This window comes from Neglectibacter timonensis, assembly GCF_900048895.1.
Classification (GTDB): Bacteria; Bacillota; Clostridia; order Oscillospirales; family Acutalibacteraceae; genus Acutalibacter; species Acutalibacter timonensis.
Map to the genome: position 1 here is coordinate 1,556,441 of NZ_LT160640.1, position 57,671 is coordinate 1,614,111.

The 57,671-nt window shown below is 53.6% G+C and carries 50 protein-coding genes, 4 tRNA genes and 2 pseudogenes (1 of these 56 cut by a window edge); 16 read left to right on the forward strand and 40 right to left on the reverse strand.

The window, feature by feature from the left end; genetic code table 11:
- The 4 genes in view from BN3911_RS16190 to BN3911_RS16205 are tightly spaced (at most 5 nt apart) and all read right to left on the reverse strand, a layout consistent with a single transcriptional unit that may run on beyond the window.
- Window positions 1–1,163 carry the 5' portion of an NAD(P)/FAD-dependent oxidoreductase gene (locus BN3911_RS16190; RefSeq protein ID WP_066867426.1) on the reverse strand. It extends 85 nt beyond the left edge of the window, so only the first 1,163 of its 1,248 coding nucleotides appear in the window; the start codon lies at window positions 1,161–1,163; the stop codon falls past the left edge of the window.
- A 5-nt stretch (window positions 1,164–1,168) separates the two neighbouring features.
- A complete protein-coding gene (locus BN3911_RS16195; RefSeq protein ID WP_066867428.1) occupies window positions 1,169–1,597 on the reverse strand; it encodes a 4Fe-4S dicluster domain-containing protein in 429 nt (142 codons plus the stop codon).
- A 2-nt stretch (window positions 1,598–1,599) separates the two neighbouring features.
- Complete coding sequence (locus tag BN3911_RS16200) at window positions 1,600–3,102, reverse strand: glutamate synthase-related protein (protein ID WP_066867430.1); 1,503 nt, start codon at window positions 3,100–3,102, stop codon at window positions 1,600–1,602.
- On the reverse strand, window positions 3,102–4,199 hold the full coding sequence (locus tag BN3911_RS16205; RefSeq protein WP_066867432.1) for a class II glutamine amidotransferase: 1,098 nt from the start codon (window positions 4,197–4,199) through the stop codon (window positions 3,102–3,104). Before BN3911_RS16205 ends, BN3911_RS16200 begins: the two co-directional genes overlap by 1 nt.
- A 416-nt stretch (window positions 4,200–4,615) precedes the next feature.
- On the opposite strand from BN3911_RS16205, the gene BN3911_RS16210 reads away from it, so the two are divergent.
- The 5 genes and pseudogenes from BN3911_RS16210 (at window position 4,616) to purF (ending at window position 12,649) form a co-directional block, all read left to right on the forward strand.
- Window positions 4,616–6,712: a glutamine synthetase III family protein gene (locus tag BN3911_RS16210; protein ID WP_066867434.1), complete on the forward strand. Its 2,097-nt coding sequence runs from the start codon at window positions 4,616–4,618 to the stop codon at window positions 6,710–6,712.
- Between the two features lie 31 nt (window positions 6,713–6,743).
- Window positions 6,744–8,495, forward strand: a complete 1,752-nt coding sequence (locus BN3911_RS16215) for an ammonium transporter (RefSeq protein WP_066867435.1) — start codon at window positions 6,744–6,746, stop codon at window positions 8,493–8,495.
- 611 nt (window positions 8,496–9,106) lie between these two features.
- Window positions 9,107–9,515 (forward strand): annotated as a pseudogene (locus BN3911_RS17300) (asparagine synthase-related protein); the annotation flags it as partial.
- Window positions 9,516–9,587: 72 nt separating this feature from the next.
- Window positions 9,588–11,201 (forward strand): CTP synthase, encoded by a 1,614-nt coding sequence (locus BN3911_RS16220; protein WP_066867438.1) that lies wholly within the window; start codon window positions 9,588–9,590, stop codon window positions 11,199–11,201.
- On the forward strand, window positions 11,198–12,649 hold the full coding sequence (purF, locus tag BN3911_RS16225; RefSeq protein ID WP_066867440.1) for an amidophosphoribosyltransferase: 1,452 nt from the start codon (window positions 11,198–11,200) through the stop codon (window positions 12,647–12,649). Before BN3911_RS16220 ends, purF begins: the two co-directional genes overlap by 4 nt.
- A 598-nt stretch (window positions 12,650–13,247) precedes the next feature.
- On the opposite strand, the gene BN3911_RS16230 is transcribed toward purF, so the two are convergent.
- The 21 genes from BN3911_RS16230 to ruvC all read right to left on the reverse strand — a co-directional run bounded on the left by BN3911_RS16230 (window position 13,248) and on the right by ruvC (window position 31,787).
- Window positions 13,248–13,322, reverse strand: a tRNA-Gln gene (locus BN3911_RS16230).
- 50 nt (window positions 13,323–13,372) lie between these two features.
- Window positions 13,373–13,449, reverse strand: a tRNA-His gene (locus BN3911_RS16235).
- Between the two features lie 5 nt (window positions 13,450–13,454).
- Window positions 13,455–13,531 (reverse strand) — tRNA-Arg (locus tag BN3911_RS16240).
- Window positions 13,532–13,831: 300 nt separating this feature from the next.
- Window positions 13,832–13,905: transfer RNA gene (locus BN3911_RS16245), tRNA-Gly, on the reverse strand.
- Window positions 13,906–14,075: 170 nt separating this feature from the next.
- Window positions 14,076–15,560 carry an S-layer homology domain-containing protein gene (locus tag BN3911_RS16250; protein WP_066867442.1) on the reverse strand — a complete coding sequence of 495 codons (1,485 nt, stop codon included), beginning with the start codon at window positions 15,558–15,560 and terminating at the stop codon, window positions 14,076–14,078.
- A 338-nt stretch (window positions 15,561–15,898) separates the two neighbouring features.
- The gene (locus BN3911_RS16255) at window positions 15,899–16,123 is read right to left on the reverse strand and encodes a PF20097 family protein (RefSeq protein ID WP_066867444.1); all 225 of its coding nucleotides are present in this window, start codon (window positions 16,121–16,123) and stop codon (window positions 15,899–15,901) included.
- Between the two features lie 58 nt (window positions 16,124–16,181).
- Window positions 16,182–16,811 (reverse strand): alpha/beta fold hydrolase, encoded by a 630-nt coding sequence (locus BN3911_RS16260; RefSeq protein WP_066867446.1) that lies wholly within the window; start codon window positions 16,809–16,811, stop codon window positions 16,182–16,184.
- Window positions 16,812–17,232: 421 nt separating this feature from the next.
- The gene (locus BN3911_RS16265) at window positions 17,233–19,491 is read right to left on the reverse strand and encodes an ATP-dependent Clp protease ATP-binding subunit (RefSeq protein ID WP_066868112.1); all 2,259 of its coding nucleotides are present in this window, start codon (window positions 19,489–19,491) and stop codon (window positions 17,233–17,235) included.
- A gap of 27 nt (window positions 19,492–19,518) precedes the next feature.
- Window positions 19,519–20,208: a CDP-alcohol phosphatidyltransferase family protein gene (locus BN3911_RS16270; RefSeq protein WP_242871151.1), complete on the reverse strand. Its 690-nt coding sequence runs from the start codon at window positions 20,206–20,208 to the stop codon at window positions 19,519–19,521.
- Window positions 20,209–20,215: 7 nt separating this feature from the next.
- A complete protein-coding gene (locus BN3911_RS16275) occupies window positions 20,216–20,905 on the reverse strand; it encodes a CvpA family protein (RefSeq protein WP_066867448.1) in 690 nt (229 codons plus the stop codon).
- Window positions 20,906–21,148: 243 nt separating this feature from the next.
- Entirely contained in the window at window positions 21,149–22,411 is a 1,263-nt protein-coding gene (locus BN3911_RS16280; protein WP_066867450.1) for a DUF5711 family protein, read from the reverse strand.
- A 31-nt stretch (window positions 22,412–22,442) separates the two neighbouring features.
- A complete protein-coding gene (truA, locus tag BN3911_RS16285) occupies window positions 22,443–23,183 on the reverse strand; it encodes a tRNA pseudouridine(38-40) synthase TruA (protein ID WP_066867452.1) in 741 nt (246 codons plus the stop codon).
- A 46-nt stretch (window positions 23,184–23,229) separates the two neighbouring features.
- Window positions 23,230–23,685, reverse strand: a complete 456-nt coding sequence (locus tag BN3911_RS16290; RefSeq protein ID WP_066867454.1) for an NUDIX hydrolase — start codon at window positions 23,683–23,685, stop codon at window positions 23,230–23,232.
- A 31-nt stretch (window positions 23,686–23,716) separates the two neighbouring features.
- The gene (locus tag BN3911_RS16295) at window positions 23,717–24,529 is read right to left on the reverse strand and encodes an energy-coupling factor transporter transmembrane component T family protein (protein WP_066867457.1); all 813 of its coding nucleotides are present in this window, start codon (window positions 24,527–24,529) and stop codon (window positions 23,717–23,719) included.
- Window positions 24,526–25,392: an energy-coupling factor transporter ATPase gene (locus BN3911_RS16300; protein ID WP_187127781.1), complete on the reverse strand. Its 867-nt coding sequence runs from the start codon at window positions 25,390–25,392 to the stop codon at window positions 24,526–24,528. The genes BN3911_RS16295 and BN3911_RS16300 overlap by 4 nt, the downstream gene beginning before the upstream one ends.
- A 42-nt stretch (window positions 25,393–25,434) precedes the next feature.
- Window positions 25,435–26,301: an energy-coupling factor transporter ATPase gene (locus tag BN3911_RS16305; protein ID WP_066867461.1), complete on the reverse strand. Its 867-nt coding sequence runs from the start codon at window positions 26,299–26,301 to the stop codon at window positions 25,435–25,437.
- Between the two features lie 186 nt (window positions 26,302–26,487).
- A complete protein-coding gene (locus BN3911_RS16310) occupies window positions 26,488–27,357 on the reverse strand; it encodes a class I SAM-dependent methyltransferase (protein WP_066868116.1) in 870 nt (289 codons plus the stop codon).
- Between the two features lie 525 nt (window positions 27,358–27,882).
- A complete protein-coding gene (gene glmM, locus BN3911_RS16320; RefSeq protein ID WP_066867466.1) occupies window positions 27,883–29,235 on the reverse strand; it encodes a phosphoglucosamine mutase in 1,353 nt (450 codons plus the stop codon).
- Between the two features lie 87 nt (window positions 29,236–29,322).
- Window positions 29,323–30,369, reverse strand: coding sequence for a Holliday junction branch migration DNA helicase RuvB (gene ruvB, locus BN3911_RS16325; protein WP_066868117.1), 1,047 nt, complete (start codon window positions 30,367–30,369; stop codon window positions 29,323–29,325).
- A gap of 142 nt (window positions 30,370–30,511) precedes the next feature.
- Window positions 30,512–31,108: a Holliday junction branch migration protein RuvA gene (gene ruvA / locus BN3911_RS16330; protein ID WP_308211530.1), complete on the reverse strand. Its 597-nt coding sequence runs from the start codon at window positions 31,106–31,108 to the stop codon at window positions 30,512–30,514.
- Between the two features lie 154 nt (window positions 31,109–31,262).
- Window positions 31,263–31,787 carry a crossover junction endodeoxyribonuclease RuvC gene (gene ruvC / locus BN3911_RS16335; protein ID WP_066867472.1) on the reverse strand — a complete coding sequence of 175 codons (525 nt, stop codon included), beginning with the start codon at window positions 31,785–31,787 and terminating at the stop codon, window positions 31,263–31,265.
- A 219-nt stretch (window positions 31,788–32,006) separates the two neighbouring features.
- Here ruvC and BN3911_RS16340 point away from each other — a divergent pair, with 219 nt between their 5' ends.
- Both BN3911_RS16340 and BN3911_RS16345 read left to right on the forward strand, forming a co-directional pair.
- Entirely contained in the window at window positions 32,007–33,353 is a 1,347-nt protein-coding gene (locus tag BN3911_RS16340) for a PepSY1/2 domain-containing protein (RefSeq protein ID WP_066867475.1), read from the forward strand.
- 329 nt (window positions 33,354–33,682) lie between these two features.
- Complete coding sequence (locus BN3911_RS16345; protein WP_066867478.1) at window positions 33,683–34,459, forward strand: alpha/beta fold hydrolase; 777 nt, start codon at window positions 33,683–33,685, stop codon at window positions 34,457–34,459.
- 174 nt (window positions 34,460–34,633) lie between these two features.
- Here BN3911_RS16345 and BN3911_RS16350 read toward each other — a convergent pair whose 3' ends face one another.
- From BN3911_RS16350 to glgB, 5 genes are all read right to left on the reverse strand, one after another.
- A complete protein-coding gene (locus tag BN3911_RS16350) occupies window positions 34,634–35,737 on the reverse strand; it encodes a serine hydrolase domain-containing protein (RefSeq protein ID WP_066867481.1) in 1,104 nt (367 codons plus the stop codon).
- 202 nt (window positions 35,738–35,939) lie between these two features.
- Entirely contained in the window at window positions 35,940–36,878 is a 939-nt protein-coding gene (locus BN3911_RS16355) for a polysaccharide deacetylase family protein (protein WP_066867486.1), read from the reverse strand.
- 181 nt (window positions 36,879–37,059) lie between these two features.
- On the reverse strand, window positions 37,060–38,043 hold the full coding sequence (locus BN3911_RS16360) for a diaminopimelate dehydrogenase (RefSeq protein ID WP_066867489.1): 984 nt from the start codon (window positions 38,041–38,043) through the stop codon (window positions 37,060–37,062).
- 144 nt (window positions 38,044–38,187) lie between these two features.
- Window positions 38,188–38,742, reverse strand: a complete 555-nt coding sequence (locus BN3911_RS16365; RefSeq protein ID WP_308211531.1) for a hypothetical protein — start codon at window positions 38,740–38,742, stop codon at window positions 38,188–38,190.
- Window positions 38,739–40,544, reverse strand: a complete 1,806-nt coding sequence (glgB, locus tag BN3911_RS16370; protein WP_066867492.1) for a 1,4-alpha-glucan branching protein GlgB — start codon at window positions 40,542–40,544, stop codon at window positions 38,739–38,741. Before glgB ends, BN3911_RS16365 begins: the two co-directional genes overlap by 4 nt.
- 187 nt (window positions 40,545–40,731) lie before the next feature.
- Between glgB and BN3911_RS16375 the strand changes: the two genes are divergently transcribed.
- Window positions 40,732–41,271, forward strand: coding sequence for a TetR/AcrR family transcriptional regulator (locus BN3911_RS16375; RefSeq protein ID WP_066867495.1), 540 nt, complete (start codon window positions 40,732–40,734; stop codon window positions 41,269–41,271).
- Between the two features lie 73 nt (window positions 41,272–41,344).
- Here the strand turns inward: BN3911_RS16375 and BN3911_RS16380 are convergent, their stop codons facing one another.
- Both BN3911_RS16380 and BN3911_RS16385 read right to left on the reverse strand, forming a co-directional pair.
- The gene (locus BN3911_RS16380; protein ID WP_066868119.1) at window positions 41,345–42,259 is read right to left on the reverse strand and encodes a patatin-like phospholipase family protein; all 915 of its coding nucleotides are present in this window, start codon (window positions 42,257–42,259) and stop codon (window positions 41,345–41,347) included.
- A 72-nt stretch (window positions 42,260–42,331) separates the two neighbouring features.
- A pseudogene (locus BN3911_RS16385) lies at window positions 42,332–42,869 on the reverse strand (methylated-DNA--[protein]-cysteine S-methyltransferase).
- A 181-nt stretch (window positions 42,870–43,050) separates the two neighbouring features.
- Between BN3911_RS16385 and BN3911_RS16390 the strand changes: the two are divergent.
- On the forward strand, window positions 43,051–43,515 hold the full coding sequence (locus BN3911_RS16390) for a low molecular weight protein-tyrosine-phosphatase (RefSeq protein ID WP_066867497.1): 465 nt from the start codon (window positions 43,051–43,053) through the stop codon (window positions 43,513–43,515).
- A 25-nt stretch (window positions 43,516–43,540) separates the two neighbouring features.
- Window positions 43,541–43,888 (forward strand): arsenate reductase family protein, encoded by a 348-nt coding sequence (locus BN3911_RS16395; RefSeq protein WP_066867500.1) that lies wholly within the window; start codon window positions 43,541–43,543, stop codon window positions 43,886–43,888.
- Here BN3911_RS16395 and BN3911_RS16400 read toward each other — a convergent pair.
- Window positions 43,881–44,315 (reverse strand): YaiI/YqxD family protein, encoded by a 435-nt coding sequence (locus BN3911_RS16400; RefSeq protein WP_066868120.1) that lies wholly within the window; start codon window positions 44,313–44,315, stop codon window positions 43,881–43,883. The two genes, BN3911_RS16395 and BN3911_RS16400, sit on opposite strands and share 8 nt — an antisense overlap.
- A 258-nt stretch (window positions 44,316–44,573) precedes the next feature.
- Between BN3911_RS16400 and BN3911_RS16405 the strand changes: the two genes are divergently transcribed.
- Genes BN3911_RS16405 through BN3911_RS16415 form a run of 3 tightly spaced genes read left to right on the forward strand, consistent with a single transcriptional unit; the run spans window position 44,574 to window position 47,320 of the window.
- Complete coding sequence (locus tag BN3911_RS16405) at window positions 44,574–45,200, forward strand: helix-turn-helix domain-containing protein (protein ID WP_242871152.1); 627 nt, start codon at window positions 44,574–44,576, stop codon at window positions 45,198–45,200.
- Window positions 45,201–45,224: 24 nt separating this feature from the next.
- On the forward strand, window positions 45,225–46,097 hold the full coding sequence (locus BN3911_RS16410; RefSeq protein WP_066867503.1) for an SPL family radical SAM protein: 873 nt from the start codon (window positions 45,225–45,227) through the stop codon (window positions 46,095–46,097).
- A gap of 38 nt (window positions 46,098–46,135) precedes the next feature.
- On the forward strand, window positions 46,136–47,320 hold the full coding sequence (locus BN3911_RS16415) for a phosphopentomutase (protein WP_066867505.1): 1,185 nt from the start codon (window positions 46,136–46,138) through the stop codon (window positions 47,318–47,320).
- A gap of 103 nt (window positions 47,321–47,423) precedes the next feature.
- Here BN3911_RS16415 and BN3911_RS16420 read toward each other — a convergent pair whose 3' ends face one another.
- Both BN3911_RS16420 and BN3911_RS16425 read right to left on the reverse strand, forming a co-directional pair.
- Entirely contained in the window at window positions 47,424–48,449 is a 1,026-nt protein-coding gene (locus tag BN3911_RS16420; protein WP_066867508.1) for an aldo/keto reductase, read from the reverse strand.
- 163 nt (window positions 48,450–48,612) lie between these two features.
- Window positions 48,613–49,125 (reverse strand): ferritin, encoded by a 513-nt coding sequence (locus BN3911_RS16425; RefSeq protein ID WP_066867511.1) that lies wholly within the window; start codon window positions 49,123–49,125, stop codon window positions 48,613–48,615.
- A 163-nt stretch (window positions 49,126–49,288) separates the two neighbouring features.
- Here BN3911_RS16425 and BN3911_RS16430 point away from each other — a divergent pair, with 163 nt between their 5' ends.
- Entirely contained in the window at window positions 49,289–49,657 is a 369-nt protein-coding gene (locus BN3911_RS16430; protein WP_066867514.1) for a desulfoferrodoxin family protein, read from the forward strand.
- A gap of 74 nt (window positions 49,658–49,731) precedes the next feature.
- Here the strand turns inward: BN3911_RS16430 and BN3911_RS16435 are convergent, their stop codons facing one another.
- The 5 genes from BN3911_RS16435 to BN3911_RS16460 form a co-directional block, all read right to left on the reverse strand.
- On the reverse strand, window positions 49,732–50,901 hold the full coding sequence (locus tag BN3911_RS16435; RefSeq protein WP_066867517.1) for an aldo/keto reductase: 1,170 nt from the start codon (window positions 50,899–50,901) through the stop codon (window positions 49,732–49,734).
- 179 nt (window positions 50,902–51,080) lie between these two features.
- Window positions 51,081–52,484: a nickel pincer cofactor biosynthesis protein LarC gene (gene larC, locus BN3911_RS16440; RefSeq protein WP_066867519.1), complete on the reverse strand. Its 1,404-nt coding sequence runs from the start codon at window positions 52,482–52,484 to the stop codon at window positions 51,081–51,083.
- Between the two features lie 52 nt (window positions 52,485–52,536).
- A complete protein-coding gene (gene larB, locus BN3911_RS16445) occupies window positions 52,537–53,301 on the reverse strand; it encodes a nickel pincer cofactor biosynthesis protein LarB (RefSeq protein ID WP_066867523.1) in 765 nt (254 codons plus the stop codon).
- Window positions 53,302–53,355: 54 nt separating this feature from the next.
- Window positions 53,356–54,099, reverse strand: a complete 744-nt coding sequence (gene larE / locus BN3911_RS16450; protein ID WP_066867526.1) for an ATP-dependent sacrificial sulfur transferase LarE — start codon at window positions 54,097–54,099, stop codon at window positions 53,356–53,358.
- 429 nt (window positions 54,100–54,528) lie between these two features.
- Window positions 54,529–55,863: a cation:proton antiporter gene (locus BN3911_RS16460; RefSeq protein ID WP_066867532.1), complete on the reverse strand. Its 1,335-nt coding sequence runs from the start codon at window positions 55,861–55,863 to the stop codon at window positions 54,529–54,531.
- Window positions 55,864–56,004: 141 nt separating this feature from the next.
- Here BN3911_RS16460 and BN3911_RS16465 point away from each other — a divergent pair, with 141 nt between their 5' ends.
- Window positions 56,005–56,892: a LysR family transcriptional regulator gene (locus BN3911_RS16465; RefSeq protein ID WP_242871153.1), complete on the forward strand. Its 888-nt coding sequence runs from the start codon at window positions 56,005–56,007 to the stop codon at window positions 56,890–56,892.
- A gap of 93 nt (window positions 56,893–56,985) precedes the next feature.
- Entirely contained in the window at window positions 56,986–57,468 is a 483-nt protein-coding gene (locus BN3911_RS16470; RefSeq protein ID WP_066867535.1) for an amidase domain-containing protein, read from the forward strand.
- Window positions 57,469–57,671: the final 203 nt, after the last annotated feature.

Genomic DNA, 57,671 nt, shown 5'->3' on the forward strand with positions numbered 1-57,671 from the left:
AGTGTATCGAGAGGCGTCTTTTCACGGATAAGAGATGTATAGATCCCCCCTCCCAGGATATCGCCGATCAAGATATATCCTTTCAACTTGCCTTCCTTTACAAAAAATTTTTTAGCGCTGTCGGAAAGCATTTTGCTGTAAACCGTGCCGCCATCCTTTTCAGCTGCATAGCTGCCGGCTGTCATAATATGCAGCCCCATAAATCCGATGGAGTTCATAGGAATAGCGTTGTCAAAATCTCTGCTTCCATCCGCCATATTAACGCCTGCCGTAAATCCTCCTATGTACGCATTGGGGAGCAAGGCAAGCACACGGTTTTTACCGATGGACAGATCGTAGCCTTCTGAACAATCGCCTGCGGCAAACACATCGGGGATACTTGTTTCCATTTTTGTATTTACCACAACGCCCCGATTTACCTCACCGCCAATATCGGCAATGAGGGAAATATTGGGGCGAACGCCGACCGCCGTAACCAAAATGTCAAACTCAACTTGCCTGCTGCTCTGCATGACTGCAGTATTTTCGTGAAAGGAGTTCACACTGTCGCCCATAAGAAACTCCACACCGTTCTGTTCAAGGTGTGCCTGGACTATAGGGGCAGTGTCATCGTCAAGAATACTGGAAAGCACATTGTCAGCCAGATCACAGACGGTAATCTGGCCGACTTTATCTTTTAAGCCCTCCGCACATTTAAGCCCGATAAGTCCGGCGCCTACGATCAGCACCTTCGATGTTTCGCATATTGCTTTTTCCAAGGCCAAGGTATCGTCAAGTGTCAGAAAAGAAAAACGCTGCGTCACGGTTTCTATTCCGTCAAAATGGGGAAGAAACGGAGAGGCGCCGGTCGCTATGAGAAGTTTGTCATAGGGCAGTGTTTCACCGTTTGATAACAAAACAGTGTGTTCCGCCGGATCGATTCTGTCTGCTGTTTCGCCGTAAACGACCTCGCAGCCATTGTTGCGATAAAAGGTATCCTCCCGGTACTGCATCTTTTCAAGGCTGGTTCTCCCCTGCAGATAGTAAGAAATAAGCGGCCTACAATAAACAGGATAATTTTCACCGGATATTACTGTAATGGGAGTATTCTTATCAGTCTTACGGATACCCTCAATGCACCCGGCAGCTGCAATTCCGTTACCGACAATTACATATCGTTTCATCACCGTCACCTCTCCTCGTAAACAATAGCTCTGTTGGGACAGCCTTTTACACAGGCAGGCTCCCCGCAGGAGTTCTCTAGACACAGCTCGCATTTGCTGGCCGTTCCGTTTTCACCCACAGAAAGTGAGCCGTAGGGACAAACCATAATGCAGCTAAAGCATCCTACGCATTTGGTTTTGTCAATACAAACACGCCCGTCTTTCCTGTGCAAAGCGCCTGAAATGCAAGCTTTAACACACAGCGGATCTTCGCAATGACGGCAAGAAACAGCAAAATTGATTTTGTCGTCTCCTTCAACCCGGATGTTAGGATACATCGGTTTTCCTTTTAACGCTTTTGCCATATCCTTTTTGCCGGAGTTTGCGAATGCGCAGTTGTATTCGCAAAGGCGGCAGCCGAGGCACCATTCTTCATTCACAAAGACTCTTTTCATTTTTATTCCCCCGCATGAGAAATACCGAGTATTTTAAGTTCCCTGTCAGTTAATCCTATGCCGCGAAGCATAAGGCGGTTTCCGCGCAAGGATTCGATGGCGTTGATTCCCATACCGCCCATAAGCTCCTTGATTTCATGCCGCCAGGCATTCATCAGATTGACAAGATGTTCCCGGCCGATTCCAGGGTTAAGACGTTTCACCAGCTCAGGCCGTTGTGTGGCGATACCCCAATTGCAGTTACCTGTTTGACAGGTACGGCAGAGATGACAGCCCAGCGCGAGCAGCGCGGCTGTTGCGATATAGCAGGCATCCGCCCCCAAAGCTACCGCTTTAACAACATCCGCAGCCGAGCGAATACTGCCGCCGACAATCAAGGAAACATTGTTGCGGATGCCTTCGTCACGCAGCCTTTGATCAACGGCCGCCAATGCCAGCTCTATGGGAATACCGACATTATCACGAATTCTCGTGGGAGCGGCGCCGGTGCCGCCGCGGAATCCGTCAATCGCGATAATATCGGCGCCGCTTCGGGCAATACCGCTGGCGATAGCAGCAATATTGTGAACTGCCGCAACCTTGACAATAACAGGCTTTCTATATTCAGTTGATTCTTTTAAGGAGTAAACAAGCTGCCTTAAATCCTCAATGGAATAAATATCATGGTGGGGTGCAGGAGAAATGGCATCGCTGCCCTCGGGAATCATTCGGGTGCGGGAAACATCGCCTACTATTTTCGTTCCTGGCAGATGTCCGCCGATACCGGGCTTTGCACCTTGGCCCATTTTAATCTCTATCGCGGCGCCGGCTTCCAGGTAATCTTTGTATACGCCGAAACGGCCGGAGGCAACCTGAACAATGGTGTTTTCACCGTAACCATAGAAATCCTCGTGAAGTCCTCCCTCGCCGGTATTATAATAAACACCGAGTTTTTCTGCAGCTGTTGCAAGGGACTTATGAGCATTATAGCTGATAGAACCGTAGCTCATAGCCGAGAACATCACCGGCATTGAAAGTTCAAGTTGAGGCGGAAGGTCAAATTTGAGTTTACCATCCTGCTCCCGTTCGATCTTGCCCGGCTTTTTTCCGAGGAACACTTTCGTTTCCATGGGTTCGCGCAGAGGATCGATAGAAGGGTTGGTAACCTGCGAAGCGTTAATTAGAATCTTATCCCAATAAACAGGGAAAGGAGCCGGGTTGCCCATGGATGACAAAAGCACACCGCCGGAATAGGCTTGCTTATATATTTCTTTAATGGTATCGTCATGCCAATTCGCATTTTCTCTAAAAGTACAGTCGCTCTTGACGATTTTAAGCGCTCTTGTAGGGCAGAGCGAAACGCAGCGCTGACAGTTTACGCAACTGCTTTCATTGGAAACCATAAGTCCCGATTCGCTGTCGAAGGCATGCACTTCATTTGCACACTGTCTTTCACACACACGGCAGGCAATACACCTGTATTCATTTCTGACTACTTCAAATTCGGGGTAAAACAGCATAGCCATTAAAATGCACCTTTCTTTACTTTGATCATAACAGGCTCGCCGCCTGCCGGAGCATACATATTTTCAGCATTCGGCTCCATGACGCGAATTGCCGCTTCTTCGCTGGCAACAAATACTTTATCGTCCTTTTCACCGACCACCATGGAACGAAGCTTTAAGCGATCGTTCAGTGCCATGAGACCGCCGTTAAATCCAAAGACAATAGAAAAGGGGCCGGTGATGAGCAGGCTTGGGAAAACAGTACGCAAAAACTCGTGTTTCTTTTTATCATAAAGATCGGTTTTATTTTCTATTAAACTCCAAAACGGTGCGGCAATCACGCTTGCCGCTTCACCGAGAGACAGCTTCTGCACGCGAAGGAGGTAATCCATGATATAAGTAATAACCTCGGTATCGGTTTGCAGAGTGCATTGATAACCGAACATTTCGATAAATCGGCGGTTTGCATCATAAGAAGATATTTCACCGTTATGAACGATAGAATAATCCAACAAAGTAAAAGGATGCGCGCCGCCCCACCAGCCGGGTGTGTTGGTGGGATACCTGCCGTGTGCAGTCCAAGAATAACCCTCGTATTCGTCCAACTGATAGAAGACTCCCACGTCTTCGGGAAATCCCACCGCCTTAAACGCCCCCATATTCTTGCCGCTTGAAAAAACATAGGCGCCGGGCATTTCGCAGTTGATTTTCATCACGGTACGAGCAACATATTCCTTTTCGTCAAGCTGAAGATTGTTCAGCTGAGACAAAAGAGGAGCCACAAAATAACGCCAGATTACCGGCTCGTCGGTAATTGCCGGAATTTTTCTTGTGGGGATAATTTCGCTTCTAATAATCTCAAATCGTTCCTTTAAGAACACTTCGCAGCTCTTTCGTACGGCTCTGTCATTAAAAAACATATGTAGGGCATAAAAATCCCTATACTCAGGATAAATGCCGTAGGCCGCAAACCCACCGCCAAGACCGTTGGAACGGTCGTGCATCGGTTTCATAGAGTTTACGATCTTTTCACCGGTCAATCGGTTTCCGTCTTTCGATATCACAGCAGCAATGGCGCAGCCGGAAGGAATTCTTATTTGACCCTCAATACTGTTCATAAAGATCTGTGTCCTTTCCTCCTGTAATAAAAAAAGAAAGGCGTTCATTTCAGCACAGAATCAGTCCTGTGCTGAAATGAACGCCTTTGCTCATCGGAAGGTATTGTACTGCAAAAGGGCATAACTGTCAATCCTAAATTCCAAATAGAGAAATTTTCTCCAAAAGAGGTTGACAAACATCTTCTGTGGGTGTAGAATGCAACCCGTAAAAGGCAAAGGCGTCTTTAAGCGGTGAGTAAGTTCACCCTTAAAGACGCCTTTTGTTCTTTTAGGAGGCAAAAAGGAGTTGCATTTTGAGGACGTACCAGAGCGTTTCAAGCATTATATAAGCTGGATATTGTAAAAGGCAAGGGCGTCTTTCATGTAACACAAATGAAAGGCGCTCTGTACATTTTTGAAAGGAATGGTGCAGCATTATGAGTACAGTAACAAAGATTTTCGGAAGCAAGGTTTTTGATGACCGGGTTATGAAGGCAAAGCTGCCGGCGAAAATCTACAATTCCCTGAGAAGAACGATTGACGAAGGCGTCGACTTGGATATCGGCGTTGCAAATGCTGTTGCATCTGCAATGAAGGATTGGGCAGTGGAAAATGGAGCCACCCACTATACTCATTGGTTTCAGCCGCTTACCGGAATTACTGCCGAAAAGCATGACAGTTTTATTTCTCCCTCGCCCGATGGTGGGATAATTATGGAGTTCTCCGGCAAAGAACTTATTAAGGGCGAGCCGGACGCCTCCTCGTTCCCGTCCGGCGGTATCCGGGCAACCTTTGAAGCCCGCGGCTATACTGCTTGGGATCCAACATCCTATGCGTTTATCAAGGGAAAAACCCTTTGTATTCCTACCGCTTTCTGCTCTTACGGAGGGGAGGCGCTGGACAAGAAAACGCCTCTGCTCCGCTCTATGGAAGCGCTCAACACCCAGGCGCTTCGCATCCTTCGTTTGTTCGGCAACGACGCTGTAAAATGCGTGAAAACTTCAGTAGGCCCCGAACAGGAATATTTCCTCATCACAAAGGAAATGTACGATGCCCGCCCTGACATTCGCTTTACCGGCAGAACACTTTTTGGTGCAAAGCCTCCGAAGGGTCAGGAAATGGATGACCATTATTTCGGTGTGATTAAACCGAGGGTTGCCGAGTTTATGGAAGACCTGAACGAAGAACTCTGGAAGCTCGGTATTCTTGCAAAAACCGAACACAATGAGGTTGCCCCGGCGCAGCACGAACTTGCTCCTATTTATACCACCACTAATATTGCAACCGACCATAACCAGCTCACTATGGAAATCATGCAAAAGGTTGCCATCCGCCATGAACTTGTTTGTCTGCTTCACGAAAAGCCTTTTGCCGGTGTAAACGGAAGCGGCAAGCACAACAACTGGTCTATTTCAACCGATACCGGTGCGAACCTTTTGTCTCCCGGTGCAACCCCTTGTGAAAATGCTCAGTTTCTCTTGTTTCTGTGCGCCGTAATCAAGGCGGTTGACGATTATCAGGATCTGCTTCGTATCTCAGTGGCAACTGCCGGCAACGATCACAGACTCGGTGCGAACGAGGCGCCTCCTGCTGTTGTTTCCATGTTCCTCGGCGACGAGCTGAATGCAATCCTCGAGGCTATTGAGACTGATACTCCTTATGTTGCCGCAGATAAGACAAAAATGAAGCTCGGCGTTAATGTGCTTCCGAAATTCACAAGAGATACTACCGACCGTAACCGCACCTCCCCCTTTGCTTTCACCGGCAATAAATTTGAGTTCCGTATGCTCGGTTCTTCTAACAGCATTGCCTGTGCGAACATCATGCTGAACGCTGCTGTTGCTGAATCTCTCAAGATATATGCCGACCGCCTTGAAGGCACGGAGGACTTTGAAACCGCTCTCCATGAAATGATCAAGAAAACGATCAAGGATCACAAGAGAATCATCTTTAACGGAAACGGTTATGACGATAGTTGGATTAAGGAAGCAACTGAACAGCGTGGTCTTCTGAACTACCGTACTACAGCGGATTGTATGCCGCATTTGCTGGATAAAAAGAATGTTGAAATGCTCACCGCACACAAGGTATTTTCCAACAGAGAGCTTCAGTCCCGTGAGGAAATTATGCTGGAAAACTACTGCAAGACAGTCATTATTGAAGCAAATACGATGACGGATATGGCGAAATGTTCCTACGCTCCGGCAATCGAAAGATACGCCTCCAGTATTGCTCAAAATGCAATGTTTAAAAAGAACCTGGATGCAACTATCCCCTGTGCATATGAAGCTGGTATCGTAAAGCGCTTGTCCGTTCTTTGCGACAGAATTGCAAATACCGCCGACGAACTTGAAAGCGCAGTAATTAAACTTAGCGATGCTGAAAGTATTGACGAAGAGGCGTATATGATCCGTGATACCGTACTTGTAAAGATGGCGGAACTCAGAGCCGCCGTTGACGAGGCGGAAACCATTACCTCGAAGGATTTTTGGCCCTTCCCATCCTATGCCGATATGTTGTTCAGCGTAAGGTAAAAATCATTTCACAAAAAGGAGATTGAGTAGTATGAACGACTTAGTTTCGACAGTACAGGAAGCCATTACATCAGAAGTTTTCGGAGTGTGGTTTTTGATAGGCGCCGCCCTGGTGTTCTTTATGCAGGCCGGCTTTGCAATGGTAGAAACCGGCTTTACAAGGGCAAAAAACGCCGGAAATATCATAATGAAAAACTTAATGGATTTCTGTATCGGTACAGTAATGTTCGTTTTTTTAGGATTTGCCCTGATGATGGCAGAAGACTATCTTTTTGGAATGATTGGTATTCCTAACCTTGATATTTTTACTGACTTTGGCGGTTTCATTAAAGAAAATGCTTCAAGTTTCGTATTCAACTTGGTTTTCTGCGCAACGGCCGCGACAATTGTATCTGGCGCAATGGCAGAAAGGACAAAATTTGTTTCTTACTGTATTTATTCCGGCATCATTTCCCTTGTAGTTTATCCTATTGAAGCCGGTTGGGTTTGGAACTCTCAGGGTTGGCTGGCACAAGTCGGCTTCCACGACTTCGCCGGTTCTGCGGTAATTCACTCTGTCGGCGGACTGACGGCGCTGATAGGAGCGATTATGGTCGGGCCACGCCTTGGAAAGTATGTCAAGGATAAGGCTGGCAAGGTTACAAAGGTGAATGCGATTCCCGGCCACTCCATTACGCTCGGCGCGCTTGGCTGCTTCATACTTTGGTTTGGCTGGTACGGCTTTAACGGCGCCGCCGCATGGGACGGAAGTTCTCTGGCATCTATTTTCTTGACCACGACGATCGCTCCTGCTGTCGCAACGTGCGTGACTATGTTGTTTACTTGGATGAAAAACGGCAAGCCCGACGTTTCGATGTGTTTGAATGCGTCGTTAGCGGGATTGGTAGGGATTACGGCCGGTTGTGACGCGCTGGATGCGCTTGGTTCCATAATCGTTGGCGTCGTTTCAGGTATTCTTGTGGTAGTTGTGGTTGAATTTCTTGATCTAAAGCTTCACATTGACGATCCCGTCGGTGCGGTTGGCGTGCATCTTGCAAACGGTGTTTGGGGCACGGTTGCGGTTGGCCTCTTAGCCAACCCGAATGCTCCTGCCGGACTGGAAGGATTGTTCTATACAGGCAGTTTCAATCTTTTAGGGATTCAGGCGCTTGGCGTTGTATGCATCCTTGCCTGGACCGCACTCACAATGTCTATCACCTTCTTTATCATCAAGAAAACGGTCGGCCTTCGTGTGGAGCGTGAGGAAGAAATTAAGGGCCTTGACAGTACGGAACACGGTCTCCCCTCTGCATATGCAGATTTTGTGCCGGCTGTAGAGAGCCTTGATTACGGTACATATGAAGGGGCTGTTGCCGTTACCGGAGAAGTTCCTGCTGCCGAAGCGGTAGAGGTTAAGAAAATGCCGACATTCCACGATGAGAATGCGCCTAAGTTTACAAAGGTCGAAATTGTTTGCAAGGAAGCCAGGCTGGAATCTCTTAAAAATGCTATGATGGATCTTGGTATTACCGGTATGACGGTATCTCATGTCCTCGGCTGCGGCATTCAGAAAGGCAAGCCAGAATATTACCGCGGCGTTCCGGTTGTGGCAACGCTTTTGCCAAAAGTACAGGTTGAGATCGTAATCAGCCAGGTGCCTGTAAGAAGCGTCATTGAGGCGGCGAAGAAAATCCTTTACACCGGACATATCGGCGACGGCAAGATCTTCGTTTACGATGTGGAAAACGTCGTCAAGGTTCGTACCGGTGAGGAAGGCTACGATGCCCTTCAAGATGTAGAATAAACAATGATTTGAAAGGTGCTTTCAACGGGCTACCGATAAACCCTATCTAAAAAAAGTTGCGTCTATAAAAGTTTTGCTCAAGCTTTTTCATGAGAAGTCAGGGTATGGGGCAGCGTTCCATATAATAAGAGCGTTTGAGATAGGAGAAGTAACACAGAGAGCCGCTCACAGCGAGTGCGGGATGGTGAGAGCCGTACAGTAGGCTCTGTGCGAATAACACTTATCGGGCTTCTACGGCAGGCACGCCGTAAGCCTTGCGTTAATAGGCGGAGTTTTGATGGAAACGCTAGAGTGATAAAGATAGGTGTCACAGCAAGAACAGCACTCGCCCTATGGAATGCTGAATATTGTTCGTATTCATGGAGGCGAAACCATGTGTTCTATCATGGGTTACTGCGGGAGTTCTAACTCTGCAGTAGAGAGAGTTTTTAAGTTGGGATTTGAAAGGACAATCTCTAGGGGTCCGACGATACAAGAATCATTGATACAGGCAGAGGCCTGCTCGGCTTTCACCGGCTGGCAATTATGGGGCTACATCCGGAAGGAATGCAGCCTTTTCGTCTTGAAAAAAGCTTTTGTGTTTGTAACGGGTTTGTAACGGCGAAATATAATTTGTAAAATATGTAATGTCGGTAAATCTCAAACTGAAAATCAACGCCTACGGCAAAAGAAAATATCTGCTCCGGCATGCCTTTGAAGGGAAAAACCTATTGCCCGATGATATTTTGTGACGTGAAAAAGCTGTCTTTTCCAACGCTGTGGGTCACTCAATGGTGGATAACCTGAAGGAATATGCAGAAAACTATTATTCCGACAGTGAATTTTAATTGCTGCGTAAAAAATACGGTCACGCAACATCCTTCACGAAAGAATCTCTGTTTTACCGAGAGTTGTTTGAAAAGTATTATGGCAGTCAAGAGCAAATGATCGCCGATTTCTGGATGTCCAACAACGCTTGGGGAGGCTGCAATGTAAATTACCGCCCGCGTTCTTTCTAACTATGGTAACAGCGGCAAGTAAAAAAGGAATATAGAAGATGAAGAGTACTGTAAACCATAACAAAATCTGTCACAGCAGAACGAGGTGTTATTTATGACGAAATATATATTTGTGACCGGCGGTGTTGTGTCGGGACTTGGCAAAGGCATCACGGCGGCATCCCTTGGACGTCTCTTAAAGAATCGGGGAGTAAAGGTTGCGGCGCAAAAGCTTGACCCGTATATCAATGTAGATCCCGGTACAATGAGTCCCTACCAGCATGGCGAGGTGTTCGTCACCGCTGATGGCGCTGAAACCGATCTTGATCTCGGACACTACGAACGCTTTATTGACGAAAACCTGAATAAGTTTTCCAATCTTACCACAGGCAAGGTCTATTGGAACGTTTTGAACAAAGAACGCCGCGGCGAATATCTCGGACACACTGTTCAGGTAATTCCGCACATCACTGACGAAATCAAGGCTTTCATTTACAGAGTTGGCAAGCAAACTGACGCCGATGTAGTGATTACCGAAATCGGCGGCACGATCGGGGATATTGAATCTCAGCCATTCCTTGAAGCGATCAGGCAGGTATCTCTCGAGGTGGGCAAGGGAAACAGCCTGTTTATCCATGTGACTTTAGTGCCGTTTTTAAGCGGCTCTGACGAACACAAATCCAAACCTACTCAACATTCGGTAAAAGAATTGCAGGGGATGGGCATCAGCCCCGATATAATTGTGCTTCGCTGTGATAGACCTTTGGAAGAGTCCATTTTTAGGAAAATATCGCTTTTTTGTAATGTAAAGCCGGATTGTGTTATTGAAAATATCACGCTGCCTATTCTGTATGAAGCGCCGCTTATGCTTGAAAAATCGCATTTTTCAGAGGTCGTATGCAGAGAACTGAATCTCAAAACAAAGCCTATTGATTTGACAGAATGGCGTAAGATGGTCGAAAACATCAAAAACCGCCCCTACTGCATCAATATTGGTCTTGTAGGCAAATATACCCAGCTTCACGATGCTTATCTCTCGGTTGCGGAAGCGCTCCGTCACGCTGGTTATGTCTATAACGCCCACATTAAAATCCACTGGATTGATTCAGAAACTCTGAATGAGGAGAGTGCCGATGATGTGTTAGGCAAGCTCGACGGCATTATTGTTCCCGGCGGTTTCGGCGACAGGGGCGTTGAAGGAATGATTTGCGCAGCTAAATACGCCCGTGAAAATGATTTGCCGTACTTCGGCATTTGCCTTGGTATGCAGGTTGCGGTTATCGAATATGCGAGAAATGTGCTCGGTCTTCGTGATGCCAACTCCGGAGAGTTTGACGAAGCTTGTCCCCATAAGGTGATAGATTTCATGCCAGGCCAAAGTGATGAGGTCGACAAGGGCGGAACGCTTAGGCTCGGCGCCTATCCTTGTATTATTAAACCCGATACGGTTTTGGAAAAGCTGTATGGATCCACCGAGATCAGCGAACGCCACCGTCACCGTTATGAGTTTAACAACGATTACCGCAAGCAGTATGAGGATGCCGGTCTTACCCTTGCAGGGACTTCACCGGACGGGAGACTGATTGAAACGATTGAACTCAGCGACAGGCCGTTTTTTGTGGGCGTTCAGTATCACCCTGAATTTGGCAGCCGCCCTAACCGTGCCCATCCTCTGTTCAAGGGATTTATCCGTGCAGCATTTGATCATTCGAAGGAAGGAATACTATGAGTATCCATGAAGAATGCGGTGTGTTCGGAGCAATCGCAAAAACGAACCTTGACATAGGGAATCTTGTCTATTACGGGCTTTATGCTCTCCAGCACAGAGGGCAGGAGAGCTGCGGCATTGTGATTAATGATGACGGTGTATTCACCTCTCATAAGGATTTAGGACTTGTAGGGGAAGTGTTCGGAGGCGGGGCGTTATCCGCACTGCCTCAAGGTAAAATTGCTGTCGGTCATGTGAGATACGGAACGACAGGTGGAAACAACCGGAATAACTGCCAGCCTATTGAAGTGAATCACCAAAAGGGGCGGATGGCCATCGCTCACAACGGCAACCTCAGCAACGCCGCGGAGCTTCGTGACAGTTTGGAGCTGTCCGGCGCTATCTTTCATACTACAAGCGATACCGAAACGATCGCTTATCTTGTTACAAAAAAAAGGCTTCATTCCGGTTCCATTGAGGAAGCGGTCAGCCGAGCGCTTCCTTCTTTAGAGGGAGCCTATTCGCTTGTTTTAATGTCGCCGCAAAAGCTGATACTGGTCCGTGACCCGCACGGCTTCCGCCCTCTTTGCTTTGGTAAAACGGCTGACGGAATTTATGTTGCCGCTTCTGAAAGTGCCGCGCTCTCGGCGGTGGGAGCGGAATTTATACGGGATGTCGCCCCCGGTGAGATCGTTGTATTTGACGGCGAGAATGTTGTTTCGCGCACGGAGCACTGCAACAAAAAACCTAAAAAGCTATGTGCTTTTGAATACATCTATTTTTCCCGTCCCGATTCGGTCATAGACGGAATATCGGTCCATAAAGCAAGATTCAGAGCCGGAGAAATTTTAGCGGAACGCCGCCCTGCTGATGCCGACATTGTTTTCGGCGTTCCCGATTCGGGACTTGATGCGGCGCTCGGCTTCAGCCATCTATCGGGAATCCCTTATACAATCGGCCTAATTAAGAATAAATATATTGGCAGAACCTTTATTTCACCCGGTCAGTCCACAAGAATAGACCAAGTTAACATAAAGCTTTCCGCTATCGTGGACAATGTAAAAGGGAAACGAGTGGTTTTGGTTGACGATTCCATTGTGCGGGGAACAACCTCCGGCAGAATTGTCAAGCTGCTTCGGGATGCGGGCGCCAAAGAAATACATATGCGAATTTCTTCACCGCCGTTTTTGCACCCCTGCTATTACGGAACGGATATTGACAGTGAGGGGAACCTCATTGCCTGCAAATACACGGTAGATGAAATAGCGGAAAGGATCGGAGCAGATTCTTTGGGATATTTATCGGTAGAAAATCTATCTGAAATGATCGGAAACAGGTCTTATTGCAGCGCCTGTTTTGACGGCGATTATCCAACCGCCATACCGAGCGACACACGAAAAGATCGCTTTGAGCAAAAGCTATCCGTGAAGAGCGGCGCTGATAACCTGCGAGAAGGGCTACTCCCATAAACCAACCTTGAAGGCAAATCGTCGTTATTTATCACGATTGCCTCTGATAACACCGTTACAAAGTGGTCCGGTAAGTACCGTTTATAAAGGAGAACAAGTTGTATACATTACTCCACTATTAACCGCTTCCATACTCTTTCAACTTGACTGGCGCTTGCGCGGCGGTCTTTTTGTCGTGCTCTTTTTTGCCTACTTTTTATTTGTAACCTTTTAAAATTTAGAAAAAAGTTAAATTCAATCAATAGACATCTCTCCTTTCACAAGGCGAAAGGAAATTTATCGGAAAACAGCCCGCAGGGCTGGGCTTGAGTCTCCATCCTGCGAGTTGTTGCCGGCCTATTTTCAGGTTTCGTCAATCCATCTATTTCTCTGCCGGAAACTTCTGCACATTCGACAATGGGGAAAAAGGTGTTAAAACGTAAAAAGCGGGGCCTCCGTCCTGAAAAATCAGGCGGAGACCCCGCGTATGCCGGATTTGCTGCGGGTTACCACTTGGACATCCACGGTAAAACCGTTTTCTGAATTTTGCCCTGAAAAGCCCGCAAACCCGCATGAAACCTAAGAAAAATGGTGTGACATCTTTTTTGTCACACCATCATGGCTGGGCCGGCGGGATTCGAACCCACGGGTGACGGAGTCAAAGTCCGTTGCCTTACCGCTTGGCGACGGCCCAATATATGGAACACGGAGCCTAATTGCTAGAATTAAACTCCGTGTCCTGTGTGGGGTGGAAGATGGGATTCGAACCCACGGTCTCCAGTGCCACAAACTGGCGCTTTAACCAGCTAAGCTACATCCACCATATTGGCGCGCCAAAAGGGACTCGAACCCCTGGCCTACTGCTTAGAAGGCAGTTGCTCTATCCTGCTGAGCTATTGGCGCATATTTGGGGCTAAAACTTTCGGCCCGCAAGATTCCCTTTCAGGAAAGGAGAGAACAGACACCGGGCTGCATACCAGCATGCGGCCCGACTGTACGGCTCTCACGCGGCCATTCACCGCTGAAATTTTTGGAGCGGGTGATGGGAATCGATCATGTACTCCGCACATGATGCCTCGCCCACCAAAAGCTTTGCTTTTGGTACCGGGCTCGCCGCTCCGGCCTAAAAACATCCCACCGGGATGTTTTCTTTACGGCCAGACCCTCTCGGGTTCGATTCCTCTTTCAGCTGTGAGGAATTTTTGGAGCGGGTGATGGGAATCGAACCCACACGACCAGCTTGGAAGGCTGGGGTTCTACCACTGAACTACACCCGCACGTTTCGCGACGGTAGTTATTATAGCATGACCGCATAATTTCGTCAAGAGTTTTCTGATTTTTACTCTTCCCTTTTTCCGTAAAAAAACTCCTGGCAAAAACCCGCATAACAATGGCGGCAGAAGCGCGTTCCGCCGCCATAATTTCTATCCTGTAAAAACGCCCTTACTCAGGCCGCTTCTAAAAAGCGTACTGTGTTCATCAGCAGTGTAACGCCTTCCGCCCGTGTGATGGTGTTCTGGGGGCGGACCGTGCCGTCTTCATAGCCGGATAACAGTCCCATTTTCTGTGCCTTTGCCAGTGTTTCTCTAGCGTAGTCGCTGATCCGCGCCGCATCCGCAAAGTCGGCCTCTTCCGCCGCAACGGAAATCCCCCGGCTTTCGACATATCGCACCATCATAGTAGCGGCCTGCTCGCGGGTAACATTGGCCAGAGGGGCAAATTTCGTCTCTGAAACACCGTAAGCCACACCGCTTTCATACGCCCAGTTCACTGCATCGGTGTACCAGGTTCCCGGCTTAACATCCTCAAGGGGTGCCGGCTCTGCCGTCGCTTCCCCGCCTTCAGCTCTATACAGCGCCGTGGCGAACATGGCGCGGTTCATCTTTCCCTCCGGTTCAAAATGCGCCAGAGAAGTTCCCCCTGCCAAGCCGCGCTCTGCAGCCTCCATCACGTCGTCCAGATACCATGCATCAGCGCCGATATCGAGGAAAAGGTCGCCTTCAAACAGCGCATACACCGTCATATTTTCTTTCGGCACAATGGTGTATTCCGGCTCTGTACTGAGTAAGGCGCCGTCTGCAGAATACCAGCCGACCACAGGCAGTTCACTTGCCGACGTAAGTGTGGTTTCCTCCCCCCAGAGGCAAACTCCGCCGCCTTCCACCTGACCCGAACGGGAAGAGTGCACGGTTACATTTGCAGTGCGGACACGCTCTGCCGTTACAGGCAAAAGACTCGCATCGCGCAGGGTGTTTGCCGCCGTTTCCTGCGAAAACCGCCATGAGGAAGACATGGGAATCCCGAAATGATCGTATATGATAGATCCATAATTCTGCTTCGAGCGCCAATCCTGCTGGCCGTCAAAAATATAGTTTTTTCCGCCCAGCTTTAATTCCGTCCAGCCGTGATGACCCGTCCAGTCGCCGATTCGCAAAATACCCGTGTGCACATAGCTTTCTATCCCCACATACCGGGCCATAACCGCAAACAAAATCCCCCAGTCATAACACACGCCCGTACGGGCTGTAAGCATATGATAAGCCCGGTAAATCATGTCCTTGGGATATGCCTCCGGCAGGCCGGTTTCGTATGTAAGCGGATACGTCAGCGTAAAGCAGTCGTAGGCCGGGGCATAATCCTGCGAATAGCCGTCCCAGCTGTAGTCTATGTTGTTCACCGCCCAATCATACATGGCCTTGATTCTGGTGTAGGTATCCTTTCCCGCATAGGGTGCTGCAAGGGCTTCCAGCATCTCATCCAGTTCCACATACCCGGTTTTTTGCGGATAGAGCTTTTCCGCGTTGAGCAGCTTCTTCACCGAATCCATGCTCATAGCGTCGCCCACGGCGCCCGCGCTGCCTACCGGCATCAACGCAAGACACATAACAATCGCCAGCAAAAACGCTATTGCCCTGTTGCTCTTTTTCTTCATACAGTACTCCTCCCTTAAAACAGCAGCTATACTTTGCGTACAATACAATGATAGTACTATTTATCCCAGATTGTCAATCTTCTCCTCCTCCATTAAGCGTCAAAAGAGGGAGGCGTCCACCATTTTCTGCCACCGGCTTTTTGAACACATCCAATTCTATCATATTTGTGTCATCTCCAACTTTCAATTCATCGCTCTCTTATTTCTTTCTTCTTCTGGCAGCTTCCTCAAGTTTAGCCGAAGCCTTTTATAAGATTGGAATGGGCGGAAATCCATTTCAGGGCTTACACGCCTTGACTGGTTCGGCTGGCGTTGCTATCTTTTCGATGACTGAAAAATCAAAAGCGTGAAATCCCATTTTTATAATTAAATACAACTAAGCCACACTCTTTACAAATATAGCCTTGAAAATCTGTTCCTGTAAATGCTTTTCTTGCAATCATAACATCTGCTTCATTTTTAGGATTTAACGATATTTTGTGTCTTGTTTGATTGAATGCAACAATATTGGTTGTCTGGAGAAATCCATTTTGCATCTCTTTTCCACACTTAAAACATTTCATTGAACATCTACCTCTCTCTAAACACTATTTGTTTGAAACCATAATTCCATCTGAACTGCTAGTCATTTGATGAATAGTATTCTTGCAGTATCCTTGCTAAAATTTGAGGACTTTCTTCATTTACAACATGACCAGCATTTTCAATCACTTTCATTTCTGCATTTTTTATGTTTTGCGATAAGTAATATGCCGATCTTAAATTTGCGGTATCTTTCTTTCCACAAAGGATTAAAGTTGGGGATTTTATAGTATTCACCTTACCACTAAAATCTAAATTCTTCATAGTGTCTCCCAAAGCGAAAGTATTCTTTTTGTCAAATGCCATCGTTTCAAAAATAGATTTTGGTAAAAATCTGAAAATTAAATTTTGAAAACCAAACATTGCTTTCGGAATTTTATGGGGCGTTCCTATTAAAACTAATGTTTTTATTTTTTGCGGGAAATCCAAAGCATAATTTAACGCCAAAATACCTCCCAACGAAATGCCGCACAAATGAATTTCTCCATCAATTTGGTTACAGTACTTCACAAATGAAGAGTAGAGATTTTCATAACTTGCTTCTTTCCCTTCTAGAATAGAAGATAAACCAGGACACATAATGTCCCCTTTGCTTGGCATGTATGAAATCACTTCATTCCAACTAGTTTCTTTCTGTCCCGAACCATGAACGAAAACTTTTGTTGCCATAAGTATCTCCTATGAATGCTATATTTTATTTTCCCGCCTGCTCAAGCAACTTTTTTGCCAACTGCTGAAACAGGCCGTTGTCTCCTGGCCCATCGGGGCAAGCTGTTCGCTTTATCCGGCAGCCACGCTGTTATATCCTTTATGGTAAGCGGCTTTTGCTTCTACCCGGTGTTCCGAGTAAAGCCATAACACGCACTTTCTCCGCATATTTCCATTATAAATCAAAATTGCAAAAATGCAATTTTTAAAGTGTAACTCTCAAAGAAAAATCTGACGGACAGCACACTGCCCGTCAGATACCCGTCTTACGTAGTTCCTTGTAAACTGTACTTTGCCAAGGACAAAAAAATGCAGCGGCAGGATCATATTCCTGTCGCTGCTTGACTGTCTCGCAAAACTATTGCATATAAGAACTTTCCAATCAGAGCGTTTCTATTTTCACTGCGCCGTCGGCGGCGGTTACGGAAACAGCGGTAAAGCTGTCTTCTCCGTTTTCCACCAGCAGCATGGCAATTCTATCCTCCACCATCCGGCGGATATTGTTCCGCAGGTCACGGGCTCCGCTGCGTCCATGGATGGATTTTTCCGCCAGCAGGGCGCAGGCGGCATCGTCGAACTTCATCAGGATGCCTTTTTCCCGCAGGGAATCCACATACTCGTTCAACATCAGCGCGGCAATTTTCTTATAATCCTCCAGATCCAACGGGCGGAATACCACTACCTCGTCAATACGGCTCAGAAATTCGGGACGCAGGAATTCACTCAGCGCCTTCAGCGCCTTTTCCCTGCTCAGGTCGGCGGAGGTTTTGGCAAAGCCCAACGCGCCTTCCTTTTTATCGCTGCCCGCATTGGAAGTCATGACAATCACAGTGTTTTCAAAATTTACCGTCCTGCCGTGGGCGTCGGTAATACGGCCCTCGTCCAGGATTTGAAGCAGGATGTTCATCACGTCGGGATGGGCCTTCTCGATCTCATCAAACAACAGCACCGAGTAAGGCCGGCGGCGCACCTTTTCCGTGAGCTGGCCCGCCTCGTCATACCCCACATAGCCGGGAGGGGAACCGATGATTTTCGACACGGAATGCTTTTCCATAAACTCCGACATATCCAGACGGATCAGCGTTTCGGGCGTATCGAACAGTTCTTTGGAAAGCACCCTGACCAGCTCTGTCTTGCCGGTGCCGGTGGGTCCCACAAAAATGAAAGAAGCGGGATGACGGCGGGGGCTGATCTGCACGCGGCTGCGGCGAATGGCGGCAGAAATGGCCTTTACCGCTTCCTCCTGGCCGATGATGTGCTTTGAAAGCACAGTTTCCAGATCCGCCAGCTTTTTCAGTTCATTTTCCTCGATTCGTGCGGCTGGAATCCCTGTCCACAGCTCGATGACGTAAGCCACGTCCTTTTCTTCCACCGCGGCAAACACGCCCTCATTTTTCAGTTTGTCGAGGCTCTCCTCCAGCGCAGCGATCCGGTAATGGGTTTTGGCCAATTCCTCATAATCTACAGAGGCTCCGCCAGTGGGATTGGAAAGGTCCTGCTCCCTGACCCGCTCCTTGTTCAGCGCCAACTCCTGGCTGTCATATTCCGCCAGCTTTTTATTGCGCAGCGCAGCGCAGGCACAGGATTCATCCAGCAGGTCGATGGCCTTGTCGGGCAGGTAACGGTCATTGATGTACCGTTCAGCCAGCACTACCATGCGGCGGGCAATCTTTTCCGAAACCGTAACCCTGTGATAGGCCTCATAATAGCTCTTGATTCCCAGGAGTATCTGCACCGCATCCTCAATGGAGGGTTCTCCCACGGTCACAGGCTGGAAACGCCGTTCCAATGCGGCGTCTTTTTCAATATATTTTCTATATTCTGAAAACGTGGTGGCGCCGATCACCTGAATCTCACCCCGGGAAAGCGCGGGCTTCAGAATATTGGCGGCGTTCATGCTGCCCTCCGCGTCGCCGGTCCCTACCAGGTTGTGTACCTCGTCGATGAAGAGAATGACGTTTCCGTCGGCCTTTACTTCATCCACCAGTCCCTTGATCCGGCTTTCAAACTGGCCCCGGAACTGGGTGCCCGCCACCAGCGCGGTCAAATCCAGAAGCTGGATTTCTTTCTCCCGCAGCTTAGCTGGCACATTGCCCTCCGCAATCCGCAGGGCAAGCCCTTCCGCCACGGCGGTTTTGCCCACACCGGGCTCGCCGATCAGGCAGGGATTGTTTTTCGTACGGCGGGAGAGGATCTGCACGACGCGCTCAATCTCCTTCTCCCTGCCCACGATACGGTCCAGCTCGCCGCGGCGCGCTTTTCCGGTCAGATCGGTACAGTAACTGGAGATGTGTTTTCTCTTTTTCTTGTGGAAACTTTCCTTTTTATCTTTCACGCCGGCAGAGCTGCCCGGCGCACCGCCCAACATCATATCGGAAGGAAGCGTGGCGGCGCCGCCCGGCATAAAGCCGTCGTCCTCATCGTCTTCGTCTTCAGGCAGATTGATATTCATCAGCTCGGTCATCTGCTCCGTGGCAGCTTCCAGATCCTCGTCAGTAATCCCCATTTTCTGCATGATATCATTGACAGGCTTGATGCCCAGTTCTTTTGCGCATACCAGGCACAGGCCCTGGGGATTTCCGTCAAGGGAGTTGGATACAAATACGACAGCCGGCCTTTTTTTACAGCGGGTGCACATCAACATGGCATAGGGTTCCTTTCATCAGGCTTACTTATTTCTACGGGTTTTCTCCCGGACCGTTTTGGCGCGGATCTCATCCGGCAGGTCCAATTCATATTTTTCATCGTCCGAGTGCAGAATTTCCCGAAAAATCTGGAAATATTTAAATGCGGAATACAGCATCATCACCGCTGTCAGCAGCAGCAAGATATTGGATACAACATCGAACACCAGGGTCTTTACCTGGAAAAAGCCATCCATAATCACTATGACGGAAACGGAAAGATAGAACATTACTGTCGCCACCTTCCCGTACCACATGGCCGCACAGGGCCGTTTTTTCTTTTTCAAAAGAATGATGGCACAACAGAGCATCGCCAGCTCCTTGACGATGAAGATCAGGAGCACCGGACAGATCGCGGGGAATTTGATGGCCAGGCAGAGCGCCACCACTCCCTGGGTCAGCTTGTCGGCAAAGGGATCCAGCATTTTCCCAAGCTCGGTAATCTGGTTAAACCTTCTGGCAATCATTCCGTCAAACATATCGGACAATCCGGAAAGTGCCAGCAGCCCCACCGCCGCTACCAGGTTTTCTTTCAAAAAAAACCAGGCAAAAAACGGAACAATGATAATCCGCAGTACAGAGAGTGCGTTTGGGACGGTCAAATTCTGATTTCTTGGCTTTCTTTCAGCGGGCATCAAAGACTCCTCACTTTTTCCTTTTTCATAAATAGGCATCTCCCTTTCAGCGGAACATTCCCGTTAAAGGATTCGCCCCTACAAACGTACCTGCGACGACAGACTGCTGAAGCCAATTCTCTATCTGCAGCTGCATGTCGGAACTGAGCATGGGCAGGAACACCTTCAAGGCGGCCAGCACGACCCACACTGACAGAAGGCCCAGCAAAAGGCCGAACACGCCGCCCAGCAGCCCGTTTAACTGGCTCAGCACCGGAAGCTCAAAAGCAGCGGAGACAACGTTCGCCAAAATCCGCACCACAACCATAAACAGCAGAAACAGTGCGATAACGGTCAACACCTTCAAAAAACCGACGAAGACCGGTTCCAGCGAGGCCGCCAGCAATTCTGCCGTCTGTCCTGTCTGCGAAGCGACGCCGCCCTTGAGAGCGGCCTCGGTAATACCGGCATCTTCCAGGGCCCGGATGATAAAATCCGGCAGGGAGCCCAGCACATTTCTGACAGCCTCCGCCGTTCCCATGGAACCGATCGTACCGCTGATTTTCTCCACCAGCGCCTCATGGAACAGGGTGTCATACAGCCATTGGGCAGCCATTCCTCCCAGCGCCGCCGACAGGCATGCTGCGGCGATCGCCCCCAGAAAATGGGCCGCCGACTTGATAAAGCCGCGCTTTACCCCAACAATTACAAATACGATGACGATACAAACCAATAGGATATCCAAAGCAAAGTTCATAAATACGATTGCCCTTTCCTGTACAGCCGGGAAATTGATAGCCGGGAAACAGCTACCAGATAAATATAGCACAATCGCAATCGTTCCACAAGCCCTATCCCCTTAAGGAAATCTGAACACTCCCCCGTTTTTTTCGCTCTTTCCTGTTTGAACGGCATTGCTTTCCCACGGCAGCCGTTGCAAACGCCGCTCTGCAGGCTTGAAAGAAGTAGGATCCAATCCATTCATCCGACAGCGGCGTGTTCAGCTCAGTTCCACCGTACGCACTTCGCTGACCCCCAGTACATAGGCTATGTGTTCGTTGACAAGCGCCAGGCTCCTGGCATCGGTTCCTGCATAAGTGCGGCCTTGTTCCCGGCCCGTGCTGTAATCGTAAAACACAACTTCCGTTCCTTCCAGGGCGGCGATGGTGCCGCCGGAAGCAGAGAGGGCTGCAGCCCTCTCTGCTTCTTCGATTTTGACCAGATCCTTTTTCCCGTCAAATACAAGAATGGTGCCCGGGCCTGCATGCTCATAGGCAGAAACCGAGACGAACGCACGGTTCGCGTCCAGCTGGTAAGCCGTCAGCTGGCGGCCGTCATAACTGTACTCCCGAAATTCAAAGGAGGCGGCGTCTGCCGTCACCACAGAGGAATCCCCTACCGCATAGATATTCCCGTTTTCACTCCAATAAACCCCCAGCAGCAGGTTGCCGCGGGTTTCATATTCTGCAATTGGATCTTGTTCCCGAAAATTAAAAATGGTAATTTTGGAAACCATTTCCCCTTTTTCACTGTGCACCGTACAGGCCGCCCCATAGGACGCGTCGTAGTTCAGCGCCACAGCGGTAATATAATCCCTGGCAAATAGATAATTGTACTGGACTGTTCCGTTTTTCAGATAGACGTTGAGATAGGAGGCTCCTTGAGGGCTCTGCATGCCCAAAGCATATCTCCCGTTTCGGGACACCGCCCCCGCCAGAATATCGTCGGGAGCCTGCGCGTCCCGTATGGTATCTGCCCCGGCCTGCATAAGATATCCCTTGTTCCCCTGATTGTAGAGCAGGTAATTCCCATAGGCTGAGCAAAGCGCAGGGTTTTCAAATCCATGGCTCAGGGATACCACAGAGCGGCCGGTGGAATTGAGCAGGGTAAAAGCGGTATCGCTGAGCACCGCAGCCATACCGTTGTTCTGCGTAAAATTGGAATCCATCACATTTCCGCCCGCAATCGGCACTGGGAAGCCCTCTCCCATGCCGGTGCCCATCACCTGAAGCTTAATCCAGCCCAGGATATTGTCCGGTGTGAGATTGGAGCGGTTAAGCCACAGCACGAGCCCAAAAATGACGGCAACGAGAATGATTCCCACCCGGTACACTGCCTTGGGAATTTTCACCTTTTTTTGGCGCTGCTCGTCCTCCTCTTCCTCGTCATATTCTATTGTTGCTTCCGGATCCTGAAAGTCCTTGAGCTTGGCGAATTCCCGGACTCCATCCTTTGAATTCCCATGCTTTTCCTTTTTTTTCAAAAGCTCCGCCCCCTTTCCACACTATCCGCTCTCAATAGAATACCCGGTTTAAATAGAGGCCGCAGGCCGGCGCAGTGGGTCCTGCAGCCGAGCGGTCCTTTGCCTCCAAAACAACCGGGATATCTTCCGCAGATAATTTTCCCTGCTGCACCCGCAGCAGGGTTCCCGCCATGATGCGGACCATATTGTATAGAAAGCCGTCTGCCGCCACAGTAAAGACCACCAGATTTCCCCGCCGCTCCACCTTGGATTCTGCCACAGTACGGGTTAGATTTCCCTTCTCCCGCCTGTCCAGGGTGCAGAAAGAGGAAAAATCATGGCTGCCCAGATACTGTTTTGCAGCCCTGTCTAAAAGCTCTTCGTCTATGGGATACCAATAATGCAGGGCGCGATCCCTGAGAAAGGGTTCCCGGACCGGATGGTTCCAAATTTCATACGTATATTCCTTCCCTTTACAGGAATACCTGGCATGAAAGTCAAGGGGAACCGCTTTACAGTCTTTGACGGCGATATCCTCCGGCAAATGGTGGTTCAGCGCGGCCTGCAGCCGTTCCGCAGGGATCCCGCTTTCCGTTCTGACGCTGATACAGAACTCCCGGGCATGCACCCCGGTATCCGTTCGGGAACAGGCCTTGATATCCTCTTTCAGCCCGGTTACGGCATACAACGCCTTTTGAAAAACCTCCTGTACGGCCAGGGCGTTCTCCTGTATCTGCCAGCCGTGATACCGCGCACCGTCATATGAAATTTTCAGCAGCAGGTTGCGTTCCATGCCCTGTCCTCCTTCCGATTATTTCCCCGCGCCTCCGGGCATATGCTCAACCTCCGGCGGGCAGCAGGGTGTCCTCCAATATCTCAAAGGGGTTCTTGCGGAACGAGAAACAGCGCACCTTCTCCGCGCCGTTCAAAATGTATTCCAGCCAGCTTTTTGCCAGGGGAAATTCCACTATTTTTAAGGCTTCCGCCGGAGAGAACCACCGCACCTCCAGGCTTTCTTCGCTCCCGCGTGGCTCGCCGCTGAGATACCGACAGCAAAATTCCAAATTTACAATATCCAGTTCCACATTTTTGCAGAGGCCGGCAAATCCGGTAATTTCTACCTGTACGCCGCTTTCCTCCCAGATTTCCCGTTTTAAGGCGTCCTGCACGCTTTCGTGGGATTCCACCACGCCGCCCGGAATTTCCCAGCCCCGGAGGGGGCCCCGAATCAGCAGCACCTCCCCCGCCTCGTTGCGTACTACCCCGGCAGCGGACACATGATGAATAGGAACCATATCATTACTTCCTTTCCTGAATCGAGTTTTCTCACAGCACCGGCGGAATCAAAATGTTGGCCGTGATAAACAGGCCCAGAGCCAGCACAGCGAAAACCAGCACCACCCAGTCCGTATGGCCGAACTTCAAAATCTTCATTTTGGTTCTGCCCTCCCCGCCGTGATAGCAGCGGCTCTCCATGGCCGTGGCCAAATCGTAGGCCCGGCGGAAAGCAGAGACAAACAAGGGGATCAGCACCGGCACCAACGCCTTGATGCGCTGCACGATGCCGCCGCTCTCCATATCTGCTCCCCGGGCCTTCTGGGCGCTCATAATTTTATCCGTCTCTTCCAGCAAGGTGGGAACAAAACGCAGGGCAATGGTCATCATCATGGCAAATTCATGAACAGGCACATGCAGTTTTGCAAGCGGGCGCAGCAGCCGTTCAATGGCGTCCGTCAGCTGTGTGGGAGACGTGGTAAACGTCAGCACCGAGCTTGCCAAAATCAGCGTCACGATGCGGATCGAGACAAACACGCTGTTCAGAATTCCGCTGAGCGTAATTTTCAGCCAGCCGAGCTGTACCAGCGGGTCTCCGGAGCCATAAAAAATATTGAGTACAGCCGTAAAAACAATGATGAACAGTATGGGCTTCAGGCTTTTCAGGTAAAGCTTCAGCGGAATTTTCGAACAGGCCATTCCAACGCCGATAAACAGCACCGAAACCGCCAGGGACAGAAAATTCCTGGCTACAAAAATCAGCACAATGGCAAAGACCGTCAGGCAGATTTTCATACGGGGATCCGTCCTGTGCATCGGAGACTTGGCAGGGAAATATTGGCCCAGTGTGATATCGGAAATCATCGGAGTTCCTCCTTCCTCTTAAAAAAAGGAATGAGCTGGTGCAGGGCGTCGTCCACTGTGAGCGTAGCGCCGTCCACCGGACAGCCCAGGCTGCGAAGCTCCTGCATGATTTTGGTGATCTGGGGCACCCGCAGTCCGATTTTTTCCAGTTCTTCGCCGCGGGAAAAAACACGCTTCGTCTCATCCAGCATCACGTCATGGCCGCCGCTCATCACCAGAAGCCGGTCCGCTGTCCGGCCAATATCTTCCATGCTGTGGGAAACCAGCAGCACGGTATTGTTCCTCGCCTTATGGTACTGGGCGATCTGTGCCAGCAGTACGTCCCTGCCCCTTGGATCCAGGCCTGCAGTGGGTTCATCCAGAATCAACACGTCCGGGTCCATGGCGATCACCCCGGCGATTGCAGCCCGGCGTTTTTCTCCTCCGGAAAGCTCGAAGGGGGATTTTTGCAGCAACTCTTCCTTTAAGCCTGTAAATTCCGCCGCTTCCCGGGCCTTGGCCTCTGCCTCCGTATCGGAAAGCCCCATATTTTTCGGACCGAACATCACGTCCTTCAGTACGGTTTCCTCAAAAAGCTGGTACTCCGGATACTGGAATACCATGCCCACGCGGAAACGCACCGCACGGATTTTCTTGGGTTCTTCCCAAATATCCTTTCCATCCAGCAATACCTGTCCCGAGGTTGGCTTGATCAGGCCGTTGAGCATCTGGATCAAGGTGGATTTCCCGCTTCCCGTATGGCCGATGACACCCAAAAACTCTCCCTGCCGGATGGAGATGGAAACCTGTTCCACCGCCGTCTTCTGAAAGGGAGTACCCACGCCGTATTGATAGGTGAGATCCTTTGTCTCCAATATCGCCAAGTGCATCCATTCCTTTCGCCCCGATTTCACGAAATGCCCGGATCAATGGGCTTCTCCGGCCAAATAACGCCGGAACAGCCTCACGCATTCTTCCTCACCCAGAGGTATCTCCGGAAGCTTGATCCCGGCAGCCGCCAGACGGTACACGAGCTCAGTCGCCTGAGGCACGTCCAGATCATGCCGTTTCAAAAACTCCACATCGCTGAAGACCTCCCGCGGAGAGCCGTCCGTCAAGATTTCCCCTTCATCCATCACCACCACACGTCCCGCCTGCACGGCCTCGTCCATATAGTGGGTGATGAGCACGATGGTAATCTGCTTTTCCCGGTTCAGGCGCTGGATGGTCTCCATCACCTCCACCCGGCCCCGGGGGTCCAGCATGGCGGTGGGCTCGTCCAGCACAATACAGCGGGTTTCCATGGCGATGATGCCTGCAATTGCCACCCGCTGCTTTTGTCCGCCGGAAAGCTTATGGGGGGCGTGTTCCCGGTACTCATACATATCCACCGCTTTCAGGGCCTCATCCACCCTTTTGCGGATTTCCAGCGGCGGAACACCCAGATTCTCCGGTCCAAAAGCCACATCCTCCTCCACCACGCCGGCCACCAGCTGGTTATCCGGATTCTGCTGAACCAGGCCTACCCGGCTGCGCACTTCAAACTGCCTTGCCTCGTCCTGGGTATCGATACCGTCGACAAGCACGCTGCCGGAGGTAGGCAGCAGCATGCCGTTAAAAAGCTTGGCCATTGTGGACTTGCCGCAGCCGTTATGCCCCAGAAGCGCTACAAATTCGCCCGCCTCTATGGACAGATTGATCCCATGCAGCACTTCTCTGCTGTCCACGGATTCCGTATCATATGAAAACCGCACATTCTGCACCTCGATAAAAGCCAAGCAGTGTTCCCCCATTCTGTACTTCATTCTGCGGTTGGATTCGCCGCAGCCGGCGGTCTGAGGCTTTGCCCCAGTGCCCTGCCAGCTTTTGCAAAAGCTGGACTAAAACTTTTTACGGATATTTTCCGGCACAAACAGATATTTTAAAGCGGAGACGCTGACGCGTCTTCCTACAATATCCCGCTGCTCGGGATATTTGTCTTATTCAGATGAATGAGTCCATATTGCCGTGCTTCCGCACGGCAATATGAGGCCTGTATTTGTGACGGGGAGGCCGATTTCATCGGAAGAAACTGCTCCACCGAATTTTTTCTGGAGCAGCAGCCCCAGAAGATACTCCATCACTGCAGGGGAAAGCCCCGTGGTATAGGAATTCAACAGGAAAAACAGCGGTTCTTCCGAAAGGATGGGGAGACACATTTCCACCAGCCCATGAAGCTGTTCCTCCAGCTTCCAAACCTCTCCCCCCGGGCCGCGCCCGTAAGAAGGGGGATCCATGATAATTCCATCATAGGTATTGCCCCTGCGCTGCTCTCTCTGCACGAATTTGACGCAGTCATCTACAAGCCAGCGTACAGGCTTGTCCCCGATACCGGAAGCCTCGGCGTTTTCCTTCGCCCACTGCACCATGCCTTTGGAGGCGTCCACATGGGTGACGGCCGCCCCAGCTTTCATACAGCAGAGGGTGGCCGCTCCCGTATATCCAAACAGATTCAGCACCTTCACAGGCCTGCCTGCCGTCCGGATTTTCTCCATGGCAAACTTCCAATTCACAGCCTGTTCCGGAAAGATGCCCGTATGCTTGAATCCCATGGTTTTCAGGCGGAAAGTCAGGCCGTTCCAGGTGATTTTCCACACAGGAGGTACCTTTTTGTACTCCTCCCATTTTCCGCCTCCGGAATTGGAACGGCGGTATCGGGCGTCTGCATTCCGCCAACGAGGGTCTTTTTTCTCCCCCGACCAGATGATCTGCGGGTCCGGCCGGATGAGGAGCACATCCCCCCACCGTTCCAGACGCTCGCCGTCCGCCGTATCAATCAGCTCATAATCTTTCCATTCCGCTGTACGCATCGTTTCTCCCGCTTTCCACCCGCTTTCTGAAGAAAGCTTGGCAAAGACTTTTATTCCGTGGGGACGCATGCGGCGGACCGGCATGCCCGCTCCTCGACGCCCCGGCTTCTTCTTTTTTCTTCGCTTTCTGAAGAAAGCTTGGCAAAGACTTTTATTCCGTGGGGACGCACGCGGCGGACCGGCATGCCCGCTCCTCGACGCCCCGGCTTCTTCTTTTTTCTTCGCTTTCTGAAGAAAGCTTGGCAAAGACTTTTATTCCGTGGGGACGCACGCGGCGGGCCGGCATGCCCGCTCCCCGACGCCCCGGCTTCTTCTTTTCTTCGCTTTCTGAAAGAAAGCTTGGCAAAGACTTTTATTTCGTGGGGACGCACGCGGCGGGCCGGCATCCCGCTCCCCGACGCCCCGGTTTCTTCTTTTTTCTTCGCTTTCTGAAGAAAGCTCGGCTAAGACTTTTATTTCATGGGGACGCGTGCTGCGGGCCGGCATGCCCACTCCCGACGCCCCGGTTTCTTCTTTCCTGCTTTCTTATACCAGTTCTTCACGAATGACCTGGGCTACATCCTCTGCCAATTTTTGAATCAGCTCTTCATCCTTGCCCTCCACCATCACACGCAGCAGGGGCTCTGTGCCGGAGGGACGCACAATCACGCGGCCGTCCTTGCCCAGGGTTTCCGAAGCCTTGTCGATGGCGGCTTTCACCTTGTGGTCAGTGTAAAACGCCAGCTTTCCCTCCGGTGACACCTGAATGTTGAGCATGGTCTGGGGGAAGCGCTGCATCAGGGTTGCAAGGGAGGAGAGCTTTGCCTCCCTGCGCCGCATCAGGCTCAGCAGCTGGCAAGCGGTGAGCTGGCCGTCGCCCGTAGTGGCAAAATCCCGGAAAATCACATGGCCGCTCTGTTCCCCGCCGAAATTGTATCCATCCAGAAGCATTTCCTCCAGCACATACCGGTCGCCTACCTTGGTGGCCTCAAATTCCATACCGTTCTCCTCGCAGAAGCGCTGGAATCCCAGATTAGTCATAATAGTGCCTACAACGGTATTGCCCGCCAGCTTTCCCCGGCTCTTCATATCCATGGCGCAGATTGCCATAATGAAATCGCCGTCCACAAAATTACCCTGCTCATCTACCATCAGGCAGCGGTCCGCGTCGCCGTCAAAGGCCACGCCCGCGTCCACCTCATGGGTCTTCACATATTCAATCAGCCCCTCCATATGGGTGGAGCCGCAGTCCTGGTTCACATTGATGCCGTCCGGCCTGTCGTTGAGCATGACAACCTCCGCTCCCAGCTCTGTAAACAGGGCTTCCGCCGTGGCACTGGCTGAACCATTGGCCGTATCAATGGCGATTTTCAGGCCGTTCAAGGAAAAATGCACCGTATTCTTCACATGGTCAATATAGTCCCGCACCGCATTTTCTGCACGGGTAACGGTTCCAATACCGGCCTCTGTGGGAAATTCATGGGAAATGTCGGATTTTCCCAGAATGATGTCTTCAATTCTCTCCTCAAGGTCGTCGGGAAGCTTATAGCCGTCCCCGGAGAAAATTTTGATGCCGTTATACTCAAACGAGTTATGGGAGGCGGAAATCATCACGCCTGCGTCCGCTTTATATTTTTCCACCAGATATGCTACTGCAGGAGTCGGCACCACGCCCAGCGTCACCACGCTGGCCCCGATGCTGCACAGCCCGGCAGCCATGGCATTTTCCAGCATGTCGGAGGAGAGGCGGGTATCTTTTCCAATGAGCACCTTGGGATGGTGATTTGACTTATTCGTAAGCACTTTCGCCGCTGCCCGTCCCAGCTGGGTGGCCAGCTCACAGGTGAGGTCCTGATTTGCAATGCCGCGGATTCCGTCTGTTCCAAACAATCTTCCCATTCAGATTACTTCCTTCCAAATACTAAAATAATATTGTAGTGGGTATCGTAAAAGTGTTCCCAAAAGCATGCATGAAAAAAACAAAGTTCAATTTTCCAGGGTCAGCTGGCCCTGGTCCCCGCCTCGAAGGGCAGGGGGCACGGGTAGGCCTAAATGAAGGTAGGCTGCTGCGGTGGCGCACCTGCCTCTGGGGGTGCGGGTCAAAAAGCCGATCTGCATCAGATAGGGCTCGTTCACATCCTCAATGGTGATGGCCTCCTCCCCGATAGCCGCGGCCAGAGTATCCAGGCCCACAGGGCCGCCAGCGTAATTTTGGATGATTGCTGCAAGCATCCGCCTGTCGCTGGAATCGAGGCCCAGCTCGTCAACCTCCAACCGGTCCAACGCTATTTGAGCCGTATGATAAGTGACAACGCCCTCGCTCATCACCTGGGCAAAATCCCGCACGCGTTTCAAGAGCCGGTTCGCAATCCGGGGAGTCCCCCGTGAACGCGAAGCGATTTCCAGCGCGCCGTCCGCCTCAATTTCGGTGTGCAGAAGCCCTGCGCTGCGCAGGACAATCTTCCCCAGCTCCTCCGGACTGTACAGCTCCAGCCGGAGCACTACGCCGAACCGGTCCCGAAGAGGGGCGGAAAGCTGGCCCGCCCGGGTCGTGGCGCCGATCAGCGTGAAATGCGGCAGCGGCAGATGATAGGACGCCGCCATCTGCCCCTTCCCTGTGATAATATCCAGGGCGTAATCCTCCATGGCGGGATACAGAATTTCTTCCACCGTGCGGGGCAGCCGGTGCACCTCGTCGATAAACAGGACGTCCCCGGGGCTCAGGTTCGTCAGCAGCGCCGCCAGATCGCCCGGCTTCTCGATGGCCGGACCGCTGGTGATGCGCAGATTCACGCCCATCTCATTGGCCACGATGCCCGCCAGGGTTGTCTTCCCCAGGCCAGGCGGGCCGTACAGCAGAACATGGTCCAGCGGTTCCTTGCGGCTCTTCGCCGCCTCGATAAAGATCTTCAAGTTTTCTTTTACTTTATCCTGCCCAATATATTCAGAAAAGGTACGGGGCCGCAGCGGATTCTCCACCTCGCTGTCCTCCGGGGTATAGCCGGTCTCCACGATCCTGTTTTCCAGGTCCATGTCGTCCCGCCAGTCCCCGCCGTAACCAGGGCTGCCCAGCTCGGCGTCGTCCCTTCCCCCGCTTTTTTTAATCATCTGCTGCGCCTCCTCTCTCTAAGCCAGCCCGCCGCGGCGCGGCGGGACCGGCTGCAGCATATTCCGCTCATCTTCTGCCCCCAAAGGACTTCAGGGCCAGCCGGATCAGCTCCTCCGGCGGCAGGCTGGAATCCAGCTTTCCCACCGCGGCGGCGGCCTCCGAGGGGGAATAGCCCAATGTGGTAAGGGCGCTCACCGCCTGAGAGGCGTTCCCCGAGGCGGACACGCCCCCCGCCTGCACCAGGTCCTCTCCCCAGCCGGAAGTCCCGGAAAAATCCTTCACCTTGTCCTTGAGCTCCAAAGTGATGCGCTGGGCGAGCTTCGGCCCCACGCCGTTCGCCCTGGCAAAACGTTTGGAATCTCCCGCAGCGGCAGCCATTGCCACGTCCTCCGGCGTCAGCTCCGACAGAATGGCGACTCCCACCTTCGGCCCCACGCCGCTGATGGCGGTAAGCAGCTTAAAGCAGTTGAGCTCCGCCTGTGTCGTAAACCCGAACAGGTCCAGCGCATCCTCCCGCACATTGAGGTGTGTGTACAGCGTGGCCTTCTCCATCAGCCGGGGCAGATGCCGCAGCGTATTCATGGAGGTAAAGCATTTGAAAGCCACCCCGCCCACATCGATCACCGCCATCCCTGGCTCTGTGTGGATTAATTTCCCTGTCAAACTGTAAAACATATCTTTCCGTCGCATCGGCCGCCGCGCAACGCTGTGCTGGAACATTGACGCAGCGTTGCGGTTGGCAGCGGCTCCCGCTCCCCTTTTCCTAAAAGTCTTCTCCAGGTTTTCAAAAAGCAAGAGGATTTGAACCTCATCTGCTTCAAATCACCTGGCCCGGCACCTTCCCGCGCCGCAGGAGCTCCCGGCGCAGAGTGGAACCAGCCGCCTGACCGTGACAGATCGCCAGGGCCAGCGCGTCCGCCGTATCGTCCGGCTTCGGTACCTGGCGGAGTCGGAGCAGCTTTCGCGTCATTTCCTGCATTTGGGGCTTCAGCGCTTTCCCGTAGCCTGTCACTGCCTGCTTGACCTGCATGGGCGTATATTCGAACAGTGGAACGCCTGCCTGGGACAGCGCCAGAAGAATCACTCCTCTGGCTTCTGCCACGCCGATTCCCGTAGTCTTATTGTTAGAAAAATAAAGTTTTTCCACCGCTGCGGCTTCAGGCTTCAGCCGGTTCAGAAGCTCCTGCATACCGTCGTAGATTTCGGCAAGCCGGCGGCTAAACTCCACGCCCGCCTCCGTGGTGACCGCCCCGTATTCCACCGGCAGATATTGGCCGCTCCGATACTCTATCACACCGTAGCCAACGATGGCGTAGCCCGGGTCAATTCCCAGTATGCGCAAAGCCCTTCACCACCCAGATGTCAAAAATATTCGTAATATTATAGCACAAATCCCCAGCAATGAACAGCCAAAATATTCTAAACATACTATGAATTTTCGCATTTGCCCAGCAGAAACTAGAGCTATGCTTTCTTTCTCTGAAAGTGACAAGGGCGGACGCTTTTCCCAGTATCATTTCTTCCCTGCGTCCCAGCCTGAAAAACAAGGATGGTACACGCTATGAAAAAATCGACAAAGGTTCGGCTCGCCTCTTTTTCAGCCGCCTTTCTGCTGGTGCTGGGAGGACTGCTGCTGGATACGCGCCTGCTGCTGAATTCCAGCAAGACTGAGCTGGAATATACCTACCGGCGGGCCCTGAACGACTTGAGCGACTATGTCTCCGGCATGCGCTCCACCCTGAAAAAGGCAGCTTATGTAAACACCCCTGTACTGAGGGGAACTGTTTCGGCGAAACTGCTGGAGCAAAGCGGCGGCGCTAAGGCCGCTATGGCGGTGCTTCCCTTCTCCCAGGAAAAAACAGACCGGATCAGCCGCTTCCTCTCCCAGATTGGGGATTACGCCATGATGCTTTCCCGAAAATCCCTGACGGACGCAGCCGCTTCTGAAGAGGAGCTGCAAAATCTCTCTTCCATGGAGCGCTACGCCGGTATCCTCACCGATGCTCTGGCGGAAATACAGGCCCGCCTCAGTGTGGAAAGGGCCTCGGTGGGAAAAACGGAAAGTTTGCTCAACAATGTGGACGAGATCGATTCCCTCCCCTCCTTCGACGACAGCTTGGATGAAGTGGCAAAGGAATTTTCAGAATTTCCCTCTCTGCTTTACGATGGTCCTTTTTCCGACCATATCCTGCGCCGGGAAGCCCTGTTTCTAAAAGGGAAAGCGGAAATCACTGCCGGGGAAGCCGCCCAAAAAGCCGCCGCTTTCCTGCACTGCAAGCCAGAGGAACTGGAAGCGCTGGGAACCGGCGGCAGCGCCATAGAAGCCTATGTGTTTTCCCGGGGAGATTCCCGTATTCAGGTCACGCGCCTGGGCGGAGAGATCGCCTACTTTAAAAAAAGTGCGGATGTCCCTGAGGAAAAGCTCAGCTATGAAGAGGCCCTGCAGGCTGCAGCCGCCATGCTCCGGGAGGCGGGGATTTCCTCTTTCCAGGAGAGCTACTATGTGAAAAATGACAATCAATGCACCATTAATTTTTCCTATCTCAGCGAAGAGGGCCTGGGCGTGGTGTGCTATCCTGATCTCATCAAGGTCACCGTCGAACTGGGCGAAGGAGCCATGCTGGAATATGACGCCACAGGCTACCTGATGAACCACCACAGCCGGGAGCTGGTGGCTCCCGCCCTGGATGCGGAAACTGCGAAGAAGAACGTAAGCCCGCTGCTCACCGTAAAATCCTCTGCCCTTGCCTTGATTCCCACTCCAGGCCTGAGCGAAGTGCTGTGCTGGGAATTCCTCTGCAAAGACCGGGACGGCGGCGAAGTGCTGGTCTATATCAACGCGGAAAGCGGGCTGGAGGAACAGCTCTATCTCCTGCAGAAGGACGAACACGGCGTGCTCACAATCTGAACCCGGGAAAAGCGGAGGAGGGCCTGATCCCCCTCCGCTTTTTTTGCGGTATGCTTTCCGCATAAAACAATCTGTCCCCCTTATTTTTATGAGGGAGGAAGGAAAATGATGATAAGAATCGAAAAGCAGCCCGGCCTGCCGTTTCTCTTCCGAAACGCAGTAGCTTCCTGAAGCCTCGGGGTACGGCATCCTTAGGGGAATCCCACGGATACAATCCCCTGCGGGCTCAAGCCGTCCCTTTCCCCGTCCTTTCGGAGGATTGCGTCTTCCCTCCCGCGCTCCATTCTGTTACAATGGAAGCATCTTGAAAGCAAGGGAGAGGGCGCTAAATGGTACGAATCTATGGAGCGCCGCCTTATCGGGCGGCAGTGGTGCATGGAGGCCCCGGAGCGCCGGGTACTGCAGGGGGTCTAGCGCTAGGCCTGTCCCAATTTTGCGGCGTACTGGAGCCTTTGCAGAGCAGGCTCTCCCTCCGGGAACTGCTGGATGAACTGACGGCACAGCTGCAGGAATTCCTCCCTGCCCCCTGCGTGCTGATTGGCCACTCTTTCGGCGCCTGGCTTTGCGCCATGCTGACGGCAGAGCGGCCGGAACTGATTCGCAAACTGATCCTGGTGGGCTGCGGGCCGCTGGACGCCGCCTATACGGGTCAAATTGGAACGAGGCGGCTGCAGAACCTCAACCCCAAGGACGCCGAAGAATTTCTCCGCCTGGATTCCCTGTTGGAGGGAGGCGGCGGGACAGACGCCGATTTGGCCAGACTGGGCACACTGGCCGATAAAGCGGATCATTTCCAGGAATTACAGATTCAGGAGCCAGAAAGCTTTCCGCCTGACAGCAGAGCCTACGGCTCCCTCTGGCCTGAAATCTCCCGTCTCCGGAAATCCGGCGGGCTGCTGGATGTTTTTCCAAAAATCAGCTGTCCTATCGTCCTGATTCAGGGAGAAAACGATCCTCATCCCCCGGCAGGTGTCTCTGCGCCGCTGGAACATCTCGGCATCCCCCTGCGTCAGCACCTTCTCCCCCGGTGCGGACACAATCCTTGGCGGGAGCAGTATGCAAGGGAGCCTTTTTTCCGCATTCTGAAGCAAGAGGTGCTGGGATAGGCGATTTCCCCCTTCTGCGCTTTCCGGCGTCGGTGTGAAGCGGCGCCCCGCACTCCGCAAGCTTTCGAAAAGTTCCTGCAGAACTTCTATTGTGTGCGTCTTTTTCTTCGATGAGGTTTTTCAGAGGAATGTAAAAGAAAACCTCCTTATTTTTGTCCCGTGTTAACGCAACGCTCATTCAGGCTTTTTTTCCGCCCCTGCATAAAAGCGGGAATAGAGTTCCAACTGAATCAGCCTTGTCATCTCCCACACATTGCAATCCTGGTTCGACAGCAGGATAAGGCTGATGTCCCGTTCCGGATAATAGGAGACTTTTGCGGATACGCCCGCATTCTGACCATCCTTATACATACAGAAAGGCTCCGTATGGCCATCCCGCATCAGGAATTCGAAGGCATACCCGTTTCTCTCATACAATCCGGGAATCCCATACCAGTCCTCCGGCCGGGTAAACGCGCAGTGCGGCCTGAGAAGGGATGCGGAGGCTTTCCTTCCCAGGAGCAGGCCGCTGCACAGTGCGGTGAGAAACCTGTCCAGATCCCCTGCCGTGACATAGGCGCCTCCGTCCGGCGTGCCCCGGGGCGGATAGCTGTAGATATTTTTCCGGTAGCCTGCCGCCTTCCCGTCAGGGCCCAGGATGCTCCGGTAGCCCTCCGCGGTATTTTCGTTGACCTCATCCATGGAAGGAAATCCGGAGCTGTTCATACCGGCTTTCTCAAACACATGGCGGCAGACATAGCCGCGATAGGTCATACCGGTAATTTTTTCGATTGCCAGCCCCAGCAGGATAAAGGAGCAGTTACAGTACCTCACGTGGGTTCCCGCGGCAAAATTAGGCTTTTTATAGGCAAAATTCCGGAGGAAATCCCTGCATTCCCGAATCCCGTAATTGGGGCTGTCCAGAAACAGCGCTGCGTAATCCTCCCCTGCCTCCTCATCCGCGTCGTCGGCAATCCCTGAGGTATGGTTCAGCAGCTGTTCCACCGTCACATCTCCGGGAATTTCCGTGCCGGAAAGGTCGATCACCTCCGTAATTCTGTCATCAAGGCGCAGCTTTCCCTGTTCCACCAGCTGCAGCACAGCCACCGCTGTAAAAAGCTTTGTGATGGAGGCCATATCAAACCTCGTATCGGTCCTGTTGGGTATGTGGAAGGCGCGGTTCGCATAACCATATGCCTCGCAGAAGCTTTGTTCCTTCCCAACCCGCAGGCGGCAGACGCCGCTGAAATTGTGCTTTTCCGCCCATTCCTTGCAGAGCTTTTCCAGGTATTCCTGCATCCCGATCCCTTTCCTTTCTAAAAACAAGGCCCTGTTTCGGCAAAAAAAGTCGTTTTCAGGGCGGGCAGCATGGACAGCCTTTCTCTTCAGTTGAGAGATGACCGGACTTTGCAAACGCAAAATGAGGGCCGCACAGCAGGGCCCTCAAGCGTTTCTTACTTTCAATGGTTCACAGAAGCCTCTGTGCGCCCTTCGGAGGCGTTCAGGAAATCCATTCCAGAAAGGCCTCCTCCGTGGTATCCGGCTGCACATAGAAACGGTTCATCAGATACAGGCACTCCGGTTCTCCCTCCGTCAGCTTTGCCTTGCCCGGCTGGATAGTGAGGGTGGCCTTTACGCCCAGAGAGCGCAGCACCGATTCGCTGAGCGCGTCGAATTGTCCGCCGGGATAGGCCAGCACATTCACCGGCTTTCCGGTGGCGGCTTCAAGCTCTTCCCGGGATTTGGAAAAATCAGCTGTAAGGGCTTCGGTATATTCTTCCTCCGTTTCATCTTTCCAGCGCAGAATGTTGTTCCGCACCCGGTCGCCCGGCTCATAGGGAGCCCACTGGTGCATATCGAAGGTGTGGCTTTGAATAGAGACAAGCCCGGAATCCGACATCTCCTTTGCCTGTTCATAACTGTAATGAGGGGTGATGGGGAATTCCGTATCCTTATAGTGCTCCGTATTCCCCACCGTGGCGCCGATGGCAAAAAAGGTGGCCTTCATGCCGTATTCCTTGAGCAGCGGGTAAGCGATTTCGTAATTGCTGAGATAGCCGTCGTCAAAGGTGAGGCACACCGGTTTTTCCGGGAGAGGCGTTCCCTTCTCCACAAAATCAAAGATTTGATCAAAGGAGACTGTGTGATAACCGCCGTCCTTCAGCAGCTGCATCTCCGTTTGAAACTGTTCCTGGGTCAGAGTGTCCTCAGAGATATGGTGGTAGAGCAGGATGGGGACCTGTACCGAAACTCCCTCCGCTTGGACCGGGTCTGAAAACTGCTGGGAGCTCTCAGAGGACGGTTTCTTTGCCTCCGGCAAATCCGAGCCGCCGAACATGTCCAGAGGATCCAGCAGAACAGCAGCCGCACACAGCGCAGCGGCAATCACGGCCAATAGGAGAAGCAGCCTCCTCCCTGAAGTTTTGTTCTGTTTTGCCATATCCGTCTCCTCCCCGCCGCAAATCGGCGGAATCCATACCAAATCTCACTGTACCGCTGTATTTTACCCCAATCCCCCTGCAAAGTCAAACAAGCGGCAAATCAGAAAAAGGGCCCATGGCAACAGGAAACGCAGCCGGAAGCCCCGGTTTGCGCCGTCCTGTGCGGCGGGCCCTCTTCTCTCAGAGCAGTTTTTTCCGCAGTTCTTCAGCTGTTTCAGGGTGGAGATACGCCGGGGGAATGTCCAGCACCGTTTTACAGCCGGTCTGCCCCTCCCGGTACAGGCGGTACGCCGCCCTGGCGCAGGCCACCAGCACGCTGGAGGTGAACTCCGGATTGGAATCCAGCTTCAGGCGGTACTCGACGACGTGGCTGTTCTCCCGGTGGAAGCCGGTGCGCCCGGTGCGAAGCACCACGCCCCCATGAGGAATTCCGTCATGCTCCCTGTGCAGCTCCTCTTCGCTGATAAAGTGCACCGTGGTGTCATACTCCGCGAAATAGTTGGGCATGGTTTTGATGGCTTCCTCAATGGCTTTTTGATCCGCGTCCTCTGCTGTCACGACAAAGCATTCCCTGGTATGCTTCTGCCTGGCTGTGAGCTCTGGAGTTTCCCCTCTGCGCACGCTCTCCAAAGCCTCCTCTACCGGAATGGTGTACTGCCGGGCGTCCTTTACACCGGGGATTCTGCGGATGGCGTCGGAATGTCCCTGGCTGACGCCCTTTCCCCAAAAGGTGTAATCCGCGCCGTCCGGCAGAATAGCCTGTCCCAGCAGCCGGTTCAGGGAAAACAGGCCCGGATCCCACCCAGCGGAAATGACGCTGAGCTTCTTCCCCTCCCGGCTGGCTGCATCCACACGGGAAAAATGCTCCGGAATTCTCGCATGGGTGTCAAAGCTGTCCACCACGTTAAACTGCCGGGCAAGCATGGGCGTCTGCTCCGGCAGGTCGCTCCGGCTGCCTCCGCACAGGATCATCACGTCGATTTGATCCTGCATATCGCCGGCCTTCTCCATGGAGTATACGGGAACGCCGGTGCGGGGCGCTATGGTTTCCGGATCCCTCCTGGAAAAAATCCCGATGAGTTCCATATCTTCGCAGCTTCGCAGAGCGCTTTCCACCCCGCGGCCCAAATTTCCGTATCCTGCAATTCCAACCCTTATTTTCATAGTATCGCCATCCTTTCTTTCCACACAGCGGCCAAACAGGCCTGTCCCTGCCAAAAAACGATAAAATTATAGCATTGTCAGGAATCTCTGTCCAGCAAAACCAAAGGATTGCGCCAACTTTTTACAAAATGAAATTTATCCCAATTAAAAGAATTTGTCGTACTCCCCGTCCGGAAAAGCTCCTTCCAGCCCCAAAACTCTGGGCCACTTTCCGGTATCCGCAATCAGAAATCCCATGATCATTCCCATATGGCTGTGAAGATGACGAAATTGGGCCAGGATCAGGGTAAACCTGGTATATTCGCAGCCCTCCGGACAGTCCGGCAGCTGGCGGTCGGTCAATTCCTCCAGGTATCGGGCAAGCTTCCGCTCTATTCCGAAAAAATACGCCTCCAGTTCCTTTCGGGACAGCGTTTTCCGGGAAACCGCGTCCAGGTCATTCAGATCCTTCTCATGAAATTCCGGCTCCGAAAACTCTTTGTCCCTCGGATTGATCATCCACAGATCCAGCGAGTGCAGCATGTGGTACACGTGCTTCCACAATGGAGCACAACAATATTCCCGTTCCCAAAGCCCATCCGGGATACAGTCGATCACATTTTTCACTTCCCAGAAAGCCCTCCTGCTCTGGTCTTTGATCACTGCCGTTAAGGCGGACTGTTCCATCAGCGATCTTCCTTTCTCCGGACCGTTTTTCACTTCTCAGGTTCCTTTTTTTCCTCTACCAAATAGCCTCTGCCGGAAAACCGGGGCAGCAACAGCGCTGTCCCGCCCTCCTTCAGGGAGATCCTCTGAAACGCATCCGCGGGCGCGGCCCCGCCGTATTTCTGCTGGTCGCTGTCCACCAGCGGCTTCAGCGCGGCGGCGCCCTCCAGTTGCAGCAGATAGGTCTGAGGACATGCGGAAAAGTTGAACAGGAACACCATGCGCTGCTTCGGGCAGATTCGCTCGAACACATAAACGCACTTTGCCTCCTGATGGCAGTCGACCCAGCGGAACCCTTCCCGGAACTGCTCCAGCTGGTACAGGGCCGGGCTTTTCAGGTACAGCTGGTTCAGCTCCCGGATATAGCGGTGGAAGGCGTCGTGATTGGGATTTTCCAGCAAGCTCCAGTCCTGCTCCCGCTTCTCGTCCCATTCCCGGAACTGGCCCAGCTCGTTTCCCATGAAGTTCAGCTTTTTTCCCGGGTGGGCTGTCATATAGAGATACAGCGCCCTGGCCTGGGGGAACTTGTCCTCGTAGCCGCCATTCATCTTCTGAAGGATTGTCGCCTTTCCGTGTACCACCTCGTCGTGGGAGAGCGGCAGCAGATAGCGCTCGTTATAGTAATAATACATGGAGAAGGTGAGGCTGTGGTAGCGCTCCGCCCGCTGCTCCGGGGAAGACTGGAAATAGGAAAGGGTGTCGTTCATCCAGCCCAAATCCCACTTGTAATCAAAGCCCAGCCCGTTTTCGGAAACCGGCCTGGTCACGCCTTCATAGGCGGAAGAATCCTCGGCTATCAGCATGGCGTCCGGCATACGGGCCTTCAGCCCCGCGTTCATCTCCCGCAGGAAGCGGACGGCCCCGTCGTTGACGCCGCGGGCCGGGTCCCCCTGCCAGTAGATGAGATTGCTGACGGCGTCCATCCTCAAGCCGTCAAAATGAAATTCCTTCAGCCAGAAATAGGCGGCCGACTGCAGAAAGCTGCGGACCTCTCCCCGGGAATGCATGAAGTTACAGCTGCCCCACTCGCTTCTCCCCACATCGGCATGGGGATATTCGTAAAGCGCCGTGCCGTCATAATTCCAGAGGGCATAGTCGTCCACGGCAAAGTGTACCGGCACAAAATCCATAATCACGCCGACGCCGTTTTGATGGCATTGATCCACAAAGGCGCGCAGGCCGTCCGGCGTGCCATAGCGGGAGGTGGGCGCAAAAAAGCCCGTGTTCTGGTAGCCCCAGGATTCGTCGCTGGAGTGCTCGCTCAGCGGCAGCAGCTCCACATAATTATAACCGTTCTCCTTCAGATAGGGGATCAGGAGCTCCCCCAGCTCCTCATAGGAATACCAGCCGTCCTCTTTTTCCGCCTTTTTCCTCCAGGAGCCGAAATGAAGCTCATAGATGTTGACAGGCTTTTGAACTGCGGTGCTCCTCCGCCGGAGCCACTGCCTGTCCTGAAACTCATAATTGTCCAGCCCGACGATCACCGAGGCCGTCTGGGGGCGAAGCTCCGAGGAAAAACCATAGGGGTCGCAGTGGTCGAGAAAGCTGCCGTCGCCGCGGGTAATCCGGTATTTATAACGCATTCCCGCCTTGGCCGGAACACGGCATTCCCAGAAATTTCCGTCATAGATTTTTGCCATCTCAATTTCCTGCCAAGAGGAAAAATCCCCGATCACCGATATTCTGGCGGCGGCCGGTGCGAAAGTCCGGAAACAGACGGTATCCCCCTCCACATGGGCGCCCAGAAACCGGTAAGCTTCAAATTCCCTGCCCGTATAAAAATTATAGTAATCCATCCGTTGGCCCTCCTACTCCATTTTTTCTTGAACGAAAAGCAAAAAATAATGGACATCCGTCGCTTTTCCAACTACAATAGATTATATCGCTTTCCTTGACAAAGAACGAGCGTCAAATCAGCAAAAACGTTGGAAACCCGACAGTTCCGCCCAAGGGTCGGAAAACCAAAAGGGGAGGCTGAACCGGATGGATCTGCGCACTGAAAAAACAGAAAGAAGCATTCTCAACGCCTTTATCGGGCTGCGTGCCCAAAAGCCGCTGGAAAAGATCACGGTGAAGGAGCTGTGCGAAAAGGCCTGGATCAACAAATCCACCTTTTACGCACATTATACAGACCTGTATGACCTGTCGGACAGGGTGGAAGCGGGCGTGGTGAAATCCATCCTCGAAAACATTCCCCACCCGGAATACCTTTTTATCAAGCCCAGGGAATTCACCCGGGAACTCCATGCAGCCTATGGTTCCCAGGGCGCCCTGCTGGGCATCCTGTTTTCCGGCGCACAGAGCGGAAAGCTGATCGGCCGTCTGGAACGGGATTTAAAGACCATGATTTTTGACGCCTGCCCCCAGTACCGGGAGGATCCCGCCGCCGGCATTCTTTTCAGCTACGGCGTTTACGGCGGATATTACGCCCTGACCAGCAACCGGGACTGCAGCGAGGATGAAATTCTGGAGATCATCGGAGAGGCAGCCGAGCGGATTGCGGGAATGCTGCGGCAGCCATAGGCCGCGAAAATCCGCTTTTTCCCGCACCCGGAAAGTCCAAAAGAACCGCCGTGTCCGGCAGGCCCCGGAAGCTTTACGCGCCTTCCGGACCGCCGGACACGGCGGTTTCCCTATCTGTGCAGGCAGAGGACCGCTCTGCAGCAGAACACAGGAACGTGTGGATCTTTGAGACGGCGGCCAACGCGTCCGCCCTGCCGATCTGGTAAACACGCTCCAGCTGCTCCGCGTCACGTTCCACCGCTCCGATTTTCAGCGCCTGGCTCGGGCGGAGCACCAGGAGGCTTCCCTCCCTCTCCCTCTGCGCAAGATAGCGGAGCGTCTCATTATAGCGCTCATGACGAACCTCCAGAGCCCTGACCAGCGCCGGATAGTTCCGCAGGGCAACCCGCAGCAGCGGCAAAAGTTTATTGGGCTGCTTGGAAAATCCCTTTGGCTGGGTCAGAACCGCCACAATACGGCGATAACCCTGCCCCTCCAGGAAACGTACCGGGATGGAGTCCGCCGTGCCTCCGTCCGACAGGAGACGCCCCTCCAGCTCTACAAGCTTTGAAACCATCGGCATGGACGCGGAAGCCCGCATCCACTGGAGATCCCGAGCGTCTCCCCTGCCGCACCGGTGGTACACGGCCTCTCCCGTCAGGGCGTCTGTACAGACCACATAGAATTCCATGGGGTTTTTCCGATAGGCCGCCGCGTCAAAGGGATCCAGCCTGTCGGGGAGCTCATGGTAACAGAAATTCTCCCCGTACAAATCCCCTGTTTTCAGCAGGGAACGGATGCTGACATAACGGGGATCCCTGCAATACCTCTTGTTGTAGCGGATGACCCGTCCGGGCTGCCGGGACTTATAATTGCAGCCAAATACGGCTCCTGCGGACACCCCCACTGCGCCGTCAAAAGTGATATCCTGTTCCATCATCACATCCAGCACCCCTGCAGTAAACATTCCGCGCATGGCGCCGCCTTCCAAAACAATCCCAGTCTTCAATACCGTTTTCCTCTGCATTCCAATCTATTTTCTACTCTTCCCGTCAAATATTCTCAGCCGTTTCCCTGTAGCTCACAGGGCCGATCCCCTTTTCGGCAGGTAGAAACGCGACAGATCCACCCCTTCATGCTTCAGCAGCCACTTTTTTATCCAGGCCGCCGGCATACCCGGTCAGGCTGCCATCTGAGCCTACCACCCTGTGGCAGGGAATGAGGATGGAAATGGGATTGTGTCCCACTGCACCGCCCACCGCCTGGCTGGACATACTTGCCCTGCCCATACGCTTGGCCGCCTCTTTTGCAATCCAGCCGTAGGCAGCCACCTGTCCATAGGGAATTTCCAGCAGAATTTTCCAGACAAGCTGCCGGAACGCTCCCCCCGCAGGAGCCAGCGGCAGATCCGACGGCTCTGGTTTTTTCCCCGCAAAATAGTCCTGCAGCCATTGCCGCGCCGCACAGAACACGGGGAGATTCTCCCTTTCCACCGCCCCTCCCGGCAGCGTGGCCCCAAAATATTTCTGGCCTTCCATCCACAAGCCGCTGACATGCCTCTCGTCCCCTGCCAGCATGAGTTCGCCCACAGGCGATTCACAGTGTGCGAAATAAATCATTTTTTATCCTCCGATGACGGCTTTTGCATTTCCGTTTTTGCCAGTATACCGCACTTGCACGGCAAAAAGCAAGGAACCCTCCGGCTTTGCCAATTGGGCCATCCGTGTGATATAATAACCGTTGAGAAAGATTCAGTGCGGGCAGGGAGCCACCTATCCATAAAGGAGGAGCAGGAAAACCATGTTAGACATACTATTCATCTGCCACGGCAATATCTGTCGCAGCCCCCTGGCGGAGTTCGTGATGAAAGACCTTACGGAGAGGCAGGGGCTTGCCGGAAAATTTCAGATCGCCTCCGCCGCCACCAGCCGCGAGGAGCTTGGCAACGATATTCATCCCGGAACCCGGCGCGTCCTGGAACGGGAAGGCATCCCCTTTTCCTCCCGTCAGGCACGCCAAATCACGAAAAGCGATTATGAAGCTTACGACTACATCATCGCCATGGACCGGGCCAACCTGCGGAATCTGGAACGGCTTCTGGGCGGCGACCCGGAAGGGAAATTTTTTCTTTTCCTGGAATTTGCCGGAGAACACCGGGATATCGCCGACCCCTGGTATACGGGAAATTTTGACGAAACCTACAGGGACATCAAACAGGGCTGTACAGCTCTGCTGGAATTTTTACTGCAACAACATAAACTATAAAAACAGGAAGAAAGGATGAAGTTCCATGCTGCTCTGCTACCCCAACTGCTCCACCTGCAAAAAAGCCCAGGCCTGGCTGGAAAGCAAAGGGCTTTCCCCGGAATACCGCAACATCAAAACAGACCCACCCACCGAGGAGGAGCTTCGCCGCTGGCAGGGCCTGAGCGGACTGCCCCTCAAGCGCTTTTTTAATACCAGCGGCCTCTCCTACAAGTCGCTTCAGCTGAAGGACAAGCTCCCAAAAATGAGCGAAGGCCAACAGTTCGCCCTGCTCTCCACAGACGGCATGCTGGTTAAGCGTCCCCTGCTCATCGGCGACGGCTTTGTGCTGGTTGGTTTCCGGGAAGGGGAATGGGAGGCCGCGCTCACCTGAGCTGGAGCAGCCTCCGCAATGTCCGTTCAAAGGCGGCATCCTGCTCTGAAGTACGCTTTTTGGGCCCTTTCAGTCTGCCGCCCGAACGTCTGATTTTTTGGGCTGCATAGCGGGACTGCAGCAGCGCCCCAATGTTTTCCTCTGTATAGAGAAGCCCGTCCTGACTGAGCGGAAGCGCTCTTTTCGCCAGGCACATGGCGGCCAATCCATAATCTTGGGTCACGGCGATATCACCGGGCTCCACCCGGTTCACCAGGGCAAAGTCCACGCTGTCCGCCCCCTTGGAAACCGTCAGGGTTTCCGCTCCCTCCTTTTGAAAGACATGGGCGGTATCACAGAGAATCAGGCACTTCACCCCAAACTCCCGGGCAAGTCTGACGGTCAGATCCACTACAGGGCAGCCGTCGGCATCAATGAGCAGTTTCATTGCAAAGCTCCTTTCCCAAAGCCGGATTTCCCACTCTCCGGCGTTTCCATTTCTCCATTGTATCACAAAAGCCGCCGGGAAGGAACTGGCTGAAAACCGGAGGGAAGACGCCAAACGCATCCCCGCTCTACGAAGCGTAGATTGCATTGTGCCGGAAGTCTGCTATACTGGAAGGCACGGAGGGAACGCGGGCTTCCGCTTCCGGAGCCTTGCCCCACAGCCGAGACGTTCCAGAAAAAGAAAGAGGATGACAACCGCATGATACCGGATTCTCCCATGACTGACGCTTTCCTTTCAGGCTTGGACCACGCCAAAACAGGCGCCCTGATCCGGCGCCTGCGTCTGGAACAGAAGCTGACCCAGGCAGAGCTGGCCCAAAAGCTGCACATCAGCCACAAGACCGTGTCAAAATGGGAGCGCGGGCTGGGCGCGCCTGATGTTTCCCTCCTCCCAGCGCTCTCCCAGGCGCTGGCTGTCGGCATTGAAACCCTGCTGTCCGGGGAGCTTTCCCCGAACGACGAAACTGGAGGAACCATGAAACACAGTCTTTTTGCCGTCTGTCCTGTCTGCGGAAATCTCCTGTGGAGCACGGGCAAGGCGGACCTTTCCTGCTGCGGCAGGAAACTCGAGCCCCTGACCGCCAAAGAGGAGGAAGGAGAGCACCGCCTTCTGCTGGAACAAGTCGAGGATGAATGGTATCTCACTTTGGAACACCCTATGGAAAAGGGACACCATATTTCCTTTTTGGCATGCCTGAGCGGGGATTCCATCACCCTGGTGAAGCTTTTTCCGGAGGGAACCTGCGCCGCCAGGTTTCCCAAACGGCGGCATGTCCAACTTTTCTGGTACTGTACGGAACACGGGCTTTTTCAAAAACGGGTCTGAGCGATCCGCCGTCTGGAGGCTGCCATGCATTTTAAGGAAGCGAAGGGGATCCTCTCCCCGCAGAACGGAATGAACCTCTACCGGGGGTGCACACACGGCTGCATCTACTGCGACAGCCGCAGCAAATGCTACCATATCGAGCATGATTTCGAAGACGTGGAGGTCAAGAGCAACGCGCCGGAGCTGCTGGAGGCTGCCCTTCGCAAAAAGCGGAAGAAATGCATGATCGGGACGGGAGCCATGTGCGACCCCTATTTTCCGGGAGAGAGAAAGCTGCTGCACACCCGGCGCTGCGTCGAACTCATCGAAAAGTACGGCTTCGGCCTGGCGGTTCAGACAAAATCCACGCTTTGCCTGCGGGATCTGGACCTGTTTGAGCAGATTCAAAGAAGGGAGAAATGTGTGGTGCAGATAACCCTGACCACCTTCGACGAGGACCTCTGCCGGATTCTGGAACCTCATGTGAGCACCACCAGGGAACGGTTTGAGGCCCTGTGCACGCTGAAGGAGCACGGCATCCCAACGGTGGTTTGGTTCTCCCCTCTGCTTCCTTTTCTCAACGATACCGAAGAAAACCTGAGAGGAATTCTTTCCTACTGTTTCGAGGCTGGGGTCAAGGGAATTCTCTGCTTCGGCATTGGGGTGACTATGCGCGAGGGAAACCGGGAATACTTTTATCAAAAGCTGGAGGAGCATTTCCCCGGCCTGAGGGAGCGGTATGAGCGCTGTTACGGCCTGCGTTATGAACTGAGCAGCAGCCGAAATTCCGCTTTGATGCGCATCTTTCATGACGAATGTGAAAAGCGCGGGGTAATGCATACGCCGGAACAGGTATTCCGCTATCTGTACGACCTGGAAACAGGGGACGAAGCGGAACAGCTGAGTCTGTTTTCCTGACCTAAAAACCGTACTATTCTTGAAACGAGGGGACCTCTATGAAATACAGCCGCATTTTCCTGCTGGTTTTGGATTCCCTGGGGATCGGCGCAATGGACGACGCAGCGGCCTACGGCGACGCGGGAGCAAACACATTGGGGCACATTGCGCACCGGGCGGAACGGCTCTCCATCCCCAGCCTGCTGCGTATGGGAATTTCCGGACTCTGCCCGGAGGCGGGGCTTCCCACCCCGGAAAAGCCTATCGGTTTCGCCATGCGGATGAAAGAAAAAAGCGCCGGCAAGGACACCATGACCGGGCATTGGGAATTGATGGGGCTCATTACCTCCGCTCCTTTTCTCACCTTTACCCAAACCGGTTTTCCGGCTGAACTCATTGGGGAACTGGAGCTTCGCACCGGCCGCAGGATTGTGGGCAACAAAGCTGCCAGCGGCACAAAAATTCTGGAGGAGCTGGGGGAGCATCAGACCGAGACGGGCGATCTCATCGTCTACACCTCCGGGGATTCCGTGCTGCAGATCTGCGGGAATGAGGAGACCATGGGGCTTTCCGAGCTCTACCGCTGCTGTGAAATCGCCCGGGAGCTGACCCTCCGAAAAGAATGGAGAGTGGGCAGGGTAATTGCACGGCCCTATGTGGGACGAAGAAAGGGGGAATTCGTGCGCACCGCCAACAGGCGGGATTACGCCTTGCCTCCCTCCGGGAAAACCGTACTGGACGCCCTGCAGGAATCCGGCAGGGATGTAATCGGCGTGGGTAAAATCCATGACATTTTCTGCGGGCAGGGACTGACGGAATCCCTGCACTCTGAAAGCAGTGTACAGGGGATGGAACAAACGATCCAGCTGACCCAGCGGGAGTTTACCGGCCTGTGCTTCGTCAACCTGGTGGATTTCGATGCCCTCTGGGGACACCGGCGGGACCCGCTGGGCTACGCCGCCGAGCTGGAACGGTTCGACCTGCTTCTCAGCCGGCTTCTTCCCCGCCTTCGGCAGACAGACCTGCTCTGCATCACGGCAGACCACGGGAACGACCCTGTCCACACGGGGACGGACCATACCCGGGAGATGGTCCCTCTGCTTGCCTGGTCACCCGCCATGACCAGAAGCGGCTACCTGCCGGACCGGGAGACCTTTGCAGACCTGGGCGCTGCAGTGGCGGAAAACTTCTCCGTTCCCCTGCCTGCCGGGACCCACGGCCGTTCCATTCCGGAGCTGTTCTGAAAGCTCTTTTTTCTCCGGTGGGCCGTTCTTTCCATAAACTTGAAAACCGCCGCAAAAGTTTCCTTTTGCGGCGGTCCTGTTTTTCAGCAAGGCAGTGAATGAATCACACCTGTACCGTGCCGTCCAGGATCTGTTTGTAATCCTCCAGATTCTGCCGAAGCAGCTCCGGCGTATCCAGCCCATAGGGACATTTCTTTTTGCACTGGCCGCAGTTCAGGCAATTTTCAACCTGCAGCATCATCTTCTGGCTTTCTTCCGTCAGCCAATTGGCCGACGGGCTCCGGCGGATCAATTGAGACATGCGGGCGCACTGGTTGATGACGATGCCGGCCGGACAGGGCATACAGTACCCGCAGGCCCTGCAGAAATTGCCGATCAGCTCTTTTCGGTCTCGTTCGATCAGCTCCCTGATTTCGCCGTCCATAACGGGCGGATTCTCGATATAGCTGATGAACTCATCCAGCTCCGACTCCCTCTGAACGCCCCAGATGGGAAGCGCGTTTTCAAATTGATCCTGCCAGGCATAGGCTGCGGCGGAATTGGTGATCAGCCCGCCGGAAAGCCCCTTCATGGAGATAAAGCCCACGTTCAGCTCCTGGCAGAGCTTTACCAGGGCAATGTCCTTTTCTGTGGACAGATAGCAGAAGGGGAACTGCAGCGTGTCATACAGGCCGGAGCGCACTGCCTCCTCCGCCACGTTCAGGCGATGGTTTGTAAGTCCGATAAAACGGATTTTTCCCTGTTCCCTTGCTTCCAGCATGGCCTCGTACAGGCCGGTGCCGTCCCCGGGCTTGGGACAGAAACTGGGATTGTGGAACTGGTAGATGTCTATGTAGTCCGTCTTCAGCAGCGAAAGGCTGGTTTCCAGGTCCTTCCAGAAACCCTCCGCCGTGGTGGAAGGGGTTTTCGTCGCCAGAATCAGCTTTTCCCGTACATTGCTGAGCGCAAAACCGATTTTTTCCTCGCTGTCGCTGTAAGAGCGGGCGGTGTCAAAGAAAGTGATCCCCGCGTCAAAAGCCTTGCGCAGCAGCATGGCGGCATACTCCCTGGTTACCCTTTGAATGGGCAGCGCACCAAACGCATTTTTCCCTGTGACAATTCCCGTTCTTCCCAACGTGACCTGCTTCATACAATCCCTCTCCTCTCAAATCCAGCGGCTGTGTCCGGGGCTTTTGCCCTGTAGGACACCCGCCTTTTTTCCACTTTTACCCCAGAGCACGTTCGGGCTATGCCTTTCTCCTGCAAAAGACGGCCCGCAGCCCACAGGGTCTGCGCTTTTTTACAGCGCCTGTTTACAGCACCAGGCTGGGCGCCGTGTACACTCTTGCCGCCAGTTCGGAATTGAGCATATACAGTCCCTTGGCCTCCGATCCGAAAAGTTCCATCTTTTGAATGAGATCCTCTGCGTTCTTCTCTTCTTCCCCCTGCTCCTTGACGAACCAATCCAAAAACTGGAGCGTACGGAAATCTTTCGACTGCTGGGCTGCGTCATACAGATTGTGAATCAGCGAAGTCACATAGACCTCATGCTCCAGGCCAGCCTTGAGTATCCCCATAGTATCCGCAGCTTTGCGCTCCGGCTTCGCCACTGCTTCCAAAGCCACCTTGGCGCTGTTGTTGTGCAGATACTGGTAGAACAGCATGGCATGGTCCCGCTCCTCCTGTGCCTGCACCTGGTACCAGTTTGCAAATCCATCTAGACCGGTTTCCTGAAAATAACTGGAAAAATCCAAATATAGATAGGCGGAATAGAACTCCGCAGTGATTTGGGCATTGAGAAGCTGAGCGACCGATTGGTTCAACATGAAATATCCACCTTTCCAAACTCTGTTTTTCCTTATTATATCCGCAGAACCGCTGAAATGCAAGAATGCGTGCAACCTGAAAAAGCCTTCTTCCCAGCTTCGGCATAATTGCGCGGCGGACAGGCGATACTATACCCTATCAACAGGAAGGGATGCATGCCATATGAAGTTTTACCGCTGCGAGCACTGTGGAAACATCGTGATCTATCTGAAGGACGCCGGGGTTCCCGTCGTCTGCTGCGGAGAAGAGATGCAGGAACTGAGGCCTGGAACAGTGGACGCCTCCGTGGAAAAGCACGTTCCCCTTGTGGAAAAGGACGGTTCCCGTGTCACCGTGTCCGTAGGCGCCGCGGAGCATCCGATGATCCCGGAGCATTTTATCCAATGGATCCTTTTGGAGACTTCCGAGGGGATTCAGCAGAAACCGCTGGCCCCCGGGCAGGAACCCAGGGCGGTATTCCAGCTGAGCGAGCATGACAAGGTGGTTTCCGCCTACGAATACTGCAACCTCCACGGCCTTTGGAAGGCCTGAACATTCCGGGAAGTTTGAAGCAGAAACCGAAGCGCGCCCATGAAATGGGCAGCTTCGGTTTCATTTCGTTATCCCTACGGTACCAGTTCCCTGGCGAATTTTCCCAGCAACGACGGCACGTCGATATTCTGCGGGCAAGCCTCGGCGCAGGCGCCGCACCCGATACAGGCGCCGGGCAGCTCCTCCGGCTTCATGGCGTCCAGGGTAAACCGCAGAGTCCCCAGGCCTTTGGAGTAGTTCAGCTCGTTGTACATAGAGAGCAGCTTGGGGATATCCAAGCCCTGAGGGCAATTCTCACAGCAATAGCGGCAGGCTGTACAGGGAACCAGCTCTGCCTGCAGGGAGACCACCTGATTCAGCAGCTGTCTTTCCTCCGGCGTAACAGGGTCTTCCCGGGAGAATACAGCAATATTCTCCTTCAGCTGCTCCAGCGTAGTCATCCCGCTGAGCACCACCTGGACCCCCGGCAGGGACTGGAGGAAACGGAACGCCCAGGAGGCTGCGGAATCCTGCGGGCGCACTTTTCGCAGCAGGGATTCCGCCCCTTCCGGCAGGGAAGCCAGACTTCCTCCCCGGCAGGGCTCCATCACCACCACCGGGATGCCGCGGCCCGTCAAAAGCTCATATTTCTTTCCGGCTTCCTGAAGCGTCCAATCCACATAATTCAGCTGAATCTGGCAGAATTCAAAGATGCCGGGATACCGGTTGAGAAACTTCTCGATGGTCTCCGCACGTCCGTGGGCGGAAAATCCCAGATGGCGGATGCGTCCCTGCTTCTTCTGATTCAGCAGATAGCCCACCACGTTCAGCTCTTCGTTGGTATAGAATTCCAGCGAGGTTTCACAGACATTGTGCAGCAGGTAAAAATCAAAGTAATCCACTCCACATTTTTCCAGCTGCTCTTCAAAAATTTCCGCCACGGACCCTATCTTTTCTCCTGCCAGGTATCCCTGAAAGCCCAGCCTGCCGTTTTGATAGTTCATCATATGCCCCGGCATTTTCGACGCCAGATACCAGGTGTCCCTGGGAAACTGGGAAAGCACCCTGCCCACAAAGGATTCCGACGCCCCTCCGTGGTACCGGTAGGCGGTATCGAAATAATTGACCCCATGGCGATAGGCGTACTCGATGATTTCCCTGGCCTTCTCCTCGTCAATAGGGCCGCCCTGCCCTTGGGTGGGCAGCCGCATATTCCCCATCCCCAAAACGGAAAGCTTTACTTCCTGAAACGGCTGATAGAGCATGAAAAGCACCACACTTTCTCAAAATTGGATGCAACCCGTCTCCGATCCGGCGGATTTTCTTTCCAAGGACAGCATACCATCTGGAGTGAACTCCAAGTCAAGCTTTTTTTACCGAAGCAAAAAAAGGCCGTACGGCGGGGAAATCCTCCGCCGTGCGGCTCTTTCTTCGATTCAGTTTGTCACTTGCTCCGGCTTTCCTCAACCCTGCGCAGCACCTCCTGCAGGCTCAGGCCGTGTTGTTCGGCCAGCCTTGCCAGATCGTCATATTCCGGCTTACAACGGCTGACGCCCCAGCCCGAGGATTCCTTTACCCTAACCGGGCCGAGCTCCGTTTCCACCGTATACTGGCTGCGGCGGAGCGTGTACCTGCTGCACAGGGATTCCCGCACTCCAAGCGTGGAGGTGTGCGCAAACAGAGTTGAGAGCGCCTTCTCCTTGTCCTCAGGCCTGCACAGGCAGGTCAGCAGGATTCCCGGCCGGTTTTTCTTCATTCCCACCGGCGTGGTATACACCTCAAGGACACCCGCCTTCAACAGCTGTTCCTGGGCAAAGCCCACAGCCTCCGGGGTCATGTCGTCCAGATTGCAGCGAAGCTCCAGGACACTGTCCCCCGCTTCTTCCGTCTCTCCCAGTAAGGCTCGGACGCCGTTCATGGCCTCGAACTCCTTGCTTCCCATACCATAGCCGATCTTCTCCACCCGCATGACCGGAGACGGGCCGAAGGAATTCACGAAATACTTCAGCAGCGCCGCCCCGGTGGGAGTGCAGAGTTCTCCGCGTACCGAACCGCCGTAGGTGGGTACTTCCCGGAGAATATGGGCTGTGGCAGGGGCGGGCACGGGCAGGATGCCGTGGGCGCAGCGCACCTGGCCGCTGCCAACGTGGATGGGAGAGCAGACCACCTGCTCCGGGGCAAGCTCTTCCAGCAAAAGGCAGACCGCGGCCACATCGGCCACGGCGTCCAGCGTGCCCACTTCGTGGAAGTGGATTTCCTCCACCGGCCTGCCGTGGGCATGGCTTTCCGCCTCAGCGATCAGCCGGTAGACGCCCAGCGCATCCCCCCTCACCTTTTCCGAAACCGGCAGATGGGAGATGATATGCTCCACCTCGTGCATCCCCGCATGATGGTGGCCATGGCTGTGGCTGTGTTCGTGAGCATGGTCATGATCGTGGTCATGCTCATGGCCGTGGTCGTGGTCGTGGCCGTGGTCATGGTCGTGGTCATGGTCGTGGTCGTGGCCGTGGTCATGATCGTGGTCATGCTCATGGCCGTGGCCGTGGCCGTGGTCATGGTCGTGGTCGTGGCCGTGGTCATGGTCGTGGTCGTGGCCGTGGTCATGGCCGTGGTCATGGTCATGACTCACATCCATACTCTCTTCCTCTTCCCCGTGCACCTTTACCGAAACATGGGTGCCTGTAATGCCGCATTTGACCGATGGGACGGCGCTGACTTCCACGCCGGGAAGTCCCAGACCATTGAGACGCCGGAGCACCCCCTCCGGATCCGGATGAAGCTCCAGGAGGGCTGCTGTGAGCATATCGCCCGCCGCCCCCATTGCACAGTCAAAATAAATGGTTTTCATAAGAATCTATTCCTCCTAAACTCTGTCGGCTTGTTTTCTTTCCGGAGCGCTTTCAGCCTGGATTCCTGTCCCCGATATGGTTGATCATACTGGCCAAATACCCTGCACCGAAGCCGTTGTCGATGTTGACGACGCTCACACCGCTGGCGCAGGAATTGAGCATGGAAAGCAGCGCGGCCAGACCGCCGAAGGCCGCTCCATACCCCACGCTGGTGGGCACGGCAATCACGGGGCAGTCTGCCAGCCCGCCCAACACGCTGGCGAGAGCGCCCTCCATCCCGGCAATGGCGACAATCACCCGGGCACTCATAAAATCTTCCAGATGAGACAGCGTGCGGTGCAGCCCGGCCACGCCCACATCATAGAGGCGCACTACCTCGTTGCCCAGCGCCTCTGCAGTCAGCGCCGCCTCCTCCGCCACAGGCATATCGCTGGTACCTCCCGTGGCCACAATGATGCGGCCCGTGCCCGTGGGCTTCGGCATGGCGCCCACAATGCCGACCCTGCCCATCTCATGGTAGGCAAGGGGCAGCTCCTTCCCCACCAGCTCCGCGGCTTCCGGGGACATACGGGTGATCAGGATGGTCTTATCACCATCCTCCCGCATGGACGCGGCAATAGCCCGAATCTGTTCCGGCGTCTTTCCAGCGCCGTAAATCACCTCGGCAATCCCCTGGCGCAGCCCCCGGTGCCGGTCCACCTTGGCAAATCCCAAATCCCGGAAAGGCTCCAGTTTCAGCTCCATCAGAGCCTCGCCCACCGGGCAATCCCCGCTGGCCACCCGTTCCAGCAGAGCCTTGATTTCCAATTGATCCATCCTGATTTCTTCCTCCCTTTTCCTTTCCGCTTGCCGCGGCTGTCCTGCCGGCCTTCACCGGCCCTGTAAATCCAGAAACACCTCTGAAAAATACGGTTTCAGTTCCGTCTGAATCTCCCTCCTGCGCGCCAGCGCTTCCGCCATCTGGTCCTCCGGCAGCTGAAGCCGCGCCGCATTGTGAAACACTCTTACCCGAAAATCTGTAAACCCCAGGGAAAAGAGACGGTCCTCCGCCTGCTCCACCTTCTGCAGCAGTCCGGCTGTAATCTCCTCTCCTGTGGGAATTCTGGTGGCAAGGCAGGCATAGGCCGGCTTGTCCCAGGTAAAGAGCCCGGCTTCTTTGGACCGCCTTCGCACCTCCGCCTTTGTAATTCCGCATTCCCGCAGGGGGGACCTTACGGAAAGCTCCCGGATCGCCCGCATGCCGGGGCGGTCTCCGGCGTCGTCTGAGGCATTGGTGCCGTCCATCAGCACAGGGTATCCGTCCCGCGCCGCCTGATCCCGCAATGTGCCGAACAGGGCGCGCTTGCAGTGGTAGCAGCGGTCCTGCGGATTGCTCCGCACCGCTTCCTGGGACAGGACATCCACTTCCAGCACGGCCAGCTCCACCCCCAGCTGCGCGCAGAGCCTCCTGGCGTCGGCAAGCTCAAAGGCAGGCTGAAATACAGTTTTCACAAAATACGGCCGCACCTGCGCGCCATGCTCCACCGCCTCGTACAGCAGATACGCCGAATCCGTGCCTCCTGAAAAACCCAGGGCAACCCGGGGATTTTCCCGAAAAAAGTCCTTCAATTCCATCCTTTGCCACACTCCCTTTCGGCCCGTATTCCCACGGCCCCGCTGCCATTATAAAGAAAAGAAACAAACCCGAAAACCGCTTCGGCGGCCCTCCGATCTGTCTCTGCTTCCTGCAAATCCATCTTTTTCAAATGCTGTACAGGCTTCCGGCCCAGCCTTCCATCCGGAAAACCGCGTTCCTTCCTGAAACGCAGCGGCGCTGTAGGAGCCATGGGAAACCCTTCTCACTGTTGAGAGTAAGTCTACACCTTGAAGTGCACTCTATGTCAAGGGGTTTCCGTATTTTTCCCAGCCGCTTTTTTCCATAAACCGTGCGGGGGACGGTCCGCTGGCGCCGGATGCAAAGAACCGCCCCTGCCGGATACGCCGGCACAGGGCGGCCCTTCCAAAGGAGGCGGACTGGGGATGCCTTACGGTGATCCAGACCGTTCAGTGATGGACGGCCTGCAGCATCCGCAGGGCCAGCTTCCGTATCCTGCCGTGCCCGCGCACAACAGGTTTTCCCTCCTCCGGCTGTCCCTGTGCCTCATCCCGCGGTTTGGGACCCGCTCCTCCCGGCTTATCTTCCTGCTCTAGCGTATGGGACAGGAACAGGGAGGCTTTGGCGCAGGCCGGTCCCACGGTTTCGTAGAGCACTGCTGAAGAGAGGATAATGGCGGACAGCAGCGCGCCTGTCTCCGGCGGAAGCATCCGCTCCCCCAAAGCAGCCAGTCCGATGGATACGCCTGCCTGGGGGATCAACGCCAGCCCCAGCCAATTTCTGATACGCCCCGGCATGCGGCAAAGAGCGCAGCCGGCAAAGGCGCCAGCGTATTTTCCCGCAATACGCAGGAAAAAGTAGGCGACGCCAATTACGCCTTCCGTGGCCAGAGCGGGAATATTCAGACGCATGCCGGAAAGCACAAAGAAAAGCAGGAGCACGGGCGGGGTAAAGCGGTTGATCTCCTTAAACAGATGCTTGTTCCCCGAAAGGTTAATGTAGGAAGCCCCCAGAGCCATACAGGAAAGCAGGGGAGATATATTCAGCAGCGTGCAGAGTCCCGTCATCCCCAAAATGACGCCGTTGGCGATCACAAGCCGGTGGTCGGAGGAGCGCCTTTCACTGATCAGCCGGTGCAGGACCCAGCCCAGGCCGATTCCCAGAACCACGGCTCCCAGATTCCAGAGGACTGGGGCGGCCACATCCATGGCGTTGACCTTCCCGCCGCCTTCCAGGGCCTGGGTTACCGCCGTACACACGGAAAAGGCCACCAGCGCAACCGCATCGTCCAGGGCCACCACCTGGAGGATCAGGTTGACAAAGGGACCCTTTGCATGGTACTGCCGGATGGTCATAATGGTGGAAGCAGGCGCCGTGGCGCAGCCGATGGCGCCCAGCAGCAGGGAAAAGGGCACTGGAAGATGGAACAGGAAAATCATGGGCAGCGTGATGGCAGCCATGGCCAGCAGCGCCTCCAGCACAGTGATTATCAGGGTTCCCCCTCCGCTTTTTTTCAGGGTGGCAATTTTGAAATACCTGCCCACGCCAAAGGCGATATAGGCCAGGGCGATATCGGTGACAAAGCCCATTCCGGAAGCCACCTCCACAGGAACCGCATCCAACAGATAGGGGCCCAGCAGAATCCCCGCAAAAATATAGCCGGTCACATTGGGCAGCTTCAGGCGCTTTGTGACCCGCGTCACCAGAAATCCGGCAAACAGCATCAGGGAGAGGGAGAGAATCACCTGGGAGGTTTCATTCCCAAGCATTAAGAATTGTTTCATAAGCGGCGGCGCCTCCTTTCCGGGGCAGAACGATTTCCCCGGCAGCCATAGAATATGCTTGATTATAGGACTGGTGTATGATAAAATCAAATAATAATTTTTAACACAGATATTCAAAAATTTGATAAAAAGGAGGAACCCATGATGTTTGATCAGAAGGCCAACACCTTGCTCACCCTGGTACAGGAAGGCAGCTTTACCAAGGCAGCTCAAGCGCTTTCCCTGAGCCAACCCGCTGTGAGCCATCAGATCCGCCAGCTGGAAGAGGAATTCGGCATCCAAATTTTCCACAAGGACAGGAAAGAGCTGCGTCCCACCCCGGCGGGCGCAGTTCTGATCAAATATGCCCGGCGGGCGCTGGCCGTCTACAACAATGCGCGGCAGGCCATTGAGGATTCCCGCAGCAACCTGCGGCGGTTCACTGTGGCCATTACGCCCACGGTGGCGGAGAGCCTGGTTCCCCAGACGCTGGCGTACTACTGCATGGAGAATTCCGACGCCCACATCAACATCATGACTGATACCATAAAAAACATTTATGATAAATTGAAATCTTTTGAAACTGACCTGGCCATTGTGGAAGGAAAGCCTGACGATTCCAGCCTGACCAGCGTACTTCTGGACACAGATTTCCTTTGTCTGGCGGTGTCGCCCCAGCACCCTTTTTCCAAGCGGGCCTCCGTTCCTCTGATGGAGCTGAAAAAGGAAAAATTCATCATGCGGTCCCGTCCGGGAAACACCCGGGTGCTTTTCGAACGTTATCTGGAAAACAACGGGGAGACGCTGCGGAGCTTCAACGTGATGATGGAAATAGACAACGTGGCCACCATCAAAGAACTTGTCTCACGGAATTTGGGCGTCACGGTAATCGCCCGTTCCGCCTGTCTGGAGGAGCTGCGCACCGGCAGGCTGGCGGTGGTCCCCATTGAAAACTCTTCCATGATCCGGGAGATCAACCTGGTCTTTCACCGGGATTTCAGCCATCCGGAGGTGCTGGATGAGATCCGGCGTATCTACTCTTCCTTTTAGCCGCAGGAATTCCTTCCGGCCGCTTTCCCGCTCAATGCACGGCGGAGGCGCCCTCCACATAGGATGGTACACGGAAACAGAGGAGGGAATGACATGAGAGAACGGGAATACTGGCGGGCGGATGCCGCAGCCTATGCAAAAGCCTGGGCGTTCGGCCGAAACCCCGCCTATCTGGATTTTGAACAGCTGGGCGGCGACTGTACGAATTTCGCCTCACAATGCCTGTATGCGGGCAGCGGCATCATGAATTACACCCCCACCTTCGGCTGGTATTACGCCTCTGCCTCCAACCGCACGCCGTCCTGGACAGGGGTACAGTATCTCTACGACTTTCTGACACGCGGCAAGGGACCAGGCCCTCATGCGGTGGAGACGGAAGCCGGGGAATTGGAGATCGGCGATCTTGTCCAGCTGGGCCGGGCAGACGGACAGTTTTACCACAGCCCGGTGGTGGTGGAGACCTCTCCCGAGCTATTGGTGGCAGCCCATTCCTTCGACGCCTACAGGCGGCCCCTGAGCAGCTACAGCTATGACAGGGTACGGTACCTTCACATCGCCGGGGTACGCATCCCGTAACAAACCGCCTCGTATTCTTCTTGCTTTTTTTGAAGAAAACAGTATAATTATTTCAAAGAATTTATACTGCTGAGAGGAAGAGACCATGGACAACGCCGTTTTCAGACGCTGCCCCGCACATTTTCCCCCTTGCATTGGTAAAACGGACAGGTATAACCCTGCGTCCCTACGGGCGGCGGGGGTTATACCTGTTTTTCTGACTG

What these genes read in the sequence shown, in the direction of transcription:
- BN3911_RS16195 (WP_066867428.1), bottom strand. Translation starts at nt 1,597, where the DNA reads ATGAAAAGAGTCTTTGTGAATGAAGAATGGTGCCTCGGCTGCCGCCTT.
- BN3911_RS16200 (WP_066867430.1), bottom strand. Translation starts at nt 3,102, where the DNA reads ATGGCTATGCTGTTTTACCCCGAATTTGAAGTAGTCAGAAATGAATAC.
- BN3911_RS16205 (WP_066867432.1), bottom strand. Translation starts at nt 4,199, where the DNA reads ATGAACAGTATTGAGGGTCAAATAAGAATTCCTTCCGGCTGCGCCATT.
- BN3911_RS16210 (WP_066867434.1), top strand. Translation starts at nt 4,616, where the DNA reads ATGAGTACAGTAACAAAGATTTTCGGAAGCAAGGTTTTTGATGACCGG.
- BN3911_RS16215 (WP_066867435.1), top strand. Translation starts at nt 6,744, where the DNA reads ATGAACGACTTAGTTTCGACAGTACAGGAAGCCATTACATCAGAAGTT.
- BN3911_RS16220 (WP_066867438.1), top strand. Translation starts at nt 9,588, where the DNA reads ATGACGAAATATATATTTGTGACCGGCGGTGTTGTGTCGGGACTTGGC.
- purF (WP_066867440.1), top strand. Translation starts at nt 11,198, where the DNA reads ATGAGTATCCATGAAGAATGCGGTGTGTTCGGAGCAATCGCAAAAACG.
- BN3911_RS16250 (WP_066867442.1), bottom strand. Translation starts at nt 15,560, where the DNA reads ATGAAGAAAAAGAGCAACAGGGCAATAGCGTTTTTGCTGGCGATTGTT.
- BN3911_RS16255 (WP_066867444.1), bottom strand. Translation starts at nt 16,123, where the DNA reads ATGAAATGTTTTAAGTGTGGAAAAGAGATGCAAAATGGATTTCTCCAG.
- BN3911_RS16260 (WP_066867446.1), bottom strand. Translation starts at nt 16,811, where the DNA reads ATGGCAACAAAAGTTTTCGTTCATGGTTCGGGACAGAAAGAAACTAGT.
- BN3911_RS16270 (WP_242871151.1), bottom strand. Translation starts at nt 20,208, where the DNA reads ATGCCTATTTATGAAAAAGGAAAAAGTGAGGAGTCTTTGATGCCCGCT.
- BN3911_RS16275 (WP_066867448.1), bottom strand. Translation starts at nt 20,905, where the DNA reads ATGAACTTTGCTTTGGATATCCTATTGGTTTGTATCGTCATCGTATTT.
- truA (WP_066867452.1), bottom strand. Translation starts at nt 23,183, where the DNA reads ATGGAACGCAACCTGCTGCTGAAAATTTCATATGACGGTGCGCGGTAT.
- BN3911_RS16290 (WP_066867454.1), bottom strand. Translation starts at nt 23,685, where the DNA reads ATGGTTCCTATTCATCATGTGTCCGCTGCCGGGGTAGTACGCAACGAG.
- BN3911_RS16295 (WP_066867457.1), bottom strand. Translation starts at nt 24,529, where the DNA reads ATGATTTCCGATATCACACTGGGCCAATATTTCCCTGCCAAGTCTCCG.
- BN3911_RS16305 (WP_066867461.1), bottom strand. Translation starts at nt 26,301, where the DNA reads ATGGGGGAACACTGCTTGGCTTTTATCGAGGTGCAGAATGTGCGGTTT.
- BN3911_RS16310 (WP_066868116.1), bottom strand. Translation starts at nt 27,357, where the DNA reads ATGCGTACAGCGGAATGGAAAGATTATGAGCTGATTGATACGGCGGAC.
- glmM (WP_066867466.1), bottom strand. Translation starts at nt 29,235, where the DNA reads ATGGGAAGATTGTTTGGAACAGACGGAATCCGCGGCATTGCAAATCAG.
- ruvB (WP_066868117.1), bottom strand. Translation starts at nt 30,369, where the DNA reads ATGGACCTGGAAAACAGGATCGTGGAGACCGGCTATACCCCGGAGGAC.
- BN3911_RS16340 (WP_066867475.1), top strand. Translation starts at nt 32,007, where the DNA reads ATGAAAAAATCGACAAAGGTTCGGCTCGCCTCTTTTTCAGCCGCCTTT.
- BN3911_RS16345 (WP_066867478.1), top strand. Translation starts at nt 33,683, where the DNA reads ATGGTACGAATCTATGGAGCGCCGCCTTATCGGGCGGCAGTGGTGCAT.
- BN3911_RS16350 (WP_066867481.1), bottom strand. Translation starts at nt 35,737, where the DNA reads ATGCAGGAATACCTGGAAAAGCTCTGCAAGGAATGGGCGGAAAAGCAC.
- BN3911_RS16355 (WP_066867486.1), bottom strand. Translation starts at nt 36,878, where the DNA reads ATGGCAAAACAGAACAAAACTTCAGGGAGGAGGCTGCTTCTCCTATTG.
- BN3911_RS16360 (WP_066867489.1), bottom strand. Translation starts at nt 38,043, where the DNA reads ATGAAAATAAGGGTTGGAATTGCAGGATACGGAAATTTGGGCCGCGGG.
- glgB (WP_066867492.1), bottom strand. Translation starts at nt 40,544, where the DNA reads ATGGATTACTATAATTTTTATACGGGCAGGGAATTTGAAGCTTACCGG.
- BN3911_RS16375 (WP_066867495.1), top strand. Translation starts at nt 40,732, where the DNA reads ATGGATCTGCGCACTGAAAAAACAGAAAGAAGCATTCTCAACGCCTTT.
- BN3911_RS16390 (WP_066867497.1), top strand. Translation starts at nt 43,051, where the DNA reads ATGTTAGACATACTATTCATCTGCCACGGCAATATCTGTCGCAGCCCC.
- BN3911_RS16395 (WP_066867500.1), top strand. Translation starts at nt 43,541, where the DNA reads ATGCTGCTCTGCTACCCCAACTGCTCCACCTGCAAAAAAGCCCAGGCC.
- BN3911_RS16400 (WP_066868120.1), bottom strand. Translation starts at nt 44,315, where the DNA reads ATGAAACTGCTCATTGATGCCGACGGCTGCCCTGTAGTGGATCTGACC.
- BN3911_RS16405 (WP_242871152.1), top strand. Translation starts at nt 44,574, where the DNA reads ATGATACCGGATTCTCCCATGACTGACGCTTTCCTTTCAGGCTTGGAC.
- BN3911_RS16410 (WP_066867503.1), top strand. Translation starts at nt 45,225, where the DNA reads ATGCATTTTAAGGAAGCGAAGGGGATCCTCTCCCCGCAGAACGGAATG.
- BN3911_RS16415 (WP_066867505.1), top strand. Translation starts at nt 46,136, where the DNA reads ATGAAATACAGCCGCATTTTCCTGCTGGTTTTGGATTCCCTGGGGATC.
- BN3911_RS16420 (WP_066867508.1), bottom strand. Translation starts at nt 48,449, where the DNA reads ATGAAGCAGGTCACGTTGGGAAGAACGGGAATTGTCACAGGGAAAAAT.
- BN3911_RS16425 (WP_066867511.1), bottom strand. Translation starts at nt 49,125, where the DNA reads ATGTTGAACCAATCGGTCGCTCAGCTTCTCAATGCCCAAATCACTGCG.
- BN3911_RS16430 (WP_066867514.1), top strand. Translation starts at nt 49,289, where the DNA reads ATGAAGTTTTACCGCTGCGAGCACTGTGGAAACATCGTGATCTATCTG.
- BN3911_RS16435 (WP_066867517.1), bottom strand. Translation starts at nt 50,901, where the DNA reads ATGCTCTATCAGCCGTTTCAGGAAGTAAAGCTTTCCGTTTTGGGGATG.
- larC (WP_066867519.1), bottom strand. Translation starts at nt 52,484, where the DNA reads ATGAAAACCATTTATTTTGACTGTGCAATGGGGGCGGCGGGCGATATG.
- larB (WP_066867523.1), bottom strand. Translation starts at nt 53,301, where the DNA reads ATGGATCAATTGGAAATCAAGGCTCTGCTGGAACGGGTGGCCAGCGGG.
- larE (WP_066867526.1), bottom strand. Translation starts at nt 54,099, where the DNA reads ATGGAATTGAAGGACTTTTTTCGGGAAAATCCCCGGGTTGCCCTGGGT.
- BN3911_RS16460 (WP_066867532.1), bottom strand. Translation starts at nt 55,863, where the DNA reads ATGAAACAATTCTTAATGCTTGGGAATGAAACCTCCCAGGTGATTCTC.
- BN3911_RS16465 (WP_242871153.1), top strand. Translation starts at nt 56,005, where the DNA reads ATGATGTTTGATCAGAAGGCCAACACCTTGCTCACCCTGGTACAGGAA.
- BN3911_RS16470 (WP_066867535.1), top strand. Translation starts at nt 56,986, where the DNA reads ATGAGAGAACGGGAATACTGGCGGGCGGATGCCGCAGCCTATGCAAAA.